This is a genomic window from Psychrobacter sp. CX97, assembly GCF_057396285.1.
The window spans coordinates 57,672-115,342 of record NZ_JBXYJE010000010.1; the positions used below are offsets into that span (position 1 = coordinate 57,672).

The following is a 57,671-nucleotide window of genomic DNA, read 5'->3' on the forward strand; positions in this document are numbered from 1 at the left end:
ATATTGCCAATAAGGTGCTAGAGATTGCGAAGTAAGATAAATAAAAAACATTTTAATGGCACCCAAAATACGATAAAGCATACCCTTATATGGGGTGTGCTTTTTGTGCTATTACTGGTTGGCATTGGTCAGGGTCTCACGGTGTATTCTGAGTTTGACTTGTCGCTCAGTCAGCTGGTAGCCCAGCTTTTAAGTGCAGAGGGGGATAGCAACTTAAGCGTTGCCATGCAGTTGATTATCGAGCTTCGGGCACCTAGGGTCGTGACGGCTATTTTTGTGGGTGCGAACTTAGCCTTGGCAGGTTTGCTGATGCAGGTTATGACCAGAAACACGCTTGCCTCGCCAGCTGTACTGGGTATCAATTCAGGTGCTGCTTGTGTCGTCGCCTTATCCTCGATCGGTATAGGATTTGCTTGGCTATCCTCTACCTATTTGCAAGCAATGATTGGCGCCATTATTGCCAGCTTTTTGGTGGCTATGTTGGCCGGTTATTTTTCCAAAGGACGTGCCAATCCAGTGCGTCTTATCTTATCTGGCGTTGCTATTAATGCCCTGCTTATTGGTATCACTAGAGCGGCGCTGATTATGACGGATGAGCAAGCTTATGGCGTGCTTTATTGGCTAGCTGGCTCAATTGCCAATAGTAATTGGGAGTCATTACCGCCTTTGGTTATTATTTCACTGCTCGCTATTGGCTGTACAGTATGGATATCTCCTAAGCTTAATGTGCTGCTATTAGGGGATGATGTGGCAAAAAGCTTAGGTGTAAACTTAATCAGGCTACAATGGATTTGCGCTATTTTAATTATTTCATTATCTGCGATTAGCGTAGCGGTAGCCGGTCCGATCGCTTTTGTCGGTCTTATTATTCCTCATGTCTCAAAGCGTTTACTGGGTCTAATGTCACGGATTTCCTATAACATTTTAGTACCTCTTACGGCTGTCTTGGGCAGTATTTTATTAGTATGGGCGGATGTGCTGTCCCGATCTATTGTTTATCCTGCTGAAACACCCGTTGGTCTTTTAACAGCACTGATTGGTACGCCTGTCTTTATCGCTTTAGCCTGTCGTAAAAAGATAACACTTTAAGTCAGTCATGCTTTAGTCGCCTCAAGAGATGCCGGCCAATCATTAAGTAAGAGCTAGGTAAGAGTTAGGCAGTAGCTAAGTAAAATTTAGATAAGAGCTAGGCAGAAGCTAGGCAGGAGCGCTTAGTTGTTTGGTTAAGCGCATTCACTGAGATAGCGTAATATCGCTATTGTCAGTTAAACTTTATTCCCACTAAAAGATGTTTAAATCCAAGTCTTTACGTGTATCACACTCACTATAATTAAGTAAAAATAATGACGCTATCAACCTCTTCACGCCATTCGAAATCATGGTTTCACTCACATGTTATCGGGATAACGCTGGGTTTAATTATTGCCTCATTACTGGTCTTAGGCGTTTGTAGTCTTTTTATTGGCGCAGGACAGATGACGATTGCGCAAGTATTGGGTAGCCTGACACAGGGTTTTGAGGGAAATCGAGACTTCATCATATGGAATCATCGACTACCCAGAACGCTTTTGGCAGGCTTAGTAGGGGCAAGCTTAGGGTTGTCAGGCTGTTTGGTGCAAGCCGTCATTCGTAACCCACTTGCTTCTCCTGATTTAATGGGTATTAGCGCTGGTGCAGGGTTTTGCGCTACTTTACTGCTGGTGCTATTGCCGTCATCACCAACATGGTGGCTCTCTGTGGCCGCATTGATTGGCGGTATTCTTGCTTTTAGTATTATTATATTATTGGCCGAAATATCCAATCCAACCCCAGCAAGATTGGCACTTATTGGTGTGGCGATTAGTGCCTTCTTAGGGAGTGGTATTAATTTTTTATTGGTAACTTATCCGGTAGAGATCAATACGGCCATGATATGGCTGACAGGAAGCTTGTGGGGACGTAGCTGGCAACACATACCGCCGTTATTAATCATCTTTAGTGTGTTGTTATCACTGAGTCTTTATTTGGCTTGGCGTTTGGATGTTCTGGGACTCGGTGAACAGACCGCTCAGCACCTCGGAATACGCGTAAAATCGCTTGAGTTCACTGCTTTACTAACGTCAGTGATTATCGCAAGTTCAGCGGTATCGGTTGCAGGCACTGTCAGCTTTATCGGTCTGCTTGCCCCGCATATTGCTAAATTGTTGTTTGGTCATCGCCACCGTATATTACTGCCTGCATCAGCACTCATTGGCGCTATTATTCTAGTGACAGCTGATATATTGGCGCGTGGACTTTTTGCACCAGTGGAGTTACCCGCTGGCGTATTAACGTCAGTGATTGGGGCGCCATATTTTATATTTTTACTGTCACGTTATCGGGGGTGGTAGTGCTACATACGCAAAATTTAAAACTGGGCTATGACGATAATAAGGCAATTATTGATAATCTATCATTAGAACTCCCATCAAATAAAGTGATTGGCTTAATTGGGCCCAATGGCTGCGGTAAATCTACCTTGCTTAAAGGACTTAGCGGTTTGTTGCCAGCGCAATCTGGTCAGGTTTATCTGCACGATAAGGCATTAAGTAAGTTATCTAGTAATCACATTGCCAGAAATATTTCAGTACTACCGCAAACCCAAGTGGTTCCTGAGGGTTTAACCGTGCGGCAACTGGTTGAATATGGTAGGACGCCTTATTTATCACACTGGGGCAGGCTAAGTGATAGTGACCATATTATTGTTGATGCGGTCATGGCAGAGATGGCCATTCAACCGTTGGCTGATAAGCCGCTGGATACGTTATCTGGAGGTCAGCGACAACGCGTTTGGATAGCAATGATATTGGCGCAGGATACTGATATTATAATGCTTGATGAGCCAACTACCTTTCTAGATATCTCATATCAGATCGAGCTTATGAAGCAGATGCGAGCACTAAAAGAAAAAGGTAAAAGTATTATTGTGGTGCTGCATGACTTAAATCAAGCGGCGCGCTATTGTGATTGGCTAGTGGTCTTAAAGTCGGGTAAAGTAAAGCAAATCGGGACGCCAAAGCAGGTTATAACGGAAGCAATGCTTGCTGAGGTGTTTGAGGTAAAGGGAAAAATTATTGATGATCCTATATCAGGGTCACCAATGGCTGTTTACTTTTAAACAGTTTGGTTTTCATTTGCTTTTCAATAGAGTGAATAGATATTAGTTCTGATAGAGATAGAATTGAAAAAAGTGGTGCGCCTGGCGGGAATCGAACCCACGACCCTCGGCTTCGGAGACCGATACTCTAATCCAACTGAGCTACAGGCGCATATATTATTGCGGTTTTAAATCGTCTATGACTCATATAGATATGAATAAACCAAGTTTACATAAAATTTAGTAAATGTCATAGATGACTTGAGCCCGCTAGTCTATCAAAAACCACTATAAAAACCAATGTTATTACTTCTAATAAATGGCGTAGAGTGGTGTATTTTGTTACATTACTACTTATGACTATCAATCAAAGCTCAATAAATGTTAAAAAAAACTGCCATTTGTCCTGAGAGTCACCATTCAAACATGGCTTTTAACCCTATTTTTCCCTTATAATAATAGGGAAAAGAATTTTCAACTAATTTAATGATTAATAAATTAGAACAATTCAATCAATCATACACGACTATTTAAGCCCACTTAGCCATTATCATGCCATAGTGGATTAGGTATGTCGTTCTAATAAGAGATTGTGACGCATGAAAAAAATCGTGATGTTATCCGCTGCCGCCATCCTTGGTCTATCAACTATTTCTTTTAGCCAAGCTGAAGACGTCATTGATCCTAATGCTGAAGCAGTAGCAATGACTGCTAATACTGCTGAAGGTGCCGATTCTGCAGATTCAGATGCAGAAAATACTGATGCTACAAATACTGATACTGAAAACACAGAAGCAGAAGATACCACTGCTGAAGACGGGGAGGCGGCTGAAGCTTCAGCGCCACCTGTTGAAGAGGAGCCTATTCCTCAAGACACACCACAAGTTCAAAAGTTAGTGGCTTTATACCCTAAGCTTGTACAGCGTATTCAGCCTTATGGTAAAGTCTGTTTCCAAGGTGAAGAGTGTGATATAACGGTTATGTCTTCGGGTGGATCTGCTAATGGTGAACCTCGAGATGGTAAAGCAGTGTACGATGCAGTATGTCAAACGTGTCATGCTACAGGCTTGATTGGTGCTCCAAAAATAGGCGATGCAGGGGCGTGGGGTCCTCGTATTGCAAAAGGTACTGATACCCTTCACGAGCATGCAATTAATGGTTTTAATGCAATGCCAGCTAAAGGCGGGGCAGATATTCCAGACGAAGAAGTGATCAATGCGGTTGATTACATGGTTTCTCAATCCAGCTAACTCCTATTTTGACGGAACGTGAATGATTAGCTTTTTAACTTAAATTTTATCAGGTTAGTAGGTCATTCATAAATGAGTTAGTAACGATAAGGTTGTTAATAAAAAGACGCTTACCTTTAATTAAGGTGGGCGTTTTTTATTTAGTTATTGTGAAATAGAAGCGATGGTTTAAAAGCCAATTCAAAATCCAGCTAATTTAAAAGTCAGTTAATTTGAAAGTAATCTTTACCTTTATTGATATAAAAATATAGCTATATAGATTCTGGTATAGGTTTTAGACAGATTATAGGGGCTAGAAAAATCGACTGATACTGCCACTTTTAGGCCTCTAAATGCACATTTAGGAAAGGCAGAGCCTGCCATTATCTTATATAAATTGAAAATATATGGATGAAAATCGTCAAAATGGCACCTTATCAAACTGTTGATTAACTGTGTTTAAATTTAAATTTTTACCACCATAATAAACGGTAGCCATACATTCATTAAAAACTCATACTTAAAAGTTGTGACTCTATGACAAATTTAACCCCTGCTTTGCAAATTGACAATTTATCTAAAGTTTATAGCAACGGCTTTACTGCATTAAAAAACGTAAGCTTAATGGTGCCACAAGGGGGATTTTTTGCTTTACTTGGTCCAAATGGTGCTGGCAAGTCAACTATGATTGGTATTATTAGCTCTTTATTTAAACCTACTGAGGGAAGTGTGAAGATTTTTGGCACTGATTTGCTAGAAAACCCTTCTGTTGCCAAGCAATATCTTGGTGTTGTACCTCAAGAGTTTAATTTTAATCAGTTTGAAAAAGTGCAGGATATCTTGATAACGCAAGCAGGTTTTTTTGGTATTCCTGCTAAAGAATCTAGACCTCGTGCAAAAAAACTATTATCCGCACTTGGCCTTTGGGACAAACGAGACAACAAAGCTCGTGAACTGTCTGGAGGAATGAAAAGACGACTTATGATTGCACGCGCATTGATTCATAAGCCTAAGTTACTTATTTTGGACGAACCAACGGCTGGGGTAGATATCGAACTACGCCGCTCAATGTGGGAGTTCATGCAGCAAATAAATGAAGAAGAAAATACCACCATTATATTAACCACGCACTACCTTGAAGAAGCTGAGCAGTTATGTCGTCGTATTGCGATTCTGGATCATGGCGAAATTCGTATTAATACTGAAATGAAAGATTTGCTCGCTCAACTCTCAATCGAAACGTTCGTTTTTGACTTAGATTCTCCTTTAACCACGTCATTAAATATTGAGGATGTGACTGATGTTAAACAGCCCGATGACTTGACGCTTGAGGTAACCCTGACGGAAGGGCAATCATTAAATGGTGTTTTTGCCCAATTAAACCAGCGCGGTATTGAAGTCTCGAGTATGCGAAATAAAGCCAACCGACTAGAGGAGCTGTTTATGCGTTTAGTTGAGAAAGGTATTGATAAAAAAGACAGCATGAAGGAGGCAGGATTATGAGTAGCCCAATCAAAGCGACCTCAGAAAATCAAGGATTAACGCTTGCTCAAAAGTGGATTGCCTTTCGCACAATTCTACTAAAAGAAGTGCGGCGTATTTTGCGTATTTGGCCACAAACCTTGCTGCCTCCAGTGATTACTATGAGCTTGTATTTTGTCATTTTTGGTAAGATGATTGGCTCTCGTGTCGGCGAGATGGGCGGCGTTCCCTATATGCAGTTTATCGTGCCGGGCCTCATCATGATGTCGGTAATTACTAACAGCTACTCTAATGTGGTATCCAGCTTCTTTAGCGCTAAGTTTCATGGCAGTATCGATGAGTTATTGGTTTCTCCCGTTTCTAAACATTCAATTTTATTGGGCTATATTGGTGGTGGAATATTCCGTGGTTTAGCTATTGCCATCATTGTATCAATAGTAGCGCTGTTTTTTACTGAGCTGGGCATTAAAAATCTGCTGGTAACCATATGTTCAGTGATTGGAACATCGGTTCTTTTTTCATTGGGCGGCTTTATTAATGCGGTTTTTGCACGCTCCTTTGATGATATCTCGATAATTCCCAGCTTTGTTTTAACACCTTTAACTTATCTTGGCGGGGTGTTTTATTCACTAGAAAACCTATCTCCATTTTGGCAGAACCTGTCACTTTTAAATCCAATCGTTTATATGGTTAACTCGTTTCGATATGGTATTTTAGGTTATTCTGACGTGAATGTTTGGTATTCTATGGCCGCAATTTTCGCATTTTGTCTGCTATTTTATATGCTGGCTTACCATTTACTTGGAGATGGCTCTCGCCTTAGACTTTAATTATGAATGATGTTTAATGAATTCCATACCGTAGTCTACTAGCTCATGATAAAATGCCATAGGCTTATTTGGGATTAGCGACCTTCAAAACCCTTAAAATAACCAGTGGAGAGTCAATGAGTATTCATGGCGTACTTGGCGAAACAACCCGTTATCCAAAGACATACCAACCCGACACTTTATATCCAATCCCACGAACACTCGGTCGAGATGCTATCTCTCAAAGTCTAGCAGCCTGCTTTAATGTTAAGCAGACCGCGGATCTTAGTGTTGGTTATGATTGGTGGCATGCCTTTGAGGTGTCGTGGTTAAATTTACACGGTGTCTCTCAAGTGGCGATGGCCAGATTTAGTATTCCAGCCAATTCGCCTAATATTATTGAATCAAAATCTTTAAAACTTTATCTAAACAGCCTTAATTTTACTGAATTTGAAAGTTTAAAAGAGGTTGAGGGTGTTATTGCTAAAGATCTTTCGATGTGTGTAGGTAGCACGGTAGAGGTGTCGCTATATAAACTAAATGATCTGAATGTGTCATCTGGTTTAATGATAGATACCCCATTAGGACGCTGTATTGATGGGGCGTTGGATAACTTATCGCAAAAACTACCTATTCTACAACATCCTGATGCAAGTTTACTGGTTGAGGTACAAGATAATAAGACTCAGCAAGTTGAGAAAGAGGCAGCCAGTTCGCACTCAGCCAGAGATGATATGTCAGAAAAAGACTATCAACTTTATTCAAATTTATTACGCAGTAATTGCCCTGTTACCAATCAGCCCGACTGGGGCACACTGGCAATCGAAATGACAACTAAAACGGCAGTAAATAAGGCCAATATACTCAGTTATATTTTAAGTTATCGACAGCATAATGGGTTTCATGAGCAGTGTGTTGAGCAAATATTTGCTGATCTATATCAGTACTTTGAACCCTCTAAGCTAATGGTTAGAGCATGGTACACTAGGCGTGGGGGTATCGATATTAACCCATGTAGAGTCAGCGATTTAAGCTTATTACCTAAGCCAAGTCGTTTGATTCGCCAGTAGTTCAATATAAGGGTAGTGGGACGATTAAAGAGGAGAATCTCTATAGTCATAGTAATTCTGAATGATTACCCTTAATCTAACTAAGCATATGTCCAAATAGATTCCGTTAACTCATCATTCCGTCAGACTTTACAATGCTTTGTTAGTGACAACTGAATAATGTCTTAAATTAAATGATTAATAAATTTATGGTTATGTATGAATTAAATTTTATTGACATAACGGCTAAAACCCACGATTATAGTATTTAATACAGTCAGTTAATTCGCTCTATCAAGATGAGTTGACTTTAAAGTAGTCATTACGGCAAGATTACCGTCTGCCCAATAATGTCTATTTTGATGTGAGGGATAAAACAGTCAAGTAGAGTTTATGCTTGTCTATTTATTCTAGGACTTACCGGTCTACAATGACTAAATAATCAATCTTCTTTTATGTCTTCTCAAAGGTTGATGAGTATAATATTCTTATACTTTTTAGTAGAGGTGCAGTTTTGGGATGGGAGAGCATTAATGCTCATCTAACTTGATAATGTCAAATGCACACTATTACTATTTTGATAATGCCTTGCCGTTCGAGCAAGTGCCTCAGTTTAGTCACTGTCTGCTTAAAGTCTTTTTTCACATCGCAAATGCGTGCTGAGACTCTATTACTGTGTCTTGAATATTGTTGATTAACGTTTAGAGTGAATGACCGGTTTTTGTCATTGTGAATTGTTTTCATTGTGATAAACACTGACCCATCACTTCCTAGCATATTAATTCAAGGTTAAATGCTAAGGTTAACGTTATTTCGATACAATTTTAAATAGCCAATAATTTTAAATAGCCAATATAGCTAATATAACATCCCGCAATCAAAAAGGTGATGACAGTGACACAAACAACCCAAAGCCCTAATATGACAGGCGACCCCCAAAATCAGCACTTAGCAGTGCATTTTGGTAAAAAGCGCGAGCTACTTGAAGATGGTGATAAGCCAATGATGCTCTCTGGTGGAGAGCTACTTGTCCAGTCTTTAATCGATGAAGGCGTAGAGTATATTTTTGGCTATCCAGGCGGTGCAGTATTGCACATCTATGATGCCTTGTTTAAACAAGATGCGATTGAGCATTTGTTAGTCCGCCACGAACAGGCCGCAGGACATATGGCAGATGCTTATTCACGTGTTACGGGTAAAACGGGTGTTGTCTTAGCAACCTCTGGTCCTGGTGCAACCAATACTTTAACTGCGATTGCCACTGCCTTTATGGACTCAATTCCAATGGTCGTTATCGCGGGACAGGTACCGCGAAACTTAATTGGCGATGATGCGTTCCAAGAAACGGATATGGTTGGTGTATCTCGTCCAATCGTAAAACATAGCTTTCAGGTTCGTCATGCTAGTGAAATTCCTGGCATTATTAAAAAAGCGTTTTATTTAGCGGAGTCAGGTCGTCCCGGCCCTGTCGTTATTGATGTGCCAAAAGACACCACGGCGCCGCATGAAAAATTTGAATATAACTATCCTGATTCTGTATATATGCGTTCCTACCAGCCTTCGGTTAGAGGTCATAGTGGACAAATTAAAAAGGCGGTAGAAACACTGCTTGGTGCCAAGCGTCCTATCATTTATGCAGGCGGTGGTGTGATTTTGAGTGAAGCGCATGAGCAGTTAACTCAGCTTGCTCATAAGTTGAACTTACCTGTTACTAACACACTGATGGGTTTGGGCGGATTTCCAGGTTCTGATCGTCAGTTTTTAGGTATGTTAGGCATGCATGGTACTTATGAAGCGAATATGACCATGCACCATGCTGATGTCATCTTAGCAGTTGGGGCACGTTTTGATGACCGCGTAACCAATAACGTTAATAAATTCTGTCCTGATGCCAACATTATTCATATAGATGTAGACCCTGCATCAATTTCAAAAACTATTAATTCGCACATCCCGATTGTTGGTGATGTTAAAGCTGTATTAACAGAAATGCTGTCCTTACTAGAAGGCGACGATAAGCAGTTGGATCAACCTACTTTGCATGATTGGTGGTCCCAAATTAACGAATGGCGCAAACGCCATGGTCTACGTTATGATACCAGTACTGACAATGGCATGAAGCCACAAGCAGTGGTTGAGATGTTATATAAGCTAACCAATGGTAAAGCCATTATTACCAGTGATGTGGGTCAACATCAAATGTTTGCTGCTTTATATTATAAGTATGATGAACCTCGCCAATGGCTGAATTCTGGTGGCTTAGGTACTATGGGTGTTGGTTTGCCTTATGCCATGGCGGCGAAACTTGCTTGTCCAGAGCGTGACGTGGTATGTATCACCGGTGAAGGTTCAATTCAGATGAATATTCAAGAGCTTTCTACTTGTTTTCAATATGATTTACCCGTTAAGATTTTAAATCTTAATAATGCCCAGTTAGGCATGGTTAGTCAGTGGCAAGACATGTTATATGAAGGCCGCCATGCGCACTCTTATATGGAGTCATTACCAGATTTTGTCAAACTGGCTGAAAGTTATGGTCATATGGGGGTTAAAATTACTGACCCTGACAAGCTAGAAGAGCAGTTAGCAGCAGCACTTGCTATCAAAGATAAACTCGTATTTATTGACGTCATCATTGACCCTGACGAGCATGTTTATCCGATGCAAGTTGCTGGGCAGTCTATGCGTGATATGTGGTTAGCCAAGGGGGAGCGTACCTAATGCAACAACATCTAATCTCTGTACTAATGGAAAACGAGGCAGGTTCGCTATCACGACTTGTTGGGCTGTTCTCTCAGCGGGGCTACAATATTGAAACTTTAAATGTAGCGCCCACTGAAGATGAATCAATTTCTCGGTTGACCTTAAGAACCAATGCAACAGTTGACAAGATCGAGCAGATTACTAAACATCTACACAAGCTTATTGAAGTGGTTAAAGTTATTAACTTAACGCCTAACCCTCATATTGAGCGTGAGCTTATGCTTATTAAAGTTCGTGCGACAGGTAGTGCTCGCGATGAAGTGAAACGCAATGCAGACATTTTTAGGGCACAAATTGTTGATGTTACTGCCAATTTATACACAATTCAAATCGTGGGCGATGAAGCCAAGCTTGATGGATTTATTGAAGTTGTGGGTCGTGACCGTATTTTAGAAGTGGTGCGTTCAGGCGTTATCGGTATATTACGTGGCGAGAAGACATTGAGTGTTTAAATATATTGTGTGTTAAGCGTTAGGCATTAAACGTTTGTGACGTATATTTGATTGAATACCACTCTATAATCATTAATTTAAAAAAGTTGAATTTCAACGATATTATTTAAAAGGGACTAATTATGAACATTTATTATGACAAAGATTGTGATCTATCCATTATCCAAGCTAAAAAAGTAGCGATTATTGGTTATGGTTCACAAGGTCATGCCCATGCACTAAACTTAAAGGATTCAGGGGTTGATGTCACAGTTGGATTGCGTGAAGGTTCTAGCTCTCGCAAAAAAGCTGAAAATGCAGGTCTTAAGGTTGCCAATGTCGATGATGCGGTAAAAGCTGCTGATGTTGTCATGATTTTAACCCCAGATGAGTTTCAAAAAGACTTGTATGAGAATGAAATTGAGCCGAATATTAAAGAAGGCTCGACGCTTGCTTTTGCGCATGGTTTTGCAATCCACTATAACCAAGTTGTTCCACGTAAAGACTTAGACGTTATTATGGTTGCGCCAAAAGCGCCAGGTCATACTGTCCGTAATGAATTTACCAAAGGCGGTGGTATTCCAGATCTTATAGCAATTTATCAAGATGCTTCAGGTCAAGCAAAACAAGTGGCCTTATCTTATGCTGCAGGTGTTGGTGGTGGACGTTCAGGTATTATTGAAACCACCTTTAAAGATGAGACGGAAACTGATTTATTTGGTGAGCAAGCGGTGCTATGTGGTGGCGCTGTAGAACTGGTCAAAATGGGTTTTGAGACGTTAACCGAAGCGGGTTATGCACCCGAAATGGCATACTTTGAATGCTTACATGAGCTTAAACTTATTGTTGATCTAATGTACGAAGGCGGGATTGCTGATATGAACTATTCAATCAGTAATAATGCTGAGTATGGCGAGTATGTTACGGGTACAGAAGTCATCAACGAGCAATCGCGCGAAGCCATGCGCAATGCACTAAAACGTATTCAGTCTGGCGAATATGCAAAAATGTTTATCACTGAAGGCGCTGCTAACTACCCTTCAATGACGGCACGTCGCCGCAACAATGCTGAACACGAAATCGAAAAAACAGGAGCAAAATTGCGTGCTATGATGCCTTGGATTGGCGGTAACAAAATTATCGATAAAGATAAAAACTAATTTGAATCCTTGGTTTTTAAGCCTTTGGTTTTTAAGATAGTTTATCTGGTTTAATTACTATTATGTTATGAATATGAGCCCATATGCTAAATAGTGTATGGGCTTTTTTAAACTCTGCATACCATCACTATAAAAGTAGACATGGTTGAATAGTGAACAATTAACTCAATATATACTCAAATACTTTTAAATCAGTGATGGCGTTAATCTCGTTTAGTCTGCACCTTTAGCCGTTAACTGTAGTACTTAAGATGAGTTGCTTTTTAACTAATACCTGAATCAAGGGTATTCGACTATACTGACTTTACTGTAGCTGAAATATAGAACTAGGATGTTTTAAGAAATGATCAATGACATACTCGGACAATTTAGCCACCTGTTATCCCAACAATCTATCTACGTGATATTGAGTGCTGTGGTAGCGGTCATTATTTACATCGAAGGAGAGATGTTAAAAAAAACAAAGGGAAGAATACCAGACTCTAAATTTTTTCATGTTAGCTCAATTGTAGATACGCTATGGTTTTTTGTCTCCATGGCAGTGGTTTATTTTATGGAGCTCAACTCATTAGCGTTAGCCATACCAGCGGCGTACGGCATCTATACGATAGCGGGATGGGCGTATGGTAGTCGTTTGATTCGAGTCAATGGGGTGCCCGATAATCCAAAAGATATTATCATTCCTGCAAAATATATAGCTTTTACCCAATCTTTTGCTATTATTTTTCTCTCATTATGTCTGTATATATTAGTCTCCCCATGGCTTATCTTCTTTAAAAGTGATTAGAATGCGAATAGTCAAAAAGTGGATTAGCCTATCGATATCTTACAAAATAACATCAAAACTTAACGTTTAAATGTAAAGATAGGATTAGGATTAGCGAGTTAAAGCTGTTATAATGACTTCTAGTAAGTATGTTACTTTTTGAAAATCAGCTTCGAGCTGAATTCAAACATGACTGCAAAACATCGCAGTGGTTTAATTTAGATAATATATATTAGACATGAGGTTTAGGCCAAGCGTTTGATAATCTACCATCTAGTTAAACCAGCTATCATGCTCAACTGATTGATGCATGTGGCATCATGACAATGTTTAATCAATTTTATTATTAGGATAAGTTATGTCAGAACGTGTACAAGGTACTGTTAAGTGGTTCAACGAAGCTAAAGGTTTTGGTTTTATCGCTCAAGACGACGGTGGTCAAGACGTATTTGCTCACTACAGTGCTATTCAAGGCAGTGGTTTTAAAACTCTAGCCGAAGGTCAAAAAGTTAGTTTTGTTTTAGGTCAAGGTCAAAAAGGCCCACAAGCTGAGCAAATCGAATCAGCTGAATAATCAGCCATAAGATTTGAACAATAAATTTAGCATGAATTATCTACTTATAAGATAAAAATGCAGTAAAAAGACAACCAAACGGTTGTCTTTTTTTTATCTATTTATTAAGTCCCTATCAATACCTTTAAATTACGTGTACAGGAACTTTGCAGTCGTCAACTTTGTAACCCGTTAATACTGAGTTTTAACTAAGATTGGTAGTTAAGCTTGTGTCAATAAACTAACGTTTGTCTTGGCTATACAAAGCTATCCTCACTTTCTGAATAGTGTTGTATAAAACATGACGCTTAATTCACGGCTATAGCTTGACCTTGCTAGATGTCTCACGCAATATAAATAGCCGATTATAAGTAGTTAGACTATTTTTATAAAATAGTAGTACCACTAGCACTGCTCAAAACAAATAGCTTGAATAACTATTACAAAAATAACTATTACAAAGTTTATTTTTATTTTAAGGTTATTTTAATTTAGTAATAATTATTAAAAGTGTTGTAGATGTCATAGGATTGCTGGTTGCAATAACCAAAATAAATGGCATTATAAAGAGTAATATATATTAATACGACGCTAAAGCTTATTGGTTTAATCAGTGTCAAATTATAAGTTAACTATAGGTCTCAGAATTCATTAGGTTTTTGAGCTATCTATATTCCGTAGAGTGAAAGTCGCATTTTATAATTCATAACATAAATAAACGAGGAACGTATGAAAGCATTAGTCGCTGTTAAGCGTGTGATTGACTATAACGTGAAGGTTCGTGTTAAAGCAGATAATTCAGCTGTAGATTTAAGCAATACGAAGATGTCTATTAATCCCTTTTGTGAAATTGCGGTAGAAGAAGCAGTACGCCTTAAAGAAGCAGGCGTAGTAGATGAGGTTATTGTTGCCTCTATTGGCCCAAAAGAATCTCAAGAGCAAATACGTGCCGCACTAGCTTTGGGTGGAGATCGTGGTATTTTAGTTCAAACTGATGAAAAGCCTTATCCTTTACAAGTGGCTAAAATCCTTAAAGGTATCGCAGAGCAAGAAGGTACAGACATTATTTTACTTGGTAAACAAGCTATTGATGATGACAACAATCAAACTGGTCAGATGCTTGCGGCTTTAATGGGTATTGGACAAGGTACTTTTGCATCTGAAGTTAAGGTTGAAGGCGATAAAGTAAACGTCACGCGTGAAATTGATGGCGGGTTACAGACGGTTGCTTTAACCTTACCTGCTGTTATTACCACTGACCTGCGTCTGAACGAACCACGTTACGCTAAACTGCCTAACATTATGAAAGCGAAGAAGAAGCCTCTTGATGAGAAAACACCAGCTGACTTTGGTGTAGAGATGGCGTCTAAGCAAGAGATTTTGAAAGTAACGCCACCACCTGAGCGTTCTGCTGGTATTAAAGTCAGTTCAGTTGACGAGCTAATCGACAAACTTAGAAACGAAGCAAAAGTTATTTAATACGTTTAATAACTCACTCATTGCTGATAACTCTAATTAGTTTCGTACGTGGTTTAGTCGGCTATATGATGAATGTATAGCTAGCCACTACTGACTATAACAAAAATTTACCACTTCACAATCTTATACCATTATTTGAAAGGATAATATTCTCATGGCAATTTTAGTATATGCAGAACATGATAACGCCGAACTAAAAAAGGCGACCTTAAACACTGTTACCGCTGCGACTCAAATGGGTAATGACATCCATATTCTAGTGGCAGGTTCTGGTTGCAAACCAGTTGCCGAGCAAGCGGCTAAAGTAGCAGGTGTCAGCAAGGTAATTTGCGTGGATAGCCCAGCTTATGAATATCAACTGGCGGAAAACGTAGCATTGTTAGTTAAAGACTTAGCAGGTAATTACAGCCATATTGTTGCACCGGCAACCACTAACGGCAAAAACTTTATGCCACGCGTCGCTGCTCTACTTGATGTTAGTATGCTGACAGACATTATGCAAGTCATCGATGCAAACACATTTGAGCGTCCAATTTATGCCGGTAATGCTTTAGCCACTGTTAAAACTTCTGAAGATAAAGTATTGGTTACCGTACGTACTACGGCTTTTGATCCAGCAGCTGCTGAGGGTGGTTCTGCTGCTATCGAAGAGCTTGACGATACACAAGACGCTGGTAAATCAAGCTTTGTTAGAGAAGAGCTGGCTAAGTCTGACCGTCCAGAGCTCACCTCTGCTGAAATTGTTGTTTCAGGTGGGCGTGCATTGGCAAATGGCGAAAATTTCACAAAATATATTGAGCCACTAGCTGACAAGCTTGGTGCTGCTATTGGTGCGTCACGAGCTGCTGTAGATGCAGGTTATGTCCCTAATGATATGCAGGTTGGTCAAACTGGTAAGATCGTTGCGCCTAATTTGTATATTGCAGCAGGTATCTCTGGCGCTATTCAGCATCTAGCAGGTATGAAAGACTCTAAAGTCATCGTTGCTATTAATAATGATGCAGAAGCACCAATCGCTAGCGTTGCTGATTATTTCTTAGAAGCTGATTTATATGAAGCTTTGCCAGAATTAACCAGCAAGTTATAATTTATCGCTAGAATTTATAGCGTGAATATTACGGATTAAGAGTTTAATTTAGTACTTTTTGGCCGGACGTTACTTTGAAAGCCTTCAATCGATAGATTGGAGGCTTTTTAACATTAATATTTTGTACGCCTATAATTATTTTGTACATCTATAATAATGCTTTGTACGTCTATAATAAGGCAAAGCAGTAGCGAAAAAAAATAGCGCTATCGAGAGGATAGATAATGAAAAATAATGACATCCCAGCAATATGCACAGTTACTGATAAAGAGTACGATTTAAGTTTAATCCAAGATATTGCAGATATCGAGCGGTTGGTACAGCCATTTGACAGTTGGAATGAAAGGATACTCACGGATTTATTAGGTCAGGATATTAATGATTGCTGGGCAGTATTAGACCCTGATTTTCTCGATAATTCAGAACCAACAGTCAAAGATGGAGACGAGGGTAGTGACAAAAACAATATAGATAGTGATAACATGAATAATGAGGACAGTTGTAAAGTTATTGCCTATTGTATTTTTAGTAAGGTCTTTGAAGTTGCTGAAATCTTAAGAATCGGCACGCATCCTGATTTTCAGCGTCAAGGTTATGCTGAGTGGTTGATAAAACTCATTATTAAGCACATGCCTAATAAAGGCATTGAAAAGATATTACTAGAGGTTCGTGAAGACAATACCGCAGCCATCAAGTTATATAAAAAAATGGGATTTAAAGAGTTGCACAGGAGGGTAGGATATTATAAATCCAACAAAGGCTTCAGTGGACACAAGAGCAGTTGTGATGCACTAGTGATGCAATATTTACTAACAGATGAGCACTTAAAACCTCATATTGACAGATTTAATATCTAGTAAGGCAATGACTTCCTCAGCATCTGGTTTAACATCAAATGTAATCCACTTTCCGTTGATAAGTAATTCGATTGGTGTATATTCCACTTTATAGCTCATTTTTTTGACGGTTGGAAGCCAGTAGCCTAAGTACGCATAATCTAGACCAAAGTTTCTAGCGATCTCAATCTGTTTGAGTATGCAGTACACACCAAGACTACGCTTAACATATTCAGAGCTGGTATCAAAAAAAGTATAGATGCTAGATAATCCATCATCTACTTTATCAGTTACTGCAACAGCTATTAATTTGCCATTAGGTTCCCTAACTTCTAGAAACAGACTGTTTACAGGACTATTTACTAAAAATTGCTCAAAGGTACTTAAGCTTGGTGGATACATATCTCCATCAGCATGGCGGCAACTAATATAGTTTTGATAGAGCGCATAATGTTCACTGGTCGCAATACGGCTGTCATGTAGTGTTACGCTAACATCCTCATTTCGCTTTAATACACGTCTAAATCGTCTAGACGGCATAAAGCGGTTAACAGCTACTCTGCTAGAAATACATTGCATACAATGTAAGCAGTTAGGTTTATAAAGGGCATTGCCACTTCGTCTAAACCCGTTGCGACAGAGTTGACCATATAAATCTTGGTCCATCCGTTCATTGTTATCTAACAGCAAAAAGATAAGCTGTGAGGCACGATCTGGTAGATAAGTGCATAACTTGAGTGGAGAATTATTGAGTTTTGCTGTACTAAAATTATCAAGTGTTAAAATATTTTGATCACGATGGTCCATTTAATTTTTCCCATTTTCTGTCATTATCTTACCTATTTCTTTCTTCTTCAGACTTTAGCGTATTACAGCAAAGACTGTGCTGAATTGTATAATGAGGCAACGTCAAAACGGGTTTGTGAGAAATCATGCCAATCCATAGACTCAGACTCAATGGCATGAGCTAAAAAATCTAGAAAATCTGGACGCAGCATAATTTTTGCCCCTAGACTTTCAAGATGTGGGTTAGGCAGTTGGCAGTCTATCAATTGCACACCACTTTCTTTACTCAGTACGTTTAAAGCCCAAAATGCGACTTTGGAAGCGTTACTTTGAGTATGAAACATAGACTCGCCAAAATATAGCTGGCCAATTTTTAATCCATATAATCCACCAATCAACTGGTTTTTACTCCAGACTTCAATACTATGTGCATAACCAAGCTCATGCAGCCGAGTGTAGGCCGTTATCATTTGGTCATGAATCCATGTGTCTTCAGAGTAGCTACGAGGCAAACTACAGGCATGAATTACCTCTTTAAAAGAGTGATTGATAGACCATTGCCAATCACTCTTTTTTACCAGACGTTGCAGAGATTTCCTCGGTTCAAAAGTAGAGGGGTCTAAAACGCAGCGTGGTTCTGGACACCACCAAGCTATGGGTTCATCTTCATTAAACCAAGGAAATAAACCTTGTGAATAAGCAGTTAGTAAGGTTTGCGGAGATAAGTCTCCTCCCATTGCGACAAGCCCACTACCATCTGGATCGGCAGTTAAAGGGTTAGGAAACCGGTAACGACTGATAAATTGGTTTTTTAGTAGTGAATAGTTGGACACAATAAACAGCTCAATTGAATTTATTATCTATTTAAACAAAAAAAGGACACCAATTCTATAACTTAAATTGGTGTCCTCAGATACAGTATAATCTTATAGCCAATTTGCCAGTTAGTTTACGAGTTCATTGGTTTTAAAGTAGACGCATAGGTGTGATCTGTTGCTATCGTTTCGCCAATGGCATCAAGGTATTTTTCAGCATCTAATGCTGCCATACAGCCAGTACCTGCTGAGGTAATGGCTTGTCGATAGACATGGTCAGCCACGTCGCCCGCTGCAAACACACCCTCAATACTGGTTTGCGTAGCGTTACCAGAGAGGCCACTATTGACAATAATATAGCCATCTTTCATCTCTAACTGATTGACAAACATATCTGTATTGGGTTTATGACCAATAGCCACAAAGACTCCCATCACATCAAGCTGCTTGGTACTGCCGTCTTTAGTTGATTCAATGACCAGACCATTTACGCCCATATCATCGCCAACCACTTCTTTTACAGTATGGTTCCACTCTATAGTTACGTTACCGTTTTTAGCCTTCTCAAAAAGCTTATCTTGTAAAATCTTCTCAGAGCGTAAGCTATCACGGCGATGTACTAGAATAACTTCATCAGCGATATTAGAGAGGTAGAGTGCTTCTTCAACAGCAGTGTTTCCGCCGCCGATTACTGCCACTTTCTGATTTTTGTAGAAGAAACCATCACAAGTTGCACAGGCAGAAACGCCTAAGCCTTTGAAGTTATGTTCAGACTCCAGACCCAAGTATTGAGCTGAGGCACCCGTTGCGATAATCAACGCATCACAAGTATAGCTACCCGCATTGCCTTCAAGTTTGAATGGGCGTTCAGTTAGGGTTACTGCATTGATATGGTCATTGACAATCTCGGTACCAAAACGCTCAGCATGTTCTTTCATGCGCACCATTAAGTCAGGCCCTGTCAAGCCGTGGGCATCACCGGGCCAGTTGTCAACCTCCGTGGTGGTGGTAAGCTGACCACCCAACTGCATTCCAGCAATGATAACAGGCTTTAAATTGGCACGGGCAGCATAAACTGCGGCGGCATATCCAGCTGGACCTGAGCCTAAAATAATAAGTTTCTCGTGACGAGGGGTAGTTTCAGTGCTCATGATGACTCCTTTAGGGTATTGATATAAAAGTTAAATATTACTTTAAGGACTGCGACTTATAGCAGAGCGGTGTATAGCTAGCGATGTTATCGACATTGTCCGAGTTTTAAAATGAATAATGGCAACGTATTAAATGTTGATTGTTATGAATAACGCACAAAGTGTGAAAATAATCTTATGAAATTAGACACGATAAAATTGAGCAGGATAATAATTAAGCAGTAACCTTACAAACAACTGATTAACTGATTTTGGTAACGGTAAGTTATTCTTTGTAAAAGCTGTCACGTTAATAAGGTCGAAAGGGCAAAATAGCAAATAAGTTTAAGTAATCTTTGATATTAAAGGTATAAATAAGCCCTAATGATACTCGAAAGTATGCTGGAATTTGCTATTATAGAGAGTTCTGCACAATAGTGTAAGCTAAATAAGTTTATATTGGCAACTTATACATGGAGACAAGCAACAGGTAAGTCCTATGTTTGCGTATCAGTTTTCTAATATAACATTGGCAAATAAAGGGTGTAAAGCGACTACAAACGCTATAGATCATAGTACCAAAGCTATCGCCATAAAAAGTAGGTGTGGCGAGGTTGATAACGTTAAAATTTGATATTTGTTATAAGATTATAGATTGGGATAGATGCATGATAACGGCACATCATATTTACACTGCTAAAAAAGCCATGTTCACTGCACTTGCTGTTTGGTTGGCAGCATACGTGTTTGTTATCCTACTCACTTATTCGCCCAATGATCCCAGTTGGTCGCATATCAGTAGCGATATGGGTCAGATAAGTAACATGGGCGGGGCGGTAGGCGCTTGGATAGCAGATTTACTTTATACTTTTTTTGGGTGGTCGTCTTGGTGGATTATTGTATTCATCGCTTATGAAGCTATAAGCATGTGGTGGCAGCGTGAGCAAGCCTTTGGTTTGTTTCGGGTCATTGCTTACCTCTTTCTGGCGTTAGCTACCAGCGGTATGGTTGCAATAATTCCAGTTTTGTTGGCGCTCGGAGAGGCCAGTGCATCAATACATGGTGGTATTTTAGGATTTGAGCTGGCCAACCGTTTGTCTCGACTTCTCACTGTGTATGGCGCAAGCGTTTTTCTAACTGTCTTTGCTGTACTCACAGCAACGTTTGCATTTGATGTTCATTGGCGTAATTTATTCCGCCATATTGTGAGCTTATCTTGGTTAGGCGCTGGGGTTAAAGACGCCCGATATGAGGAAAGGACTGACTATGCTGACCATCAAGATAAAAACGCTATAGATGGTAGTGATCAAATGAATGGAGAGGCTTTAAACTCACTGAGTAAGGACACAGAGGATAGCTTAGGCACTCCTTTAAATAAGGGTTTAAATAAGGGATTAAATAGTGGTTTAAGTAATACTGAGGTACTGGCATCTGCAGATGGGTCTCCTATATTTGAACAGTTGGCATTACAACTTAGCAAACATACCGATGAGTTAAATGCCGATGAGTTAAATGCCGATGAGTTAAATGCCGATGGTTTTGAAATAGGCGCTGCATGCGAGCTTGAGCCAAATAGACAGGTTAAAAATAACGATGTGAACGATCCCGCACTAAGTAATGTGTTAAATGAGTTTTTAGTGAATTCAGGACTAGGAGAGAGTATCTTGAATTTGCAGCAACAAGAAGCGGAAGATAAGCGCCTCGATGCCGAAGTGCAAAGCCAAGGTTTAAAAACCAATCACGATGCAGCTCAAGCCAAGCAAGCGCCTAGCTTTGCCTGGAATGACCCAAATGCGATTGATCAACTGCTCAATCAAAATGAGAAAACAGCCTCAGCTGACCTTGATCAACCGATGTCAGCATTAAATACCTCTATTAATGATCGAGCAGAAGCAATGATTGACACTAAGCATGCAGACTCCCACTCTCGATCTGAAGCTACCAGTCATACAGGTTTTACGTCTGAGGATACACCTGACAATATATTAAAATCTACCAGTGACACACAAGCTATCTCAGAGCCATCTAGCCCAGAGCAACATCGTCCTGACTCTTCTAACATTGAACCTTCTAGCATTGAACATTCTAGCATTGAACCTTCTAACACTGAGCCTTCTAGCTCTGACTCGTATGGTAATGATTTATATAGCTTTGAATCATCAAGCCCTGAAGTTGAAAAAAGCGGGCAAGCTGACACTCAAGAGTCAGATGCTTTAGAGGTCAGTAGTGCAAATAATAGAGATGACAACAGTGGTTTTAATGAGGCGACTATTGACTTAACGCCAACCAATACTCCACCCTCTAATCCCGCTAAGCCGCATGAGGTCGATCCCAAATCTGAAATATCATCTACCGTGACGCCACCAATTCGCTTTGCAACTCCAGAAGGGGACGCCAGTAATCATATAGAGGATATGGTGCCAGATGATGACTATGACCCTGCACATGATTCGGAACAAGCGCGTCTTGATAAAATTATGCCCGAGATTCATGATGACTCAGCGTTTGCCTCCTCCAGCCGAGCCATGCAAACGGCAAAATATCGTAGTCACTTATCGCCGCTTCCTGAGATGGCAATACTGGATAAACCAGATCCAGATAAAAAACCGAGCTACACCCAAGAAGAGTTGAAACAACTGTCAGAGCTTCTTGAAATTAAACTGCAAGAATTTAATGTCAAAGCTGAGGTCGTCAATGCCATACCAGGGCCAGTGGTAACCCGCTTTGAGGTAGAGCTGGCAGCAGGGGTTAAAGCCAGTAAAGTCACGGGTATTTCCCGTGATTTAGCCCGATCTTTATCTATGGCGTCACTGCGTGTTGTCGAAGTAATTCCCGGTAAGCCCTATATAGGTATCGAAGTACCAAACAAAAAACGCGAAATGGTTCGTCTCATTGAGCTGCTTAGTACCGAAAAGTACAAAGATCCTAATGCGCAAATTAGTATGGCAATGGGTAAGGATATTGGCGGAAAACCAATTATTACAGATCTTGCTCGTGCCCCGCACATGTTGGTGGCGGGCACAACAGGTTCAGGTAAGTCGGTATTGGTAAATTCAATGCTGCTCTCCATGTTGCTCAAGTATAAGCCAAGCGAACTGCGTTTAATTCTGATTGATCCAAAACAGCTTGAACTAGCCAACTACAATGACATTCCGCATTTATTAACCCCGGTGGTTACGGACATGAATGAAGCAGCCAGTAGCTTGTCATGGTGCGTAGCAGAAATGGAACGTCGTTACCAACTAATGAGCCTGCTCAAGGTGCGTAAACTGGGCGAATTCAACAAAAAGGTTATTGCTGCCGAAAAGGCGGGCAAGCCAATGATTGACCCCTTATGGCGTCCCAATGAAAGCGTCAGTATTGACAAAGCACCGAAGCTGAAAACCTTACCGATGATCGTGATCGTGGCAGACGAGTTTGCCGATATGATCATGCAGGTTGGTAAGCAAGCTGAAGAGCTTATTACCCGCTTAGCACAAAAATCCCGAGCGGCAGGTATCCATCTTATGCTAGCCACTCAGCGCCCTTCGGTCGACGTTATTACCGGTCTTATCAAAGCCAATATCCCGGTACGTGCTGCACTCAGGGTTAACTCAAAAGTCGACTCACGTACTATTTTGGATGCGGGCGGTGCAGAGGACATGCTGGGTAATGGCGACATGCTGTTCTTAGGGCCGGGTCAAATTGAGCCAGACCGTGTACATGGCGCTTATGTGAGCGATGAAGAAGTAAACCGTGTCTGTGATGCTTGGCGTGAACGTGGCGCCCCAGATTACATCGAAAATATGGCCAGTAATTTTGAGTTATCTAGCCCAACTAGTGGTAGTAGTGCCGGTAATAGCTCTGGCGAAGATGACTCATTGTACGATGAAGCGGTTGCCTTTGTTATGGAAACTCGCAAAGTATCTGCATCGAGTATTCAGCGTAAATTTAGTATTGGTTATAACCGTGCAGCACGTATTGTCGACTCGATGGAAGAAGCAGGGCTTGTGAGCTCTATGGGTAAAAGTGGTAAGAGAGAGTTGTTGATGTAACCTAGCTTCTGACCCCTCTCCTTAAATTAGAAGTGTTTATGAAGGGCTAGTTTTATTTTGAGATGGCTTTGGATAAGTAAAGCCTCTCGCAACTTGCGTATTGTTTGGAGCTTACGCCCGTGAGCAAGCAACCGCAAGACGCCTACACCAGCAGTATACCGCTGCAATAGTGGCTAGCGGTTGCATCATGTGCTTGCTGTATAGATGAAGTCAATCAATTTTAGAAGTGATACAAGGCAAGCGAGCAGAAGTATTACAGTTGTAGGCTTAGTGAACTTAACGCTGTAACACTTTAAGAGTGGTACGACTATAAATATAAAATTGAAACCGACCGTCAGTGTCTGGTAATAAGGTGTCATAAGTACCTTGTAATATGTCATAAGTACAGGGCATAAGGAGTGCGTAAAACGCCTGCCCACGACGTATATGACCACTGCAGTATATTTTCAACCCCCTGCTGTCGAACATGCGGGGTCTGACACTCGCCCAGTCGGTTCCAAACTGGTTTGCTACTATACAATCTCTCTCAATCTTTATTCTACAAAGCTAGGAGGCGACCTTACAAACTGTAGATACTGGTTTATAAGATTATTATTGAGATTGTAACGGCTAATAGTGTAATAGATATTACATCTGTATTCAGGTGGTTATTCAACTAAATCAATCTGCCAATTATTGGCTTGAATAACCAAATTAATGTTGCGTAACTTCATGGCAATGTCATCGGCTTGCTTTTGCAGTGCAGAAACAGACACAATCACATGCCATTTAATCTCACGATAACTATAACGTTGCTCGTCATTACGGGTTGCTTCTATGGTATCAATGAGTAGCTTATGACGCATCTCTAGCGTATCACGCTGCACTAATAAACTTAGCAAAGGCCACCAGTTTTCTAAGTCACCTATGCGGTGGTATATGTTTTAAAACTCATTACGTAAGCATAACTCTCAGAAAATCCCCTTTAAGGGATTTTCTCTTGCGCAGCTAAAATTGCAGTGCAATTTTTTAACGCTGCTCATAAGTCACCTGTGCGGTGAGTAAGGACAGATGCGAATGTAGTTTGCTGCGAAATGTTTTCTAAGTCACCTGTGCGGTGAGTAAGTTGACCCAGCCTCTAAATCAGCTTGGCGATATTTTCTAAGTCACCTATGCGGTGAGTAAGAGCCTCCCAGCTTTTAAGATTGACTGATGCCGTTTTCTAAGTCACCTGTGCGGTGAGTAAGTCGTATGCAGGGATACAAACGTATTCGTCATTTTTCTAAGTCACCTATGCGGTGAGTAAGGCAGGGGTACTCACACTCACACACACGCAAAGTTTCTAAGTCACCTGTGCGGTGAGTAAGATAGACTTAACGGTTTGACACCTCCAGATGATTTTCTAAGTCACCTGTGCGGTGAGTAAGAGTCAGCGACTGTGATCAATCAATATTTAAAATTTCTAAGTCACCTGTGCGGTGAGTAAGCGCATGCCATGAATGATATTGAACTTGTTCTTTTTCTAAGTCACCTGTGCGGTGAGTAAGTTACAGCTATCACTAATTTATCCGATTTCATATTTCTAAGTCACCTGTGCGGTGAGTAAGAGAATGAATTGATTAAATTTATTGAATCAAAATTTCTAAGTCACCTGTGCGGTGAGTAAGACGAATTATCAACAGCACCAGCTTTGCCAACTTTTCTAAGTCACCTGTGCGGTGAGTAAGTAATTATAACATGCCGTTTTTTTTCATAATAATTTCTAAGTCACCTGTGCGGTGAGTAAGCTTATAGTGCTTATGCTTCTACTTCTGCCGGTTTTCTAAGTCACCTGTGCGGTGAGTAAGTTTTGGAGCTAATGCGCAACCTGTTCCATTAATTTCTAAGTCACCTGTGCGGTGAGTAAGGACATTCATCATAGATAAATATAGAACCACGATTTCTAAGTCACCTGTGCGGTGAGTAAGGTGATAAAGTTCAAATTGTTATTAATGGAACATTTCTAAGTCACCTGTGCGGTGAGTAAGAGTAGTCACACATAATATAATCATTGAATGTATTTCTAAGTCACCTGTGCGGTGAGTAAGCAAAGGTAAATGTTGGCTATCGTGAATTCACTTTTCTAAGTCACCTGTGCGGTGAGTAAGATTTTTCGCTAGAGTCCACTACTAAATTGTGTTTTCTAAGTCACCTGTGCGGTGAGTAAGAAGGTGCAGACTTACAAGGTGCAGACTTACAATTTCTAAGTCACCTGTGCGGTGAGTAAGGATTAATTTTATAAATGATACTACCCTTTTCGTTTCTAAGTCACCTGTGCGGTGAGTAAGGCAGCTCTACCTTTATTTGCACATGCTGAGATTTTCTAAGTCACCTGTGCGGTGAGTAAGATCGCCAGCAGATTTTGATGTTGATTATGTTATTTCTAAGTCACCTGTGCGGTGAGTAAGAAACTATCAAAATAACGATCGCAGTCAACGTCATTTCTAAGTCACCTGTGCGGTGAGTAAGTATCTTTAGCTTTGACTGCTGATAGCGTGCGTTTTCTAAGTCACCTGTGCGGTGAGTAAGTAAATGCTGTGCACACAAGGGACCGCTTGCACTTTCTAAGTCACCTGTGCGGTGAGTAAGGAGAGTTGGGAGCTGCTTATAAACGGCGATGATTTCTAAGTCACCTGTGCGGTGAGTAAGAGGAATTAATCCTCGAACAATTCAATTATAGCAAAGCCTAGAGGGCAAAAAACCTATTTTTACCCTCTATTTTTAGGCCTGTTATAACCTATTGATTTTAAAGTAAGTTTTTAAATAGTAAGAAAAATGGGTTTTATCCCAATTTTTTGATCAGTATTATTGATTCATTGAATGAAGTTGAGTCGTTAGTTATTAGCTTCAAGTTTTAGAGTACGGTTAGATAACCTCATTCAAACTACGATAAATATTAGCAAGAATCCGATGTAACCGCTAGCCCTGATAGTAGCGGTATCCTGTCGCAGATAATGGCGTTGCGGACTGTGGCTAGAGGAGGTGTCGAGGTAACAGTAACTCATCTAGACACGTTAGTACGCACGCCATTAGCAAGACAGATACAAGCGCATAGCAGGATTAGCTACCCTTTTAATATCGTGAAAACTTTGAAAACATAGAAAGTTGGAATGATAGATAAGTTAAGTGATGCGCTGATTATGTCAATCAAATATCCGTGGGTTTTATTTCATTGCACCCACGCTACACGTTGAGCATACTATAATGTAGGTTTTGCTATATCTTCGCTAAACCACCTCGCCACATGCTTTGCCACTGGCCCAAGCCCATTGAAAGTTATATCCACCCAGCCAGCCAGTGACGTCCAATACTTCGCCGATAAAGTATAAATTTGGCTGAAGCTTGCTCTCAAAGGTTTTGGAAGACACCTCATCAGTATTGACGCCACCACGGGTAACTTCTGCGGTGCGATAGCCTTCTGTACCTGAGGGTTTGATCGTCCAGTTGTTGATTTTATTGCCAATGTCTTCTAATGTTTCATCTTTAATATTGGCAATTTCTTTGTCTTTGAAGTCAGACCAATGCAAGTCTTGTAATGCTATCAGTAATTTCTTCGGGAAGTGCTCAGCTAGGGCACTACGAATCAGTTGTTTGGGATGGGTAGACTTGGCTTCAATCAATAAGGCGCTGACATCAATATTGGGTAACAGATTAATGTGGATGGATTCGCCCACCTCCCAATAGTTTGATAGTTGCAACATCGCAGGGCCAGACAGTCCTCTATGTGTAAATAACATAGGGCGAGGGAAGGCTATGCGCTCATTAAATGCCACCACATCTAAGCTAATACCAGACAGGGGCGCAATAGTTTCGCCAATTTTACCGGTAAAGGTAAAGGGAACTAAGCCTGCTGACGTGGATAAGATATTATGCCCAAACTGAGTGGCAACCTCATAGCCAAAACCTGTGGCGCCCATCGTTGGAATGGACAATCCACCTGTTGCAATCACTAAGGAGGCACAGTGGATGTCTCCTTTTGAAGTTTCAACGAGAAAGCCTCGTCCTTGTGACGCCTCATTTTGTTTGATAGGCTTGATAGCGGTGACCGTGGTTTTTAATTGCACTTTAGCCCCAGCTTGGGAACACTCATCCAGTAGCATGTTCAAAATGTCTTTTGATGAGTCATCGCAAAACAGTTGTCCATGCTCTCGCTCGTGATAGGGGATGCCATGTTTCTCGACTAAGCCGATAAATTCCCACGGGTTGTAACGTGTTAGGGCAGATTTGCAAAAGTGAGCGTTGCTGCCGATAAAGTGTTCAGGCTCGACCACATAGTTGGTGAAGTTACAGCGTCCTCCGCCTGACATGAGTATTTTCTTGCCCGCTTTATTGGCATGGTCAATGACCATAACCGAGCGTCCACGCTGACCCGCAGTAAAGGCGCAGTATAGACCTGATGCGCCGGCGCCTATGATGAGTACATCTACCTGATGACATGATATATTTGAGTGTGAGGCAGACACAGTTGCTAGGCTTGAATTTGAGGTATTCTGTGTGGACTTAATCATATAAAGGGCTTATTCATTAGTGGCATTCTATCGTATTGTTATTGTGTGAAGATTATACAAGCTTGGGTGTTTAAGTGTCATTCTTTTGTCATTCCACTCAGTAAATCAACGTTTGCCAGATTCAAAGCTAGCCAATATAAGTGTTGTTTGTCACAATACGGGTTATTGAAACTACTGGATTATCCGAATATGTCCACCTCTATATCGTCTATAACACACTCAGAATCAACCTTGCAAATCGCAATTATTGGCGGCGGGCTAACGGGTCTGATAACGGCAGATTTACTGGAACAATCACTTATTGCCAATAAGCGCAATTTTAAGATTACTATTTTTGAAAAATCTGCTGGAGTAGGGCGCTTGGCGACCCGCTATAAAACGCCACAGAGTAGCCATGGTCTGGGGGCAGAGGATACACAAAAATGTTGGCAGTTTGATTTTGGCGCACAATTTTTTACCGCCAAAACGCAAGCATTTCAAACGTATTTAAAGCCCTGGATTGAGCATGGCGTGGTAGAGCCGTGGCAGGCTCAAACCGCAAGATTCAGCAGGAATGCAACGAATGAATCATTAAAAATAGAATTGTCAGATAAATGGGATGATCTAAAGCAACCTCGATTTATCAGTAGTCCTAAAATGACCAGTTGGGGTAGAGCGATAGCCAATAAACTAAGCCATACCACCATTCGATTTAAAACCCGAGTAGCGCCACTGGCTAAGGCTACCCTTGAAAAGGGCAAGACGGTTTTAAATGATGACAAGGGGCACTTATTAGGCAGCTTCGATTGGGTTATTTGTACGGCACCACAAAGGCAAGCTATCGAATTGGTTGCAGATACTGAGTTCGAACATTTTGCCGCTATATCACAGCACAAAATGCTGGCTTGCTACACCTTGATGCTCGGTTGGGAAACAGCAGATGCGCTACCGCCTACCTTAAGAGAGGTGCAGTGGGATGTTTTGACTGTTGATACGGAGCAGCTACAGCAAACAGTACTTAGTAGGGTATTTATTGAGCACAATAAGCCGTCACGCACTGCCGTATTACCGAGTGTTACCATCCATACTAATAATAAATGGTCGGAGCAATATGTGGATGATGAGATAGACGATGTTAAAGCCATCATGTTGGAGGAAGCAAAAGCTGTCTTAGGCTTCAATGAGTCAACTTATCCCGCCCACCTTGATTGTCATCGTTGGCGCTTTGCTGCTACCGAACTGTCAGATTCGAAAGATTCGAGTACCAAGTTACTGGCCTATGTGGATGCCAAAAAGCAATGGATTGTTACCGGAGATTGGTGCGGGGAGGGACGTATAGAAAGCTGTTATGAGGCTGCTAGCAACGTGGTACAGTTATTCCTATAAGCCGTATTTAAAACGTAGCTAAACAGAGTTTTGAGCTTGCGTAGTTAGTATTATTAAATGCGATTTTTTCTGCCTCTTTAGTATAGTCAGCGAACTACTAAACGGTTACGGCGTTAACCTCGTTAAGCCTACTCCAGTAGTACTTGCACTCGGTTGCCTTGTAACCATTTTAGACTTCTTTGACTATAGGCTAAAAAGAGGAAAATTGGCGCAATTTATAATGAGTTTTATAGAAATAAAATCTATTTTTAGTTTATACACTCAATTATCCTTCTAAGGTAAATCCCTGCTAAAATCCTTCAGTAGCTTTTATTTATAGGGTTTATAACCTAAAGTTATTGGGGAGTTGTCACAGTATTAAAGGCAACGTTTAAAGGGATTTTTGCAATTATCTGCAAGGAGACTAGAATGAAAATTGGTATTCCAAAAGAAATCAAAAATAATGAAAACCGTGTTGGATTACCACCAAGTGGTGTCGACGCTTTAGTAAAACGAGGGCATGAGGTTTTTGTAGAGACAGGTGCTGGTACGGGCTCTCACTTTAGTGATGAAGATTATAAAAAATCAGGCGCAGTAATTGTACCCGATGCCGAAACGGTATGGGACAACGAAATGATCATCAAGGTTAAAGAGCCAATTGCAGAAGAATATAAATATTTTAAAGAAAATCAAACTTTGTTTACTTACTTGCATCTCGCTGCTGAACCTAAGTTGACTGAAGCTTTGATAGAGAAAAAAGTAAATGCAATTGCTTATGAAACGGTTCAGACACGTGATGGCGGCTTGCCATTATTGACGCCAATGAGTGAAGTTGCTGGACGAATGAGCACTCAAATTGGTGCGCAATTTTTGCAAAAGTTTTATGGTGGCAAGGGCATTCTATTGGGCGGTGTACCTGGCGTGAGAAAAGCTAAGGTCACTATTTTGGGTGGCGGTGTTTCTGGCACTGAAGCAGCCAAAATGGCAGTAGGGTTGGGTGCGGACGTAACAATTTTAGATTTAAGTCCTAAACGCTTAAAAGAGTTGTCAGAGCTTTTTGGTAACACTATCCAAACCTTGATGTCAAATCCTACTAACTTAGCCAACTGCGTGAAAGAGAGTGACTTAGTGATTGGTGCGGTATTGATTCCTGGGGCCTCTGCGCCGAAACTCGTTACCGAAGAGATGATTGCGTCAATGAGTGAGGGCAGTGTGGTTGTTGATATTGCTATTGATCAAGGCGGCTGCTTCGAGACTACCGACCGTATCTCAACCCATGATAATCCTACTTATGTCAAACACGGGATTATTCATTATGCGGTGGCTAACATGCCAGGCGCTGTGCCTCGTACCTCAACCATTGCCTTATCCAATGTAACCTTACCTTATGCTCTGGCATTGGCTGATAAGGGTTACAAACAAGCGTGTGTTGATGACGAAGCATTACTAAAAGGCTTTAATACTTTAAATGGTAAAGTAACTTGTAAAGGTGTAGCGGAGTCTCTAGGCTATGACTATGTTGAGGTCAAGTCTTTGTTATAAACAAGACTGTCTAACTTAACATGCTCTAGAAAGGTCGAATCTAAAATAGGTTCGACCTTTTTGTTTTTTATAGAGGAGGAAGCGTCACTGTTCAAGTCAGTAAGTCAGTAAGTCAGTAAGTCAGTAAGTCAGTAAGTCAGTATTGAAGTTTGCTTGCCGTATAAAGACGATAGGATACGTCTAGGTCAGACTACTGATTAAAGAATAGTCCTATATTGGTTGGAGAATATTCCTGCGCCAAGCAATTAAATCTGTTACATCTTGTTGTATGCCTGCTTTTAGCGCTGCTAACCCCTCGTATTTGCGCTCATCATGCAGATGATGTAGGAATCTAACGGCAAGTGTTTTTCCGTACAGATTGCCAGAAAACTCTGGGAAAAAAACTTCCAATCGCCAATCATGAGGCTTCTCAATAGAGGGACGCAAGCCAATATTAGCCGCACCAAATAGACTGTGGGGACGAAACCCAGCAATGCCAAAGTTATTATCAGTTGCTAAACTTTGAAAGGCATTGGCTATGGTGTTTCCAGTATCATCAAGTGCCACCACATCGACTCCATACACACCATGTAGTGCGGGGAGTAATCGGTTTAGCGCTATATTTGCCGTTGGGAAGTCAAGGGTTCTACCGATCTGATCACCTTCGATTACTTTACCAATGATACTATAGTCACGCCCCAACAAACGGTTGGCTGTTTTAAGATGACCTAAGCTTAATAACTCTCTTATTCGGGTTGAGCTAATGCGATCATCTCTAGGCTCATTACTGTCATTTAAATATGAGTTGGCATCTACATTGCGATCTTTGATGGCAGTGCTATGCGTATCTGTTGTATGGTTGTCTGTAACTTGAATATCTGTTTTATCTGTATCCGTCACAATGTCCGTTACATAGGTATCTGTAATCGTATGTAGGTTAGTCACGGGCAGACCATAATGGCGCAAAAACTCACTATCCCCTGTGCGATCATTACCAAAACGAAAATCATCACCCAATACCAAACGCTTGACGTTAAGTGCATTAATTAGCATATCAGCAAATTGACTGGCGGATAGTGATCGAAAGGAGGTATCGAATGTTGCCACCACGACGATATCAATGGCAAATGCCTTTAGCAAAGCAAGTTTCTCGTCTTGCGAGGTAAGGCGGGCAGGCGCTAACTGGGGGTCGCCTTTTAATTGGGCGAAATATTCACGAGGCTGGGGCTCAAATATCATGACCATCGAGGCAAGCTCTTGTTGCTTAGCGGTCTCTTTAAGCTGGTTGAGCATAGCTTGATGACCCAAATGAATCCCATCAAAGTTCCCAATAGTAAGGATGCTGGCAGGCAGATCCTGTGGATGTTTAGTCAGGGTAGTTATTTCGGCCGAATTTAAAAAGATTATTTTCATATATTGGTTACTGATAAAGAAGAATTAAAGCATGGTGTATCGATAAAAACAGTCTTTTTAACTATTTAATTTAGACGTGTTCAACGCAGCTTATCAAGTTTCTGGTAAAGATATTGGCACCCATTATAATGTAAAATAGGCAAGAATTATGAATGATATTGGTTTAAAGCATTAATTGTGAGTTTTAATAAATATGAATAAACAAAATAGAACGGGTATTGAAGCGTTCGATGAGCGTACAGATCAAACAATGCCAATCAGAATGAAAGATGGTTGTGATAGCGATATATTCATTACACTGGCTAAGCCAGACGATTTAGCAGACATTGTGGCTATTTATAATGAAAATATTACCTCAAAAATAGCCACAGCAGATTTGCAACCTATCAAAGTAATAGAAAGACAAGATTGGTTTGATCAACACTTAAATAATCCTGCACGCCCTATATATGTTATCAAAAATAGAGCAGGAGAGTTGATGGCATGGGGAAGCTTTAGTGACTATAAGAGTCGCTTCGCCTATCATATCAGTAGCGAGATAAGTATTTACGTATCACATAAGTATCATCGACGTAAGCTAGCAAGCTTATTGTTAAAATGGATGTTAGAGCAAGCGCCTAAGCTTGGAATACATAATGTCATTGCCTTAATTTTTGCTCATAATAATCCAAGTATTAATTTATTCAAGAGGTTTGACTTTGAAACGTGGGGCAGACTACCAAAAGTTTGCGATATGGGCGATTTTCTTGCAGATGTCATTATTATGGGGAAGCAAAATAACGGGTAAGCTTTCTATTTTTATTGCAATCAAACGCCTACTCAGTTAGGAGCATCCAAACGCCATTTACTTTTTCTAAGTCAAATTCAGCGTAATCAGTTTGTTCCACACCATTTAGGGAGATTTCTCCTTTAAGCGTTGCGGTAGTTTTGTCGTCATTATAAATAATCTCGTTTATGTTGATTTTTCTTACCGTCTTTTGGAAGGCTTCTTGAGTATTCTCTAACTGCTCCTCGAAGTCAGGCATCGAGGTTTGGTAGTAAATTGCGGCATCTTTAGCATTACCATAATATAAGGTGTTTAATGCTTTAGATAATACCGCTTCAGGGGATCCTTCGCTAATATTTGACACGTTACTGCTAACAATGCTTGGATGAACCCCAAATTTGCTAGGATCTGAAGTATGGCCTGAGTTAGCAGTCAAAACATCTTTATCTGCGGAATTAACGCTTAAGGTAGTAGCATCATCAATGTCTAGATTTGCCGTTTCTGTCTCTGAGCTTGAGTGTTCGCAAGATACTACTAAGCATAAAGGTGTCACCGCTAACAATAGTGTAAGTATAACCTTTTGCTGAGATGTTCTGGCTCTGTTTGACATGATAATTCCTTATTTCTTAAAGCTTACACCTTTAACTATCCATTTATATGTTTAGTTTTATTTAATAAACGGCTCTTATTAAATCAAGTTAGTCATAGAGTTTATACCCTTTATACCCTTATTTCTTACGCTAGTGTATCTATGGGTTGGAAATATATATTCATGGTTTTGTCAATACTATTATTTATTAGGGTTATCCTCTTCAGTTATGACTGGGTTGTCGTGATGAGCCAAAATGGCGAATAACCCTGATCTTTTTGTCTGTCTAGACTCTGCATTTGTTGCTAAATCTGATTTATCTAAGTCTGAGTTAGGTGGAATTATGGCCTCTTTATTGTGGTTGTCCTCAACAATATTTGCTTCCCGATCAAATGCTTCGGCATCAAAATGCCCATTCAATTGGTTGTACTCACGCTTAACCTGTTTATAAGGCATTGTATTACCTTTTGCGGTCTTATCTCGTGGACGACTGTTCTCGAAAATTTTTGATAATGGGATATCAAGCTCGTGTTTGGCGCATATTTCAGTATGTACAAAACGCTCCGCTAAAAGATTTAACCATTGCAGATTGGTATTTGTTATTTCATTCAGCTCATCTTTAATAGGAAGAGGATAGGGCAGTGTTCGGTAAAAGTCCCACAATGTCATCTTGCTTAAGTCTTTTTTGAGCACATATTCCTCTGACTCTGTTACTGTGATTAAATCACTGTCTTTAAGATAGTTTAAATAGGTATACCATTTGGGTAACTCTTTTCGACCCAGTACATCGCGAAGCTCCTGCTCTTTTACTGAACTGCCTTTTTGATGGCTGGTATAAATGAGGTTTAGCATATCCAATAAGCTAAGCAGAGGGTGGCGAGGGTATACTTCACCCGTTGCAAAAATTGTTAAGGTATAGCTGATCTCAACACCCAACAAGATAAGATTCCACGATAAGTAAATCCACAACAGAAAAATTGGTAAGGCTGCAAATGCACCATAAATTGCCTCATAACTGGTAAAGTTGCTCATTACCGTACCAAAGGTAAGCTTTAATAGTTCAAACGTAATAGCAATAAAAACACCTGCAACCGCTGCATTTTTAATAGGAACTTTAGCTTTAGGTATAAACCAATACATGCCAATGAATCCAGCAATAGTAATACCAAATGAAATCAGTTGTACCCAAAAAGACCAGTCAATACCATATCCGCCAACTTGCTGATTTAAAAAGCTTAAGCTTTGCACTGCACTGGATACGATAAATGCCGTACCAAGGACTAAAGGGCCAAGGGTTACAATAGTCCAATACCGTAAAATACTTTTGAGTCCCCCAGAGCGATCTTCAACCCGCCAAATTTGATTAAAAGCTTTTTCAATAGTGGTCAGAGTCATAATTGTGGTGAGGAATAAAACCATAGCACCAATGGCAGTTAAATTGCTTGATTTTTCTGCAAAATCATTAATATAGCCACTAACTTGGACACTGGACTGCGGCATTAAGTTACTGAAAATAAGGTCATAAATCTGTTCACGTGCTGATTCTAGTGCGGGCACTGATGACAAAATCATCAACAGTACCGTTATCATAGGCACCAGAGATAACAGTGTTGTATAAGTTAAAGAGGCTGCTTTTTGTTGACAGTTATCCTCTAAGAAATGACGTATCAAAAAACGCAAAAAGTTGAACCATGTGCTGTCATAAAAAGGCAGCTTCTTAAGCAAGTTTGTCATGCTTTACCATTACACCGTAATTGTTTAGAGTAGTTTAACAAAATTTGAGTCACTATAGGTGCAGATTATATCTCTCAAAATGCTATGATACCTACATTAATGTGATAACTTGCTCTCAGTTTCTAAAATTTAAAATTGGAAAATTATTTTATGACGCACATAACATCTTCTTTGAGTTCAACAAATCCGAACTACGTATTGGTTTTATATTATTCGCAATATGGTACCACCAAAGAGTTGGCATATGCTATTGCTCAAGGCATCGAAGAATCAGGATTGACTGCTCGAATCCGTACCGTACCCACAGTGGCGACAGAAACTACTGCAAGTAAACCCGCCATACCTGATGAAGGCGATTTGTACTGTACTATGGATGATCTGAAAAACTGTCAGGGCCTGGCTTTAGGTAGCCCAACTCATTTTGGTAATATGGCAGCCGCTATGAAGCACTTCTGGGATAATACCGTAACCATTTGGTTGGCTGGAGACTTACAAAACAAACCAGCTTGCGTTTTTACCAGTACGGGTTCGATGCATGGCGGGCAAGAAACTACCTTGTTAACTATGATGATGCCATTAATGCATCACGGTATGATGCTACTTGGGCTACCATATGCTGAGCCAGCATTAAATAGAACCAATAGAGGCGGCACGCCTTATGGTGCTACTCATGTTAGTGGTGCTTCTCATGATGAGCCAGTCACTGCAGATGAACGGGCATTGGCTGTGGCACAAGGTAGGCGTTTGGCTAAAACGGCCAGATCACTTTCAAATACTCAGTGGTAAGAATAAATGTCCACACACGAGCATTCAAAAAACATGAAGCCTGAGGTAAGCAACTTTGTTGAAATGGCTAAATTTCAAGGGCGGCTCCGTTGTGCGTGGCTAGTTTGGATTGGATATCGTAGCATTGTATTTCCAGTTTTACTGGCTACGCTTTTATCTACTCAGCCTAATATGATAGGGGGTATTGCTTGGCAGATAATGTGGCTTGTCCCTGCCTTATTGTTTACTCCTTGGGTCATAAAAGGAAAATCGCCTTATGCCTTGCTACTTGGCAGTATGGTAACTTTACTATATTTAGGCGCAAGTGGCGTGACTTTGTTTTCCAGATTTTACGATAATGGTATTAGTTTATGGTGGGTATATCTACTTGATACGATATTGTTAGCTCTGATTAATATATGGTTATTTAAACTACTGAAAGTCCTGCCATCAATGAACAAAACACATTAATTCAATCTCATACCGTTAAATATTGCCTAAATGTTGCCAAAATGTGACGGTCTGGTGCGATTTTTATCTATGTATTACTAGACTTGTACATACAAATATAATAGGATTGACTTATTGTTACAAAGTAATGAATAAATTTTAGTGAATGAGTTATTAGAATTTTTAATGGATTAAAGGTCTAATATTCGTTACTGCAAAAGACCTTATGGCAACTAGGAACATTAGTTATGAAATTATTACCCTCATTAACCGCTGCAGCATTATCTGTACTTATGGTAACAGGCTGTTCACAGCCAGCTGAAGAGACTTCAACTGCTGATAGCGAGGCAAACAAAAGCGCTACTAAGTTTATTACTATTGGTACAGGCGGTGTTACTGGTACTTATTACCCCACTGGTGGTGCTATTTGCCGTATGGTTAAAGCTGCTGAATCTCCAATTCGCTGTTCAGTGGAATCAACAGGTGGTTCAGTTTATAACGTTAATACGATCAAAGCTGGCGAACTTGATTTTGGTATTGCTCAAAGTGATACCGTTTACCAAGCCTTAAATGGTAAAGGTAAATTTGCGGATGCGCCTGTTAAAGAGTTACGTAGTGTATTGGCTATTTATCCAGAATTGTTATCATTAATCGTTCGTAAAGATTCTGGTATTGAAAAACTTGAAGACGTGAAAGGTAAAAGAATTAACGTTGATGTACCAGGTAGTGGTAACCGCATGACTGCTGAAGCCGTATTTGCAGCAAGCGGCATTAGTATCGATGATTTAGCTTTTGCTAATGAGCTAAAGGCTTCTGAAGGCCCAACCATGCTTAAAGATAATAAAGTTGATGGTTACTTCTATATGGTTGGTCATCCAACAGCCAACATCAAAGACGCAGCTAATTCAGTTAAAATTAACCTTGTGCCCATTGAAGGTCCCGGTGTTGACAAGCTAGTTGCTGACAACCCTTACTATGCTAAAGGTACAATCTTAGCGGAATACTACGAAGGTGTTGAGAAAGACGTACCAAGCTTGGGTGTAAAAGCGGTTCTAGTGACTCGTGAAAATATGGCTGATGATGCGGTAGCAACAATCACTCAAGCAATTTTAGACAACTTTGATGAGTTTAAAGAGTCTCATCCTGCTTATAAAAACATTACTAAAGAGTCTTTATTAGAAGGCTTAGCGATTCCTCAGCATCCAGCGGCAGTGGCTGTGTTTGAAAAAGCTGGCATTGCTGTTGCATCAGCGCCTGCCTCTTAATTCGTTCATGATGTCGTAGTCTGATTAATAAGCACAGGTAATTTATCTGTGCTTATTTTTTTAGAAAATTATGTGGAGAGCACCATGAATAAAAACAAACCTCAAACGGAATCTGATATCAGTGCAACTGCTGATAACGCAATTAAAACAACCGCTGACAATGATATTAATAATGCAGAGATAGATTTAGCCGATGTACTAGAGGGCAAAAGGGTTCTACCTATTGATTCTTTTGGCAATAGGCTAATTGGTTTTATTGCTTTTTTCTGGTCATTTTTTCAACTATATGTCGTATTACTACCTGTTAATGACGTTTTTGTACGGTCGATACATTTAGCGTTTGCCTTAGTGCTGACATTTTTCATGTACCCCATGTTTCGTACCAAAAAAACGATGAGCAGTATTCCGATATGGAACTATGCACTCGCCATTGCCGCCGCGGGCACTTCACTATACATCTTTATATTCTATAACGAGCTTAACTCCCGTTCAGGGGCTTGGTTACCTGTAGATGTCTATGTTGCTATTGCTGGTATCATATTGCTGTTAATGGCTTCTAGACGAGCGTTAGGGCCCGCACTGGCTATTATCGCTATTGCATTTTTAGGTTATGTGAAATTTGGGCAGTTTATGCCAGACATGATTTCACATCAAGGCGCTAGCGTTAAAAAAATGATGGGGCAGATGTTTCTAACCACAGAGGGTATCTTCGGTGTACCGCTTGGGGTTAGTGCCAGCTATGTGTTCTTATTTGTCCTGTTTGGCGCTTTGCTTGAGCGTGCAGGGGCGGGTAAATACTTTATTGATTTGGCATATGCCGCTCTTGGCCGTTTCGATGGTGGCCCTGCCAAGGCTTCAGTTGCTGCATCAGGTATGATGGGTATTATCTCTGGGTCTTCGATTGCGAATACAGTGACGACAGGTACGTTTACCATTCCTCTGATGAAGCGTCTTGGGTTTCCAGCGCACAAAGCCGCTTCGGTTGAAGTGGCAGCATCAACTAATGGTCAGCTTATGCCTCCCATCATGGGCGCGGCAGCGTTTATCATTGCTGAGTTTTTAGGCATGGACTACGCTGGCGTTATTATGGCAGCGGCTATTCCTGCTTTTGTGAGCTATATTGCGCTATTTTATATTGTGCATTTGGAAGCAAAAAAACTAGGTATTAAAGGTGAGGCTAAAGATCGCTTGCCTAAAGTTTGGACGGTGTTTGTCAGCGGTCTACATTTCCTACTGCCTGTATTCTATCTCATGTACACATTAGTGGTGCTTCGTATGTCGCCACAGCGTGCAGCATTTAACGGTATTTTAGTGTTAATGGCGATTATGGTTGTCCAGCCGTTTATTAAATCTATCTATTTTAAAACAGGTACCAGCTTTGTAGATAACACAAAAACAGCTATTGTTGATATACTCTCTGGCATGATCAATGGTGCTAAAAACATGGTACCTATTGCCATTGCAACAGGTGTGGCAGGTATCGTTGTAGGGTCTGTAACCATTACTGGTATTGGGCTTATCCTAGCAGATGTTATTGAGGTGTTATCAGGTGGCTATATTTTAGCAGTGCTTATGCTTACAGCCATTGTTTCACTTGTTCTGGGTATGGGTCTACCAACAACGGCAAACTATATCGTTATGGCGTCGCTGACTGCTCCAGTAATTCTTGGATTAAGTGGCGATTTGGGTTATATGGTGCCTGCTATTGCCGCTCATTTATTTGTTTTTTATTTTGGGATCTTAGCCGATGACACCCCGCCCGTTGGTATGGCGGCTTATGCGGCAGCAGGTATTGCAAAATCTGACCCAATCAAAACAGGGTTGCAAGGCTTTGCATATGATATCCGTACAGCCATCTTACCCTTTATGTTTTTCTTTAATAGTAAGCTACTGTTGATTGATGGTGTTGATCCTGCTAATCCAAAAGATCCGTCGGGTTGGCAATGGATCACTAATCCATTTGAAATTGCCTTAATTTTTGGCATGGCGATACTAGGCATGCTGGCATTTTCATCAGCAACACAGCGATGGGTACGTGTAAAAACTAACTGGCTTGAAGTTGCTTTGCTAATTTTTGTAACCTTATTAATGATGATACCCAATATCGTCATGGAAGTACTGAGTTTGCCGCATGAATACATTAGCTATTTAATAGGTTTGGCTATTTATGGCGCAATATATTTTAGGCATATGAAAGTCCATAAATCACAACTCAATAGACTGAAGCCAGTTTAAGTTGAAGTGACTTAATCGTGTTCGCATAACAAAGCCCTACCTAAAAAGGTAGGGCTTTTGGTTGATAGACCATTAAAATATTGCTTAGCTAGCATCAACTAAAAATTAACGCACTTTTGTCAGTTGCATTTCCATCTTTTTACCATTGTTATTCTGTATAACTTTAACGGGTAAGTAGTCTAATTCAGGTGCTAACCAAAAGCTGGTAGAGCGGTCTTTATCCTCATGCACGCGATCAACTCGAACGGTGTTAAAAGTACCTGCTGGAACCGTGATTTTTGTATTGCCTGCTTTTCTAAAAGGTGTCTGTTCAATTTTATCTTTTTTAACCATGTAGTAGTTGCCAGAAAACTTACCACTAATTAAGTCTTGTCTAATTTGTGCCTCTAGACTCAAGTCATCAAAAGCTCTGTTAGGGGCATCAAACGTATTTGTTTTCCCCTTATAGGTACTTTTAACCTTTTTGCCGGCAGAGCTAAAACTTATATTGTGAGTCCGGCCAACACCAAATAGTTTATAAGAAGTACTGGCGCTTGAAGGTATTACTTTGTTGCCATTTAGAGTAAAAGTGCTATTTTGAGATGCGGAAGCCACACCAGCGACTCTTGCATTCACTTTATAATGCCATGTACCACCAGATTTAGTTAAGCGGCGAGTGGCAGACCCCTTATACTTGTCTTCAACGGTAAAACTATAATCAGCAGTAGCCGGCGCTAGTGATGCCGCCATAGCTACACTCGAGGTTAAAGCAGTCACTGTGGCTAAGCCCACGCCAGTTGCTGCTTTTTTAAATTGTCTACTGGTTAGTTCATTTAACATGTATTTATCCTTACATTACATCTTTAACTGATATTATTTATAAGTGTAGTTTGTCTTATTTCCAAGGCATGTATTGATTAGTTTTTGTGAATAATTCTTTCTAAGGCAATTATTGCATAACTACTAGAAACCATAAAAGGCGACATCGTCGCCTTATTTTAACGAAGCTATAGCTATTAACGAAGCTATAGTCAACCAGTTTTAAAGTGGATATCAAGCAAGTGAGTACAAGTGTACCAAGTTTTACTGCAAGGGATCTTAACGCGTTAATTATTCAAAACTGGCTTGGCTATAACTGACTATTTCAGTTTAATTTAGTGGCTACCATTAATAGTACGCAGCATTTCTTCAACCATTTTCTTCGCATCGCCGAAAATCATCATCGTTTTATCTAGGTAAAACAAAGGGTTATCAAGGCCAGCGTAGCCAGTACTCATAGAACGTTTTATTACCATAACTGTTTGTGCCTTAGACGCATCTAAAATAGGCATACCAAAAATAGGGGAGTTAGGATCATCTTTAGCAGAAGGGTTAACAACATCGTTTGCCCCAATCACTAATACAACATCCGTACTTGGGAAATCTGAATTAATCTCATCCATCTCTAAGATATCATCATAAGGTACGTCAGCTTCGGCAAGTAATACATTCATATGACCGGGCATACGACCGGCAACAGGGTGGATAGCAAAACGAACATTGACGCCTTCTTCTTTGAGTAACTCATAAAGCTCCTTTACCGCATTTTGAGCACGCCCTTGAGCCATACCATAACCAGGTACGATAATGACATCGCTGGCATTACTCATTAAGAAGCCAGCATCTTCAGCAGATCCTGATTTATAAGTTTTAGGCACACCATCATCATCGCCGGCCGTTACCGCAGCGGTACCCATACCCCCAAACAATACATTAAGTAGTGATCGGTTCATGGCTTTACACATAATGTAAGATAAAATAGCCCCTGAAGAACCCACTAAAGAGCCAGCAATAATGAGCATTGAGTTTCCTAAGGTAAAACCAATGCCAGCTGCAGCCCAACCAGAGAAGGAGTTAAGTAAAGACACTACGACAGGCATATCGCCACCACCGATAGGCGCAATCCACATCCATCCAAAGACAACAGCCAATAAGGTCATCGCATAAAATGCTGGCATAGATTCACTAACAAAATACACGCCGCCGAAAGCTATCATCGCAATAAATAAGATTAGCTGAACCGGTTTAACCCATGCTCCGCTAATTGTTTTTGCCCATTTTTTAGCCGCCAGTTTACCAAAAGCAAATACTGAAGCTGAGAAGGTAATAGCACCAATAAAACAGCCGATAAATAGCTCAACACGCGCAATCGTACTGTGTTCATGTGTTGTATTTAATACAGTAGCAAGTGCGATAGCCACCGCTGCCAAGCCAACAAAAGAATGCATTAGAGCCACGGTTTCTGGCATTTGAGTCATAGCCACTGTTTTTGCTTTCCAAATACCAACCAATGCACCTAATATCATCGCACCAATAATCAACCATAAGACAGGACCTTCTGCTAAAAAGAAGGTTGTCAATACAGCAATTGCCATAGCAGCCATACCAAAACGGTTACCTCTAATGGCAGTTTTAGGGCTTGATAAGCCGCGCAAAGTAAGAATGAAAAGAATAGCACCTACTAAATAAAACCAATCCGCGTGAGCAGCAATCCAATTCATCTGTGTTAAATCAGCTACGTTGTTCATGCGTCTGCTCCTTTGCTATCTGCTACAGGTTTAACCTTTTTATCTTTAGGTTTAAACATAGCAAGCATACGTTCGGTTACTGCAAAACCACCAAAAATATTAATACTGGCTAAAAAGACAGCAAATGCACCTAATAAACTGGTGACGCTAATAGCACCTCCATCGATATAGATGGTCTGTATCATGGCACCGACAATCACAATGCTTGAGAGTGCATTGGTAACTGCCATAAGCGGCGTATGCAAAGCTGGTGTAACGCCCCAAACCACATAGTAACCCACGAATATGGCTAGTACAAAAATGGTAAATATTGCCACAAAAGGTGTGCCACCAGTTATGGCTACACCTAAGGGTGCGGTTGCTAATACTGTAGCAAGCATAATGTTCTCCTAATTTCTTTCTAAAATATCCGTATGTAAGCGTTTAATATCAAACTAATGATATGTAAAAGCAGTTGTTGGATGTATCCCTTATTTTCGCTGCAAACGCACTTCACCATTATGGGTTACTGCCAAAGCACCTTGAATGTCATCTTCAAGATTAATCGCTAGAGCATTGTCATTATCTTTATCAAATAGTGTGGTAATAAAGTTGACTAAGTTATTGGCATACAAGTCAGAGGATTGAGCGGCCAATGTCGCTGGAATGTTAGCGGCACCAACAATGCGCACACCATTTTCCGTTACCACTGTTTTGCCAGATACAGTACCTTCAACGTTACCACCTGAGCTTGCGGCCATGTCAATAATCACTGAACCAGCTTTCATTTTATCTAAAGTTGTTTTATGGATAAGGCGAGGTGCATTTCGTCCTGGAATCTGTGCAGTGGTAATGATAATGTCAGCATTAGATGCGGCTTTATCAACAACTTTAGCTTGGTCTTTCATATATTGTTCTGAAGGGGTCCATGCGTAGCCACCTGTAGATTTGGCTTTCTCTTTTTCTTCATCGCTCATCGGCACATCAAGCCACTTACCTCCCACAGACTCAACTTGATCTTTAACTGAAGGACGTAAATCACTGGCTTCTACCACAGCGCCTAGACGTCTAGCAGTGGCAATGGCTTGTAAGCCTGCGACACCGACGCCAAGTACGATAACTTTGGCTGGTTTTACGGTGCCGGCAGAAGTCATGAACATTGGGAAGGGACGGGAATATTCATTGGCTGCCATTAGTACCGCTTTATAACCAGCAAGGTTGGCCTGAGAGGACAAGACGTCCATATTTTGAGCACGCGATAAAGTGCGCGGCAATAATTCCATTGCAAATGCCGTAGTTCCTTGCTTTGCATAGGCGTCTAATTGGTCATTACGGTACGGGTCCAGCATACCAATAACAATACTGCCATTTGATAGCTGAGCAATTTGCTCAGCCGTTAAATTCTGTACCACACAAATAATTTCCGACTGGATTAATACTTCAGACTCGCTAGCAATTTTAGCACCTGCATTTGCATAAGCGGTATCATCGTAATAGGCATGTTGGCCTGCACCAGCTTCGATAATTACCTCATGACCAAGCTTTATAAGCTTTTTTACCGAGTCTGGAGTGATCGCAACACGGCCTTCAAATGCCTGTTTTGCTTGAGTTGTGCCTATTATCATATTCGCTCCTAGCTGTGTATAGTTGATCTAAAATTGCTAACGCATTCACATCCAAATTTTTAATGCCGTTAAATTAGCTCATAAAAAACCTCTGGTTACTTTAAGTAGAACCAAAGGTTATCAATTTAATAAATGGTTTAGATATAGTCATCAATAATATTTATTATAGGGAGATAAATCAAAAGATTTCATTGCAGAACTATGACCGACCAGTAAACTAAAGTTACAATATTAACATTTTTAGCGATTAATCAAGAGAGTAGCACATAACAGAATTATATGGTTTATAGAAATTAGTAAAATTTAAGTTATAAAACCAATCAATTGCATCATTACTGTTCGCTCAACAAAAGTTATGATAGGCTTAAATTATTCAAATCACTTGTGTACTGATAAAAAAAGTAGAATTAATAACAATGTCTAAATAAAATCATTTGAATAAGGATCAGTGTATGTACTTTGTATTATCTCCAGCAAAGAGCCTTAACGAAACCGATTATGTACCGGTAAAGGTCGGGAACTACTATAGTCAACCAGAGCTTATTGAGAATTCACAAGAGCTTATGAAGGTTTTAAAGTCAAAAGAGCCGACTGATCTACAACAGCTGATGAGCATATCTGATGACCTAGCTCAGCTAAATGCCCAACGTAACCAAGAGTGGGCATGGAGTGAAGAGGCGCCTTTTGATGATGATAACGCCAAACCAGCGGGTTATCTATTTGATGGTGATGTCTATACTGGCCTCGATATGTATCATATGGATAAGGAGACAGTTGTCTATTTAAACGAGCATCTTGGGATTCTATCGGGATTATATGGTGTGCTTAAACCGTTAGATTTAATTAAGCCGTATCGTTTGGAGATGGGTACTAAGCTTGAAAATGAACAGGGCGATAACCTATATGAGTTTTGGGATACGCTTATTACGGATGTTATCAATCAGCGTATGCAAGATACTGCCAAGCAAGGTGAAGATAATGTGCTTATTAACCTAGCGTCTAACGAGTACTTCAAGTCGGTTAAGAAGAAGGAGCTTGAAGCCGATATAATTACGCCGCGTTTTGAAGATGAAAAAAATGGCAAATTTAAGGTTATCAGCTTTTATGCCAAAAAAGCACGCGGTTTGATGGTAAAGTATGCAGCCGATCATAAAATCACTAAAGCAGAGGACTTAAAGGAATTCGATTTAGCAGGGTATTACTACGTTGAAGAAGCATCGGATGATAAAACGTGGACATTTAGACGAAATGAAGCGGATCAGTAGTCGTAAATATTTAATATTAACTTAAATCGGGATTTTAGCTTTTATAAGCCATTGTTTTTATTTGGGTTAAATATCCATCCCCAACCCTTCCTTTGGAAAAGGAAGGGAGCTAACCTTTCCAAAGTTAAAAAGAGATCAATGACTGTTTCTTTAAAAGGTAAGATGCATTGCTTTGCAACAAAGGAGTGCCTATAAACTTAACTTTTATGAATTGATTCTCCCGAATTCAGGTTAATATTAATTTAGTTATTTTGACACTCTATCAACTATTGTAAGTAAAATTCCAGCCTCTTATCAATAAATCACATAAGAAACCCCGATAAGCCAAAGCCTATCGGGGTTTTATTATGCAAGACATAACTCAATTTAGACTAAGCCAATTCGCATAGTAGAAAATGAGTTAAGCATAGTCAAGGTAGGGCAACCTACATCATGCCGCCCATACCACCCATGCCGCCCATACCACCAGCACCGCCCATGCCAGCCATGCCGTCATTATCTTCAGGCTGGTCAGTGATCATTGCTTCAGTGGTCAGCATTAGGCCAGCAACAGATGCCGCATGCTCAAGCGCAGAACGGGCTACTTTAGCAGGGTCAAGGATACCCATCTCTAACATATCGCCATAAACGCCAGTTGCCGCGTTATAGCCATAGTTACCAGAACCATTCTTCACTTCGTTTACTACGACAGAAGCTTCATCGCCTGCGTTAGTGACGATTTGACGTAATGGCGCTTCCATAGCACGGCGTAAAATATTGATACCCGCATTTTGGTCATCATTATCGCCAGTCAATTCGCTGATAGCACTCATCGCACGAACGAGAGCAACACCACCACCAGGCACAACGCCTTCTTCAACCGCAGCACGAGTGGCATGAAGCGCATCATCTACGCGGTCTTTCTTCTCTTTCATAGCGGTTTCAGTAGCAGCGCCAACTTTAATAACCGCTACGCCGCCTGATAATTTAGCCACACGCTCTTGCAGTTTTTCTTTATCGTAGTCAGAAGTTGATTCTTCGATTTGACGGTTGATTGAGTCAACACGCGCATTAATATCTGCTGTATCACCAGCACCATCAACAATAACCGTGTTTTCTTTACCAACGGTTACTTTCTTAGCCGTACCTAAATGCTCAATAGTCGCAGTCTCTAGGCTTAAGCCCACTTCTTCAGAGATAACCGTACCGCCCGTTAGTGTGGCGATATCTTGTAACATTGCTTTACGACGATCACCAAATCCAGGTGCTTTAACCGCACAAGTCTTCAATCCGCCACGCATGTTGTTCACAACAAGAGTCGCTAGGGCTTCATTTTCAACATCTTCTGCAATGATTAATAGTGGCTTACTTTGTTGCATCACTTGCTCAAGTAATGGCACGATTTCACGAATGTTGCTGATTTTTTTGTCAACAAGCAAGATGAAAGGATTTTCAAACTCAGCGGTTAAGCTGTCTTGTTTGTTAGCAAAGTATGGGCTGATATAGCCACGGTCAAACTGCATACCTTCAACCACTTCTAAAGAATCTTCAAAGCCTGAGCCTTCTTCAACAGTGATTACGCCTTTTTTGCCAACTTTCTCCATCGCTTCAGAGATAAGCTCACCAATTTTGGTATCAGAGTTAGCAGAGATTGAACCCACTTGAGCAATTGCTTTATGATCATCAGCTGGCGTCGCTAATTTATGAATCTCTTCAACTGAGGCAAGTACCGCTTTATCAATACCACGCTTAAGATCCATAGGGTTCATGCCGGCCGCTACCGACTTCATACCTTCTTGTAAGATAGACTGAGCCAATACCGTTGCTGTAGTCGTACCATCACCCGCTACGTCATTGGTTTTGCTCGCCACTTCACGTACCAGCTGAGCACCCATGTTTTCAAATTTATTCTCAAGCTCGATCTCTTTAGCAACAGAAACACCATCTTTAGTGATAGAAGGTGCGCCAAAAGACTTATCGATGACCACATTACGGCCTTTAGGTCCTAGGGTTACTTTAACAGCGTTTGCTAGAACGTTAACGCCGTCCATCATCTGTTTACGGGCGTCAATACCAAACTTTACTTCTTTAGCCATGAGAAAATCTCCAGTTATTTTAGTTGATTAAATTATTTTAATTAATGATATTATTTTTGGAATTGGTTGTATAAATCAATGACACTGATTATAAAAAAGCGGTAAATTAACCTTCCAACACACCTAGTACGTCAGACTCTTTCATAATCAATAACTCTTCACCGTCAACTTTTACAGTTTGACCCGCATATTGACCGAATAAAATGGTATCGCCAACTTTAACGTCTAAAGGACGGACATCACCATTTTCACGAAGCTGACCATTACCAACTGCTAAGATCTCTCCTTGAGATGGTTTTTCTTGTGCAGAACCTGGCAATAAGATGCCACCGGCCGTTTTCTGTTCTTCTTCCACACGGCGGACAACGATGCGGTCATGTAAAGGGCGAATATTCATTGTTCACTCCATTAAAAATAGTTGATTTTGATTGAATTAAAAGCACCCATATCCCTCATAAAGTAATATTTTTTTGCAAAAATTCAAGTCAATTTGAATATATTGTTATGAGCTATGGGGTTGTACTAAAAATGGGGTTAAGTAAGGATAGTTTCAACCTAAAAAAAGTATTTTTTTTCAAATCTGCCTGACAGTTGGGCTAAGTGTCTATAGACTAAAGTAATAAAAACAGAATAAATGTTGAAAACAAATTTTTAAAAAAGTTAAGGGAGGCCAGAATGAATATGCTAATGCGTTATTTTATAATGATGACTTTACTAAAGCGTGAGCTAAAAAAAATTAAAACCAACGAGACAACCACAACGCTGACCAATGAGCAATTATTTACCCCCTTTATCAAAAGCAGTCGTGTATTACCGCATGATATGGGCTTTCGCAATCACCTCCCGAACTACCGCTACCTATCGTTCATCGAACTCAATATCACGGCGTGGCTAACCCAATGCCAACATGCAAAAGGCATTACCGAGCCAGAAAACAAGCTGTATTGGATATTAGCTATGCAAGAAATGGTGTATCTAAAAGAAATAAAGTTTTTAGATAAGATGAAAGTCACAACAACCCTTGAAGGTTGGGATAATAAATACGTTTACTTTCAACATCATTTTTCAGTGAAAAACAACGATATGGCAATAGGGTTGTCCAAAGTTGTGCTGATGAACAAAGCAGGTAAAAAGTTCAAACCTGACGTTTTGGATATGACGGGCAATCATCTGACAGACATCATCGATACGTGGAACGCCAACCAACTCGCTATCAAACAACAGTAGTCTTGCGTGTGGCGCTAATAAGTTTTGGAGCTATTCTCGCTTTACGTTACTATCTTGGTTTGCACTAGGCGAGTCGCTACACGTTACCCCGTTCCTGCTTCGCGATAACAGGGTAACGCTAGCGTCTCAGCCCAGTGCTGCACCAAGTATATCCACTACAATCGAGGCTAAACCACCTTGTTAAAGCAACGTTTATCATTCTTAACACGACCTAAATCAAACACCGTATCTATGTTAAAATCTCAGCTATATAATCAATTTGTGTGACACACTCGAAACTTGAAACAATTGTCCCTTCCTATTTCAACACTCATCTTTAAATAAGGACACCACCATGAACCAAAAACTAAAATGGACAGATAGCCTAGACATCGCTATCGAATTGGTCGAGAAGTTTCCAGAAACCGATCCACAGTATGTTCGCTTTACCGATTTGCACCGCTGGGTAACCGAATTAGAGAACTTTGATGATGACCCAAACAAATCAAACGAAGGTATCTTAGAAGCCATTCAAATGAATTGGATTGATGAGGCGGACTGATTATTAGGAGTTTATGACTCGGTGATTAAGTTCTGGGAGTAAATCATGAATACATACCCTCAGAGGGTAGCAGAAAATATCCTACCTTTATCAATTTCAAACAATGTATCTGATGCATTTAAAGAATGGTATTTTACTGATAATGTTAAAGACCATGAAACTAATTCAGAATATTGTGAACTCTGTGACCAAGAGCAGTTAAGATATCATTTCGAAATTAGAAATGAGTATACTGGCAAAATCCTACAAGTTGGTTCAAGTTGTATACTTAAGTTTCAAGTTAATGTATACGAAAACGGTAACGTGCTCGACGAAAAATCTTCAAGACAAAAACTAGAGAAGATTAAACACAACATGCGTTTAGAATCATGTTTAAATGCTCTAGAGAAGCTAGCTATCTCGGAAAATAATAATATTTTGAAAAACGCATTAAAATTCTATAGAACTAATAAGTATTTAACACCCAAATATGCTTTTGTTGTTTTATGGCGTTTGTCAGAGAGTGAGATAGATTATAACCCTTCTTTCTTTAAAGTCAGTTTGAAAAGAGATAAGTATAAAAGAGATTTAAGGTCAATGGATCGTAGTCGAGTCCATCTGATATGGAGTGCATTATCAAGTTCTCAAAGAAAAAAAGCTATTGCATACGGTCATAGTGCTCCAGAGAAAAGTAAAACTTAGAAATTTATTATTCATACATTATAGTTCTTACAGAACAACATAATCATAAATCTTAATATTACATATAAATAGTACACGTAGGCTGTGGCTTTAGCCCAGTTATTTACAAACTTGTAATTAAATTAAAGTGCTGGGCTAAAGCCTCAGCCTACATACTAATACGTCAATAAGTTGTACTAACCCAACAACTCTTCTAGCATCTTCTCATATATCTGCGCCAACTTACCGATATCATCAATTTCTACCTTTTGATCGACTTGATGAATGGTGGCGTTACGCATGCCTAGCTCAACCACTTGAGCGCCCGTTGGCTCAATAAAACGACCATCGGAAGCTTGCGTAGGGTGTGGTTAGATTTTTCAAACCTTGAAGAGGTGCAGTAAAATCGTAACCCACCTATTAATTTATGATGTTTGAAGGTGGTTTGTTCGTTAAATTCGGTGGGTTACGCTTCGCTAACCGCACCTGACGACACGACCAGAAATCCTGCCAACTTCAACCACGATAAATATCTGCAAGAATGAGATGTTACCGCTAGCCCTGATAGAAGCGGTAGCTTGGTGGGTTGTGGGGCATACAGCATCTTACACAGGAGTGGTCGCTTGAATAATGGAACACTCTTGTGTTTAGATGCTGTGCCCCACAGGCAACCAACTACAAGCGGATAGCAGGATTAGCTCCAAAAAATTCAACCAGAGTTGCAAATTAATCCAGTAACAACTCTTCTAGCATCTTCTCATAAATCTGCGCTAATTTACCGATATCATCAATTTCTACCTTTTCATCGACTTGATGAATGGTGGCATTACGCACACCAAGCTCGACTACTTGCGCACCCGTTGGAGCAATAAAACGACCATCGGAAGTGCCACCAGAAGTGGACAGTGTGGTATCAATACCCGTCACTTCTTTCACGGCTATTTTACACGCATCCACCAACTTACCTTCAGCCGTTAAAAATGGATTGCCTGATAGTTTCCATTTAATATCGTAAGTGGCATCACTATTATCAAAGTGCTTATCTAGTATTTCATGCGTTTTAGCACGAAGCTCTTCTTCTGTGGTTTCTGTGGAGAATCTAAAGTTAAATACTACCTCTACCGTTTCAGGAATGACATTATTAGCACCCGTGCCCCCATTGATATTCGAGATTTGCATCGAAGTTGCAGGGAAGAACTCATTACCTTTATCCCACTCGGTATTGGTAAATTCAGTTAACGCAGGCAGGAGGGCATGAATGGGGTTGACTGCCAAATGAGGGTAGGCGACATGACCTTGTTTACCAGTGACTGTCAAAATACCGCCCAACGAACCACGGCGACCATTTTTGATAATATCGCCAAGCGTATCGGTACTCGATGGCTCGCCAACCAAGCAATAAGTGATTTTCTCATTGCGAGCTTCTAATGCCTCAATGACTTTTACCGTACCATTAATAGAAGGGCCTTCTTCGTCAGAGGTTATCAACATCGCGATAGAGCCGTTGTGATCGGGATGATTTTTAACGAAGCTTTCAGTTGCCACTGTAAATGCCGCAATTGCGGTTTTCATATCTGCTGCACCACGACCCCATAAAAAGCCATCTTTAACGGTTGGCTCAAAAGGCGGGATTTTCCAATTTTCAGCATTGCCCGTTGGCACAACATCAGTATGACCTGCAAAGCAAATGACAGGATCTGTGGTGCCACGTCTTGACCACAAGTTTTTGACCTCAGCATTGAGTCCAACCGCATTTTTATCGCCAAAATACATAAATTCACACTCAAACCCAAGGGGTTTAAGTCTGTTAACCAATACATCTTGAGCGCCTTTATCATGAGGGGTGACCGAATCACGACTCATTAAATCAATACTGAGTTCTAAAGTGGCTTGTTGATGGTTAATAGTGTGGTTTTCTTGGTCGTTTGCACTCATAATTGTCTCAAAGTTGGTATGTAAAGGTGTATTGGTTTAAGGTCTGATTTAATTGGTTTTTTTAAATTATAGTCATAAAATTGATTCTAGTTTCGTTGGAGTTGCTTATTTCGTTTATTGACTATACGTTAATCATAATGGCTCAGTGATAACAATAGCATCATCAGACCTAACCAAGTGGCGATAGAATAACGTTGACGGTGCGCAATTTCCACTTGATGACACATATTACTATCAATTGACTTTTATCCTTTAGGTGCTATTAAACTTTAAGCCCAATAATTAGATTTAATACTCAATAGCCTATAAATATAATTTAAATTGAATCAGTAAAGAGCGTTTTAACAGACTCAAATCAGGGCAATTAACTATTAATATACTTATTTCAAACCCGCTTATGCTAACATATAACCATTATTTGATTCCCCAATTTTAATACGCAACTTTCCACAATTAAACAAGCTAACTTATGAACTATAAACATGCCTATCACGCAGGTAATTTTGCCGACGTTGTAAAACACATCTTACTGATTCAACTGCTTAACCAAATGAGCAAAAAAGATAAACCTTATTATGTACTAGATGCTTATGGTGGACGCGGTCTTTATTCATTAAGTAGTGAAGAGTCGCGTAAAACCGGAGAGGCTCGGGCAGGCGTACAAAAGATTTTGGATGCTGATACCTCCGACGCGCCCGATGCCGTACGTCAGTATATTAATGATATTCAGAAGGCACGTCAGACTTATGACAAGTTTGTATACCCAGGTTCACCTTGGTGGATTGCAAATCATGTTGAAAAAAGTCCAGAACCCCTTGTAAGAGCTGAAGCTTTTGAACTAAAAAATAGCGAATATGATGCCCTTAACTATCAATTGTATAAATTACCTATTGGTATTCAAAATCGTGATGCGTTTGAAGGTATTCGTGCGGTTATTCCGCCAGTAGAACGCCGCGGTGTTATATTGATTGATCCGCCCTACGAGCAAGAGCATAAAAACTTCTCAAACTTGGTGGAACTGTTAGTTGCCAGCATGAAAAAATGGCCACAAGGAGTGTATGCCCTTTGGTTCCCAATTAAAAATATTGATGCGGTTGAGTTATTTTATAAAAAAATGAAGCGTACCGATATTCGGAAACAGCTGTTATGTGAGCTAAATGTATATCCTAATGACGTTGCAGCAGGTCTTAACGGCACGGGTATGTTAATAATCAACCCGCCTTGGCAATTTGACCAAAATGCGCGCCAAATTTTAAACTTTTTACAGCCCTTACTGCGTCCGGCAGATGCGCCTGATTTGCCACAAAGCCAAGCGGTCAGCGTACGATGGTTAGTTGGCGAGTAGTTCGTCTATTTTAAAACCAATGATTTTTAAGCCAATTAATAGTCAAGCATTGAATCATCAACTCAACTGCTATAATAGACTACTATAACTATAACAAAACAATGTTGTCAGAGGTTCTTAATGAGCATGTCTAAATCGCCACGTCCTGACAGTTCTAACATAACTAGCAACTCAGAGACGCCACATCAGCAAGGCATAGCAACTAGCAATGCTGATTTAGCAGGTACAGACTCTGTCAATGATGGCTCAACGGGTAATGGCTTAAGAGCCGATGATTTAAGAATTAATGAGTTGACCGATACCCCGTCAAGCTCAGCAGCAACCCCTTTGGCTCATCAAAGTGAGCACAATCGCAAAATTGCAGAAACGGGTGATTACGACGGTTTAACCTTTGACGTTATCGAAGAAGAAGTCGCAGACGGTCATCAAGTGGTTAGCCGAGGTGTCTATCTTGCGCCCAATCTAATCACAACGCTATCCTTACTATCCGGTTTTTTCTCAATTTTATCTAGTATGCAAGGCGACTTTTATAAAGCATCTCTTGCCATATTTTTATCTGGCTTACTTGATGGCGCCGATGGCCGAGTGGCACGGATGCTCAATGCCCAAAGCCCTTTTGGCGAGCAATATGACTCGCTAGCCGACATGCTGGCTTTCGGAGTTGCCCCTGCCATTTTGATATATAGCTTTGCGCTACAACCTTTGGGAAGAGTCGGGGTTGCTTGTGCCTTCGTTTTCACTGCCTGTGCCGCCTTTCGCTTAGCACGTTTTAACGTTCAGATTGGCGAGGTCGATAAAAAATTCTTTGTCGGTTTAGCCAGTCCATTAGCGGCTATATTAGTGACCAGTGCTGTCATGGTTGCCATCGATCACAGCCAATGGATTGGGGAATACGATACCCAAATTATGTTTGCCTGCGCCGCTTGGGTGGTCATTTGTGGTCTGCTCATGGTCAGCAATATTAAATACTACAGCTTTAAAGAATTTGATAAAAAGAAAGTACCCTTTGTCGCTTTGATTATCGCTGTATTGGTCATGGCAATCGTATTATACGACATCCCTGTTGGTCTCCTTGCCATTGGTATTATCTACGCACTATCAGGCATTGTTTCGACCATAAAAGCCAAAATGAAAAATTAGACCAGGACATATCCATACAATCTAAATAACGAGACGTCCTAATATTGCGCACTAATGTTGAAGCTATTTCCTGCTATTCGCTTGTAGTTGGCAAACAGTGGGCAGCAGCGTCTAGGTTCAAGAGTATTCCATTATTCAAGCGACTCCCCTTGAACAAGACGCTGCAACCCCACTGCCTACCAAGCTACCGCTACTATCAGGGCTAAAAAGCCTAATGAAGGCATAGTGCTTACTACGTTATAAAACCCTTACTCAATGTGGAGTTTACCTGTTCTGATGTTACCACTAGGCTCGGAGAGCATGGCCTCTTTTAAACCCACAGTCAAAGCGTTTATACAAGCAACCCGCCCCCGTACCTTTCCACTCGCTGTCGCCAGCATTGTCTGCGGTAGTGGTTTAGCGTTGTCGCAATTGGCATCTACTACTGGTATCACTTGGCGCAATTGGCTAGTATTATTTCTCACTATATGGGTAGCCTTGGCGCTACAAATACTCTCCAATCTTGCTAATGATTATGGGGATGGCGTTAAAGGCACAGATGCCATGCGAGACGACAGCAGCCCAGAGCGTATGTTAGCAAGAGGTCAATTACAACCTGACCAATTCAAACGACTTATCTATATTTGGGCTTTTTTAACGTTTTGGTCAGGCGTGGCTTTGATCGCGATTGGATTTGATAACCTGCATGATTTTCTTATGTTTTTAGGCTTTGGCGTCGTCGCGATTATCGCTGCTATGGGTTATACCATGGGAAAGCGCCCCTATGGATATCGTGCAATGGGAGAGGTTGCCGTACTAATATTCTTTGGTTGGCTTGGTGTATTGGGCAGTGTCTATCTACAAACGCAGCAATTAAATCTTAGCCACTTAGTGCCTGCTACAGGTTGTGGCGGTCTTGCTGCTTGCGTGCTTTATGTGAATAATATGCGGGATGTATATAGTGACAAACAGGCGGATAAGGTTACCTTAGCTGTATTACTGGGCGATAAGAAGATGACTCAAGGCTACTTCTTCTTATTACAATTTTCAATGATGTGCTACCTGACATACGCTGCACAATTTAACCTCTATGCTTTAATTGTAATACTTCTATGGCCAAAACTTATCAGACATTCTAATGTTATCTATAAAAGCGTAACCTTAGATAATGAAGGCGAGGTAAAGGATGTGGATGTGATTAAGATAGGCGGAGAGCTTAAAAATATTGTGATGATTTGCCTTGGTGTTAACGTTTTATTTGTCTGCGGCTTAATAATTAGCCATATTTTTAGTAATGCTTAATAAGCATAGTGTTTACTCATAGCTGATATATAATGATCCTATAAATAGCTATTAAATAAGTTACTCATACTTTTTAAACTTTATTAAGCTTAAAACTTAACAAGCATACTATATAGATTGATAGGTACTGATATGAAACCTAATCAAGCATGGCAATATATTAGTTTGATTTGTCGCTCGGGGCTATCGCCGCTAACAGTGATGCCTATGTTAGTTGAGGCCATAAATAACGTGTTACCGTGTTTAAGTTTTACCTTTTTTTACGTTAATCCTGATACAACACCTTTGGGCTATTATGCGGAAAATTTTGACGAGAAGACGCACCTTTTTTTCTGTGCTAATAGTGAAAGTATTACCACTCAAATGGAAGATCCTGCTAGTTTTGCCTATCTATTTTCATTACCAAAACAGTTTGGCAACCTATTAAATCCGGTGCCTCAATTTTATCAAAGCAACACTTATAAAAGTATTTTTGCGCCGAATGGTGTTTATCATGTGCTGGATATGACGTTTAGTCTTTGGCATCATCCTTTTGCTATTGCAGCCATATTGCGTGAAAAAACCTCAATTCATTCTTCGCGATATCCCAGCTCAGGGTTCAGCAGTAGCGAGATAGATACGTTCCACATGCTTTACCAGCACTTAAAGCACTTAATTCTATCACCCGCCAGTATAGCTACTACTTATCATATGCGCTTTAAAAATAAAGCATCATGTCAATCAGCAGCTAAGATCAAAGGTATCGATAGTATACTAATCGAAGATCTACCGGCTGAGATACTAGCATCCAGTATTCAATGTACTAAACGAAACGGCTATTATGAATCAAGCTATACCACTTTGTCTGGTAGCCTACTAGTCAATGATCAAGGGGACATATACTCTGCTTCTGACGGAGCAATCAATTTATTAACTCAAGCTCTGCAAGTCAAGCATCGCTATCTACTCAAATATCGTCAAAACATCAAGCCTATAGTACAGTTTATCAATCAATTAATAGACCCTAGTCATAGTGCACGTGGTTTAACTTACCCCCCAGTATGTTACTTACCAGCGCCTAAAGGTATTTTGGTACTGCGCGCTTATAAAATTCATCCACTAAAAGAAGCTTTAGGGTTACCAAGTTACTACAATATACATATCGAGCTTAAAAAACCTATAAAGTTAACCGTCATAGATAATCTAAAAAAATATAGCTTATCACCTAGAGCCACAGATGTCGGCTGGCTAGTTGCAATGGGGTACAATAGCAAACAAATCTGTGCTCAGATGGGCATTCGCCCCAGCACACTACGAACCTATCTTAAAAGCTTATATATTAGCCTCAACGTACACTCCCAAGAACATCTTAGACAAGCCTTACAGCGGCCCACCATTAGATAAATTGAACCATACGTTCTAATAACATCCTCACTAAAGGGGATGTTTTGTGTTTTAAAAGTTACTATATTAGTAGCTATAAAATCTAACATACAAGGGGACCAGTTATGTTAAATCATGTCGATTATGTAATTTACAATATTTGTAAGTGTCAAGTTTTTAGTCATGGTGTTGTAGCGGTTAATGAACTGACGAGGATTCATAACCGATCGACATCTAATCATCTTGAGACATCAGTAGTTAAGTCTATAACAGCATTGCCTATCTCTCCGGTAATATTGCCAAAAGTACATTTGGGGATTGGTATTGCTATAATGATAGCAGGGTTGAGTTGGATACCATCAGCGCAAGCGGCCTACTGTCTTAAAGGAGATAGTAGTGGCTATCGTAGCGAAGCTTGCGGCTATGGTGGTAAAGCATCTGGTACCTTTAGCAGTACTTACGGTCCATATAGTAAGGCTACAGCCAGAGCCAGTAATGCTTATGGCGTAAACAGTCATGCAACAGGTCAAGATGGTAGTGCTTATGGCTCTAGTAGTA

General features: G+C 40.4%; 48 protein-coding genes, 1 tRNA gene, 1 pseudogene and 1 CRISPR repeat array (2 of these 51 cut by a window edge). Of the genes and pseudogenes, 33 read left to right on the forward strand and 17 right to left on the reverse strand.

The annotated features are described in order from the left end of the window. The 4 genes from AC2SLL_RS09210 to AC2SLL_RS09225 all read left to right on the forward strand — a co-directional run. Window positions 1-35, forward strand: the 3' end of a protein-coding gene (locus tag AC2SLL_RS09210; RefSeq protein ID WP_486531397.1) for a Fe(3+) dicitrate ABC transporter substrate-binding protein. 1,003 nt of this gene lie to the left of the window's left edge; only the last 35 of its 1,038 coding nucleotides appear in the window; the start codon falls outside the window, past its left edge; its stop codon occupies window positions 33-35. Further along, complete coding sequence (locus AC2SLL_RS09215) at window positions 25-1,089, forward strand: FecCD family ABC transporter permease (protein ID WP_486531398.1); 1,065 nt, start codon at window positions 25-27, stop codon at window positions 1,087-1,089. The genes AC2SLL_RS09210 and AC2SLL_RS09215 overlap by 11 nt, the downstream gene beginning before the upstream one ends. 254 nt (window positions 1,090-1,343) lie before the next feature. Beyond that, entirely contained in the window at window positions 1,344-2,369 is a 1,026-nt protein-coding gene (locus AC2SLL_RS09220; protein ID WP_486531399.1) for a FecCD family ABC transporter permease, read from the forward strand. Then, the gene (locus AC2SLL_RS09225) at window positions 2,369-3,136 is read left to right on the forward strand and encodes an ATP-binding cassette domain-containing protein (RefSeq protein ID WP_486531400.1); all 768 of its coding nucleotides are present in this window, start codon (window positions 2,369-2,371) and stop codon (window positions 3,134-3,136) included. The genes AC2SLL_RS09220 and AC2SLL_RS09225 overlap by 1 nt, the downstream gene beginning before the upstream one ends. Window positions 3,137-3,209: 73 nt before the next feature. Here AC2SLL_RS09225 and AC2SLL_RS09230 read toward each other — a convergent pair. Further along, window positions 3,210-3,287, reverse strand: a tRNA-Arg gene (locus AC2SLL_RS09230). 427 nt (window positions 3,288-3,714) lie between these two features. On the opposite strand from AC2SLL_RS09230, the gene AC2SLL_RS09235 reads away from it, so the two are divergent. The 12 genes from AC2SLL_RS09235 to AC2SLL_RS09290 all read left to right on the forward strand — a co-directional run bounded on the left by AC2SLL_RS09235 (window position 3,715) and on the right by AC2SLL_RS09290 (window position 16,780). Then, window positions 3,715-4,365 (forward strand): c-type cytochrome, encoded by a 651-nt coding sequence (locus AC2SLL_RS09235; protein ID WP_486531401.1) that lies wholly within the window; start codon window positions 3,715-3,717, stop codon window positions 4,363-4,365. Window positions 4,366-4,881: 516 nt separating this feature from the next. Next, window positions 4,882-5,847 (forward strand): ABC transporter ATP-binding protein, encoded by a 966-nt coding sequence (locus tag AC2SLL_RS09240; protein ID WP_486531402.1) that lies wholly within the window; start codon window positions 4,882-4,884, stop codon window positions 5,845-5,847. After that, on the forward strand, window positions 5,844-6,656 hold the full coding sequence (locus tag AC2SLL_RS09245) for an ABC transporter permease (RefSeq protein ID WP_486531403.1): 813 nt from the start codon (window positions 5,844-5,846) through the stop codon (window positions 6,654-6,656). The genes AC2SLL_RS09240 and AC2SLL_RS09245 overlap by 4 nt, the downstream gene beginning before the upstream one ends. A 116-nt stretch (window positions 6,657-6,772) precedes the next feature. Then, complete coding sequence (gene queF / locus AC2SLL_RS09250; protein ID WP_486531404.1) at window positions 6,773-7,705, forward strand: NADPH-dependent 7-cyano-7-deazaguanine reductase QueF; 933 nt, start codon at window positions 6,773-6,775, stop codon at window positions 7,703-7,705. Between the two features lie 984 nt (window positions 7,706-8,689). Next, on the forward strand, window positions 8,690-10,405 hold the full coding sequence (locus AC2SLL_RS09255; protein ID WP_486531443.1) for an acetolactate synthase 3 large subunit: 1,716 nt from the start codon (window positions 8,690-8,692) through the stop codon (window positions 10,403-10,405). Beyond that, a complete protein-coding gene (gene ilvN / locus AC2SLL_RS09260; protein WP_486531405.1) occupies window positions 10,405-10,899 on the forward strand; it encodes an acetolactate synthase small subunit in 495 nt (164 codons plus the stop codon). Before AC2SLL_RS09255 ends, ilvN begins: the two co-directional genes overlap by 1 nt. A 122-nt stretch (window positions 10,900-11,021) precedes the next feature. Continuing rightward, window positions 11,022-12,038: a ketol-acid reductoisomerase gene (ilvC, locus tag AC2SLL_RS09265; protein ID WP_486531406.1), complete on the forward strand. Its 1,017-nt coding sequence runs from the start codon at window positions 11,022-11,024 to the stop codon at window positions 12,036-12,038. A gap of 343 nt (window positions 12,039-12,381) precedes the next feature. Continuing rightward, entirely contained in the window at window positions 12,382-12,825 is a 444-nt protein-coding gene (locus AC2SLL_RS09270) for a hypothetical protein (RefSeq protein ID WP_486531407.1), read from the forward strand. Window positions 12,826-13,162: 337 nt separating this feature from the next. Further along, complete coding sequence (locus AC2SLL_RS09275; protein WP_486531408.1) at window positions 13,163-13,378, forward strand: cold-shock protein; 216 nt, start codon at window positions 13,163-13,165, stop codon at window positions 13,376-13,378. A gap of 708 nt (window positions 13,379-14,086) precedes the next feature. Continuing rightward, a complete protein-coding gene (locus AC2SLL_RS09280) occupies window positions 14,087-14,836 on the forward strand; it encodes an electron transfer flavoprotein subunit beta/FixA family protein (protein ID WP_486531409.1) in 750 nt (249 codons plus the stop codon). A gap of 154 nt (window positions 14,837-14,990) precedes the next feature. Next, a complete protein-coding gene (locus AC2SLL_RS09285; protein WP_486531410.1) occupies window positions 14,991-15,923 on the forward strand; it encodes an electron transfer flavoprotein subunit alpha/FixB family protein in 933 nt (310 codons plus the stop codon). 224 nt (window positions 15,924-16,147) lie between these two features. Further along, a complete protein-coding gene (locus AC2SLL_RS09290; protein WP_486531411.1) occupies window positions 16,148-16,780 on the forward strand; it encodes a GNAT family N-acetyltransferase in 633 nt (210 codons plus the stop codon). Here the strand turns inward: AC2SLL_RS09290 and AC2SLL_RS09295 are convergent. The 3 genes from AC2SLL_RS09295 to trxB all read right to left on the reverse strand — a co-directional run bounded on the left by AC2SLL_RS09295 (window position 16,748) and on the right by trxB (window position 19,511). Next, window positions 16,748-17,566: an arginyltransferase gene (locus tag AC2SLL_RS09295; RefSeq protein WP_486531412.1), complete on the reverse strand. Its 819-nt coding sequence runs from the start codon at window positions 17,564-17,566 to the stop codon at window positions 16,748-16,750. The genes AC2SLL_RS09290 and AC2SLL_RS09295 overlap by 33 nt on opposite strands. Window positions 17,567-17,628: 62 nt before the next feature. Further along, window positions 17,629-18,378 (reverse strand): leucyl/phenylalanyl-tRNA--protein transferase, encoded by a 750-nt coding sequence (aat, locus tag AC2SLL_RS09300; protein ID WP_486531413.1) that lies wholly within the window; start codon window positions 18,376-18,378, stop codon window positions 17,629-17,631. 116 nt (window positions 18,379-18,494) lie between these two features. After that, window positions 18,495-19,511: a thioredoxin-disulfide reductase gene (trxB, locus tag AC2SLL_RS09305; RefSeq protein WP_486531414.1), complete on the reverse strand. Its 1,017-nt coding sequence runs from the start codon at window positions 19,509-19,511 to the stop codon at window positions 18,495-18,497. Between the two features lie 647 nt (window positions 19,512-20,158). Here trxB and AC2SLL_RS09310 point away from each other — a divergent pair. Continuing rightward, a complete protein-coding gene (locus AC2SLL_RS09310; RefSeq protein WP_486531415.1) occupies window positions 20,159-23,524 on the forward strand; it encodes a DNA translocase FtsK in 3,366 nt (1,121 codons plus the stop codon). Between the two features lie 647 nt (window positions 23,525-24,171). On the opposite strand, the gene AC2SLL_RS09315 is transcribed toward AC2SLL_RS09310, so the two are convergent. Continuing rightward, on the reverse strand, window positions 24,172-24,405 hold the full coding sequence (locus AC2SLL_RS09315) for a DIP1984 family protein (protein ID WP_486531416.1): 234 nt from the start codon (window positions 24,403-24,405) through the stop codon (window positions 24,172-24,174). Between the two features lie 136 nt (window positions 24,406-24,541). Then, window positions 24,542-26,191: a CRISPR direct-repeat array (repeat unit 28 nt; unit sequence TTTCTAAGTCACCTGTGCGGTGAGTAAG). A gap of 578 nt (window positions 26,192-26,769) precedes the next feature. Continuing rightward, the gene (locus AC2SLL_RS09320; RefSeq protein WP_486531417.1) at window positions 26,770-28,050 is read right to left on the reverse strand and encodes a BaiN/RdsA family NAD(P)/FAD-dependent oxidoreductase; all 1,281 of its coding nucleotides are present in this window, start codon (window positions 28,048-28,050) and stop codon (window positions 26,770-26,772) included. A 189-nt stretch (window positions 28,051-28,239) separates the two neighbouring features. Here AC2SLL_RS09320 and AC2SLL_RS09325 point away from each other — a divergent pair, with 189 nt between their 5' ends. Both AC2SLL_RS09325 and ald read left to right on the forward strand, forming a co-directional pair. Continuing rightward, window positions 28,240-29,415, forward strand: a complete 1,176-nt coding sequence (locus AC2SLL_RS09325; RefSeq protein WP_486531418.1) for an NAD(P)/FAD-dependent oxidoreductase — start codon at window positions 28,240-28,242, stop codon at window positions 29,413-29,415. Window positions 29,416-29,823: 408 nt separating this feature from the next. Next, complete coding sequence (ald, locus tag AC2SLL_RS09330; RefSeq protein WP_486531419.1) at window positions 29,824-30,936, forward strand: alanine dehydrogenase; 1,113 nt, start codon at window positions 29,824-29,826, stop codon at window positions 30,934-30,936. Window positions 30,937-31,146: 210 nt separating this feature from the next. Here ald and ribF read toward each other — a convergent pair whose 3' ends face one another. Then, entirely contained in the window at window positions 31,147-32,328 is a 1,182-nt protein-coding gene (gene ribF, locus AC2SLL_RS09335; RefSeq protein WP_486531420.1) for a bifunctional riboflavin kinase/FMN adenylyltransferase, read from the reverse strand. A gap of 193 nt (window positions 32,329-32,521) precedes the next feature. On the opposite strand from ribF, the gene AC2SLL_RS09340 reads away from it, so the two are divergent. Next, a complete protein-coding gene (locus AC2SLL_RS09340; protein ID WP_486531421.1) occupies window positions 32,522-33,115 on the forward strand; it encodes a GNAT family N-acetyltransferase in 594 nt (197 codons plus the stop codon). A 28-nt stretch (window positions 33,116-33,143) separates the two neighbouring features. On the opposite strand, the gene AC2SLL_RS09345 is transcribed toward AC2SLL_RS09340, so the two are convergent. Together AC2SLL_RS09345 and AC2SLL_RS09350 are read right to left on the reverse strand one after the other, a co-directional pair. Then, on the reverse strand, window positions 33,144-33,704 hold the full coding sequence (locus tag AC2SLL_RS09345; RefSeq protein ID WP_486531422.1) for a hypothetical protein: 561 nt from the start codon (window positions 33,702-33,704) through the stop codon (window positions 33,144-33,146). A 180-nt stretch (window positions 33,705-33,884) separates the two neighbouring features. Then, complete coding sequence (locus AC2SLL_RS09350) at window positions 33,885-35,417, reverse strand: YihY family inner membrane protein (protein WP_486531423.1); 1,533 nt, start codon at window positions 35,415-35,417, stop codon at window positions 33,885-33,887. Between the two features lie 150 nt (window positions 35,418-35,567). Here AC2SLL_RS09350 and wrbA point away from each other — a divergent pair, with 150 nt between their 5' ends. From wrbA to AC2SLL_RS09370, 4 genes are all read left to right on the forward strand, one after another. Further along, entirely contained in the window at window positions 35,568-36,203 is a 636-nt protein-coding gene (gene wrbA, locus AC2SLL_RS09355; RefSeq protein WP_486531424.1) for an NAD(P)H:quinone oxidoreductase, read from the forward strand. Window positions 36,204-36,209: 6 nt separating this feature from the next. Next, complete coding sequence (locus AC2SLL_RS09360) at window positions 36,210-36,653, forward strand: hypothetical protein (RefSeq protein ID WP_486531425.1); 444 nt, start codon at window positions 36,210-36,212, stop codon at window positions 36,651-36,653. A gap of 227 nt (window positions 36,654-36,880) precedes the next feature. Next, entirely contained in the window at window positions 36,881-37,897 is a 1,017-nt protein-coding gene (locus AC2SLL_RS09365) for a TAXI family TRAP transporter solute-binding subunit (RefSeq protein ID WP_486531426.1), read from the forward strand. An 84-nt stretch (window positions 37,898-37,981) separates the two neighbouring features. Beyond that, a complete protein-coding gene (locus AC2SLL_RS09370; protein ID WP_486531427.1) occupies window positions 37,982-40,132 on the forward strand; it encodes a TRAP transporter permease in 2,151 nt (716 codons plus the stop codon). Window positions 40,133-40,237: 105 nt separating this feature from the next. Here the strand turns inward: AC2SLL_RS09370 and AC2SLL_RS09375 are convergent, their stop codons facing one another. The 4 genes from AC2SLL_RS09375 to AC2SLL_RS09390 all read right to left on the reverse strand — a co-directional run bounded on the left by AC2SLL_RS09375 (window position 40,238) and on the right by AC2SLL_RS09390 (window position 44,282). Further along, window positions 40,238-40,951, reverse strand: a complete 714-nt coding sequence (locus AC2SLL_RS09375) for a DUF3108 domain-containing protein (protein WP_486531428.1) — start codon at window positions 40,949-40,951, stop codon at window positions 40,238-40,240. Window positions 40,952-41,265: 314 nt separating this feature from the next. Continuing rightward, a complete protein-coding gene (locus tag AC2SLL_RS09380) occupies window positions 41,266-42,651 on the reverse strand; it encodes an NAD(P)(+) transhydrogenase (Re/Si-specific) subunit beta (protein ID WP_486531445.1) in 1,386 nt (461 codons plus the stop codon). Between the two features lie 23 nt (window positions 42,652-42,674). Continuing rightward, complete coding sequence (locus tag AC2SLL_RS09385) at window positions 42,675-43,058, reverse strand: proton-translocating transhydrogenase family protein (protein ID WP_486531429.1); 384 nt, start codon at window positions 43,056-43,058, stop codon at window positions 42,675-42,677. A 90-nt stretch (window positions 43,059-43,148) separates the two neighbouring features. Continuing rightward, window positions 43,149-44,282 carry a Re/Si-specific NAD(P)(+) transhydrogenase subunit alpha gene (locus AC2SLL_RS09390; protein WP_486531430.1) on the reverse strand — a complete coding sequence of 378 codons (1,134 nt, stop codon included), beginning with the start codon at window positions 44,280-44,282 and terminating at the stop codon, window positions 43,149-43,151. A gap of 452 nt (window positions 44,283-44,734) precedes the next feature. Here AC2SLL_RS09390 and yaaA point away from each other — a divergent pair, with 452 nt between their 5' ends. Continuing rightward, complete coding sequence (yaaA, locus tag AC2SLL_RS09395; RefSeq protein ID WP_486531431.1) at window positions 44,735-45,547, forward strand: peroxide stress protein YaaA; 813 nt, start codon at window positions 44,735-44,737, stop codon at window positions 45,545-45,547. 425 nt (window positions 45,548-45,972) lie between these two features. Here yaaA and groL read toward each other — a convergent pair whose 3' ends face one another. Continuing rightward, window positions 45,973-47,622 (reverse strand): chaperonin GroEL, encoded by a 1,650-nt coding sequence (gene groL, locus AC2SLL_RS09400; protein WP_486531432.1) that lies wholly within the window; start codon window positions 47,620-47,622, stop codon window positions 45,973-45,975. Between the two features lie 106 nt (window positions 47,623-47,728). Next, entirely contained in the window at window positions 47,729-48,019 is a 291-nt protein-coding gene (locus AC2SLL_RS09405; RefSeq protein WP_486531433.1) for a co-chaperone GroES, read from the reverse strand. 278 nt (window positions 48,020-48,297) lie between these two features. On the opposite strand from AC2SLL_RS09405, the gene AC2SLL_RS09410 reads away from it, so the two are divergent. The 3 genes from AC2SLL_RS09410 to AC2SLL_RS09420 all read left to right on the forward strand — a co-directional run bounded on the left by AC2SLL_RS09410 (window position 48,298) and on the right by AC2SLL_RS09420 (window position 50,071). After that, entirely contained in the window at window positions 48,298-48,849 is a 552-nt protein-coding gene (locus AC2SLL_RS09410) for an acyl-CoA thioesterase (RefSeq protein ID WP_486531434.1), read from the forward strand. Between the two features lie 334 nt (window positions 48,850-49,183). Then, on the forward strand, window positions 49,184-49,390 hold the full coding sequence (iscX, locus tag AC2SLL_RS09415) for a Fe-S cluster assembly protein IscX (RefSeq protein ID WP_486531435.1): 207 nt from the start codon (window positions 49,184-49,186) through the stop codon (window positions 49,388-49,390). Between the two features lie 45 nt (window positions 49,391-49,435). After that, complete coding sequence (locus AC2SLL_RS09420) at window positions 49,436-50,071, forward strand: hypothetical protein (protein WP_486531436.1); 636 nt, start codon at window positions 49,436-49,438, stop codon at window positions 50,069-50,071. Window positions 50,072-50,247: 176 nt separating this feature from the next. On the opposite strand, the pseudogene AC2SLL_RS09425 reads toward AC2SLL_RS09420, so the two are convergent. Next, window positions 50,248-50,403: pseudogene (locus AC2SLL_RS09425) on the reverse strand (succinyl-diaminopimelate desuccinylase); the annotation flags it as partial. Window positions 50,404-50,776: 373 nt separating this feature from the next. Beyond that, window positions 50,777-51,955: a succinyl-diaminopimelate desuccinylase gene (dapE, locus tag AC2SLL_RS09430; RefSeq protein WP_486531446.1), complete on the reverse strand. Its 1,179-nt coding sequence runs from the start codon at window positions 51,953-51,955 to the stop codon at window positions 50,777-50,779. A gap of 499 nt (window positions 51,956-52,454) precedes the next feature. Between dapE and AC2SLL_RS09435 the strand changes: the two genes are divergently transcribed. From AC2SLL_RS09435 to AC2SLL_RS09455, 5 genes are all read left to right on the forward strand, one after another. Beyond that, window positions 52,455-53,330, forward strand: a complete 876-nt coding sequence (locus AC2SLL_RS09435) for a 23S rRNA (adenine(2030)-N(6))-methyltransferase RlmJ (RefSeq protein ID WP_486531437.1) — start codon at window positions 52,455-52,457, stop codon at window positions 53,328-53,330. A 126-nt stretch (window positions 53,331-53,456) separates the two neighbouring features. Continuing rightward, a complete protein-coding gene (gene pssA / locus AC2SLL_RS09440; RefSeq protein ID WP_486531438.1) occupies window positions 53,457-54,470 on the forward strand; it encodes a CDP-diacylglycerol--serine O-phosphatidyltransferase in 1,014 nt (337 codons plus the stop codon). A gap of 300 nt (window positions 54,471-54,770) precedes the next feature. Continuing rightward, entirely contained in the window at window positions 54,771-55,751 is a 981-nt protein-coding gene (menA, locus tag AC2SLL_RS09445; RefSeq protein ID WP_486531439.1) for a 1,4-dihydroxy-2-naphthoate octaprenyltransferase, read from the forward strand. Window positions 55,752-55,883: 132 nt separating this feature from the next. Next, complete coding sequence (locus tag AC2SLL_RS09450) at window positions 55,884-57,134, forward strand: helix-turn-helix transcriptional regulator (RefSeq protein ID WP_486531440.1); 1,251 nt, start codon at window positions 55,884-55,886, stop codon at window positions 57,132-57,134. A gap of 104 nt (window positions 57,135-57,238) precedes the next feature. After that, window positions 57,239-57,671 carry the 5' portion of a hypothetical protein gene (locus tag AC2SLL_RS09455; RefSeq protein ID WP_486531441.1) on the forward strand. Its footprint extends 1,067 nt past the window's final position, so only the first 433 of its 1,500 coding nucleotides appear in the window; it begins with the start codon at window positions 57,239-57,241; the stop codon falls past the right edge of the window.

Coding starts and splice junctions, on each gene's coding strand:
- AC2SLL_RS09240 (WP_486531402.1), top strand. CDS start 4,882: ATGACAAATTTAACCCCTGCTTTGCAAATTGACAATTTATCTAAAGTT.
- wrbA (WP_486531424.1), top strand. CDS start 35,568: ATGACGCACATAACATCTTCTTTGAGTTCAACAAATCCGAACTACGTA.
- AC2SLL_RS09295 (WP_486531412.1), bottom strand. CDS start 17,566: ATGGACCATCGTGATCAAAATATTTTAACACTTGATAATTTTAGTACA.
- AC2SLL_RS09235 (WP_486531401.1), top strand. CDS start 3,715: ATGAAAAAAATCGTGATGTTATCCGCTGCCGCCATCCTTGGTCTATCA.
- AC2SLL_RS09280 (WP_486531409.1), top strand. CDS start 14,087: ATGAAAGCATTAGTCGCTGTTAAGCGTGTGATTGACTATAACGTGAAG.
- AC2SLL_RS09410 (WP_486531434.1), top strand. CDS start 48,298: ATGAATATGCTAATGCGTTATTTTATAATGATGACTTTACTAAAGCGT.
- groL (WP_486531432.1), bottom strand. CDS start 47,622: ATGGCTAAAGAAGTAAAGTTTGGTATTGACGCCCGTAAACAGATGATG.
- AC2SLL_RS09325 (WP_486531418.1), top strand. CDS start 28,240: ATGTCCACCTCTATATCGTCTATAACACACTCAGAATCAACCTTGCAA.
- AC2SLL_RS09375 (WP_486531428.1), bottom strand. CDS start 40,951: ATGTTAAATGAACTAACCAGTAGACAATTTAAAAAAGCAGCAACTGGC.
- AC2SLL_RS09420 (WP_486531436.1), top strand. CDS start 49,436: ATGAATACATACCCTCAGAGGGTAGCAGAAAATATCCTACCTTTATCA.
- AC2SLL_RS09385 (WP_486531429.1), bottom strand. CDS start 43,058: ATGCTTGCTACAGTATTAGCAACCGCACCCTTAGGTGTAGCCATAACT.
- AC2SLL_RS09245 (WP_486531403.1), top strand. CDS start 5,844: ATGAGTAGCCCAATCAAAGCGACCTCAGAAAATCAAGGATTAACGCTT.
- ald (WP_486531419.1), top strand. CDS start 29,824: ATGAAAATTGGTATTCCAAAAGAAATCAAAAATAATGAAAACCGTGTT.
- AC2SLL_RS09350 (WP_486531423.1), bottom strand. CDS start 35,417: ATGACAAACTTGCTTAAGAAGCTGCCTTTTTATGACAGCACATGGTTC.
- queF (WP_486531404.1), top strand. CDS start 6,773: ATGAGTATTCATGGCGTACTTGGCGAAACAACCCGTTATCCAAAGACA.
- AC2SLL_RS09405 (WP_486531433.1), bottom strand. CDS start 48,019: ATGAATATTCGCCCTTTACATGACCGCATCGTTGTCCGCCGTGTGGAA.
- AC2SLL_RS09310 (WP_486531415.1), top strand. CDS start 20,159: ATGATAACGGCACATCATATTTACACTGCTAAAAAAGCCATGTTCACT.
- ilvC (WP_486531406.1), top strand. CDS start 11,022: ATGAACATTTATTATGACAAAGATTGTGATCTATCCATTATCCAAGCT.
- AC2SLL_RS09345 (WP_486531422.1), bottom strand. CDS start 33,704: ATGTCAAACAGAGCCAGAACATCTCAGCAAAAGGTTATACTTACACTA.
- AC2SLL_RS09290 (WP_486531411.1), top strand. CDS start 16,148: ATGAAAAATAATGACATCCCAGCAATATGCACAGTTACTGATAAAGAG.
- iscX (WP_486531435.1), top strand. CDS start 49,184: ATGAACCAAAAACTAAAATGGACAGATAGCCTAGACATCGCTATCGAA.
- AC2SLL_RS09275 (WP_486531408.1), top strand. CDS start 13,163: ATGTCAGAACGTGTACAAGGTACTGTTAAGTGGTTCAACGAAGCTAAA.
- AC2SLL_RS09285 (WP_486531410.1), top strand. CDS start 14,991: ATGGCAATTTTAGTATATGCAGAACATGATAACGCCGAACTAAAAAAG.
- menA (WP_486531439.1), top strand. CDS start 54,771: ATGGCCTCTTTTAAACCCACAGTCAAAGCGTTTATACAAGCAACCCGC.
- pssA (WP_486531438.1), top strand. CDS start 53,457: ATGTCTAAATCGCCACGTCCTGACAGTTCTAACATAACTAGCAACTCA.
- AC2SLL_RS09450 (WP_486531440.1), top strand. CDS start 55,884: ATGAAACCTAATCAAGCATGGCAATATATTAGTTTGATTTGTCGCTCG.
- AC2SLL_RS09360 (WP_486531425.1), top strand. CDS start 36,210: ATGTCCACACACGAGCATTCAAAAAACATGAAGCCTGAGGTAAGCAAC.
- AC2SLL_RS09270 (WP_486531407.1), top strand. CDS start 12,382: ATGATCAATGACATACTCGGACAATTTAGCCACCTGTTATCCCAACAA.
- AC2SLL_RS09365 (WP_486531426.1), top strand. CDS start 36,881: ATGAAATTATTACCCTCATTAACCGCTGCAGCATTATCTGTACTTATG.
- AC2SLL_RS09370 (WP_486531427.1), top strand. CDS start 37,982: ATGAATAAAAACAAACCTCAAACGGAATCTGATATCAGTGCAACTGCT.
- AC2SLL_RS09340 (WP_486531421.1), top strand. CDS start 32,522: ATGAATAAACAAAATAGAACGGGTATTGAAGCGTTCGATGAGCGTACA.
- AC2SLL_RS09380 (WP_486531445.1), bottom strand. CDS start 42,651: ATGAATTGGATTGCTGCTCACGCGGATTGGTTTTATTTAGTAGGTGCT.
- trxB (WP_486531414.1), bottom strand. CDS start 19,511: ATGAGCACTGAAACTACCCCTCGTCACGAGAAACTTATTATTTTAGGC.
- AC2SLL_RS09435 (WP_486531437.1), top strand. CDS start 52,455: ATGAACTATAAACATGCCTATCACGCAGGTAATTTTGCCGACGTTGTA.
- ribF (WP_486531420.1), bottom strand. CDS start 32,328: ATGAAAATAATCTTTTTAAATTCGGCCGAAATAACTACCCTGACTAAA.
- AC2SLL_RS09320 (WP_486531417.1), bottom strand. CDS start 28,050: ATGATTAAGTCCACACAGAATACCTCAAATTCAAGCCTAGCAACTGTG.
- yaaA (WP_486531431.1), top strand. CDS start 44,735: ATGTACTTTGTATTATCTCCAGCAAAGAGCCTTAACGAAACCGATTAT.
- AC2SLL_RS09255 (WP_486531443.1), top strand. CDS start 8,690: ATGCTCTCTGGTGGAGAGCTACTTGTCCAGTCTTTAATCGATGAAGGC.
- AC2SLL_RS09390 (WP_486531430.1), bottom strand. CDS start 44,282: ATGATAATAGGCACAACTCAAGCAAAACAGGCATTTGAAGGCCGTGTT.
- AC2SLL_RS09220 (WP_486531399.1), top strand. CDS start 1,344: ATGACGCTATCAACCTCTTCACGCCATTCGAAATCATGGTTTCACTCA.
- ilvN (WP_486531405.1), top strand. CDS start 10,405: ATGCAACAACATCTAATCTCTGTACTAATGGAAAACGAGGCAGGTTCG.